Source organism: Stenotrophomonas sp. TWI169 (assembly GCF_039674705.1).
Taxonomy (GTDB): Bacteria; Pseudomonadota; Gammaproteobacteria; order Xanthomonadales; family Xanthomonadaceae; genus Stenotrophomonas; species Stenotrophomonas maltophilia_P.
The window spans coordinates 170,296-227,966 of record NZ_JBDJOB010000005.1; the positions used below are offsets into that span (position 1 = coordinate 170,296).

A 57,671-nucleotide genomic window follows, 5' to 3' on the forward strand; every position below is an offset into this window, starting at 1 on the left:
CGCAGCTGCCGACCTCGTCGCGCAGGTCGTTCCACTCCATGCAGGCGACCTGGCAGGCCTTGCAGCCGATGCACTTGCTCACGTCGATCAGTTTGGCGACCTGCCCGGTGTGGGCGCCGCGCGCCTGCGGCGAGGGCGTGGTGGTGGCCGAGCGGCGGATGATGTCCAGCGATTGCAGTGACATGGCGTGTCTCCTACACCTTCTCGACCTTGACCAGGATGCACTTCGATTCAGGCGTCTGCGAATTGCCGTCACCGATGGCGTTGGTCAGCGTATTGGCGATGTAACCGGGCTTGGCAGCACCCAGGAAGCCCCAGTGGATCGGCACGCCCACCTGGTGCACCGTCCTGCCATCGATCTGCAGTGCCTTGATGCGCTTGGTCACCATCGCTACGGCTTCGATGTGCCCACGCTTGGAGCTGACCCGCACGCGACTGCCGTTGCCGATGCCCAGCTCGTCGGCCAGGGCTGCGCCGATCTCGACGAACTGCTCCGGCTGGATGATGGCGTTGAGCTTGCCGTGCTTGGTCCAGAAGTGGAAATGCTCGGTCAGCCGGTAGGTGGTGGCCACATGCGGGAACTCGTCCGGCGAGCCGATCTGCGCGCGGTCGCTGTCGAACACGCGCGCGGCCGGATTGTTCAGCGTCAGCGCCTGGCCCGGGCTCAGCGGGTTGCTGCGCAACGGCGTGTCGAAGGGCTCGTAGTGTTCCGGGAACGGGCCTTCGGCCATGCCGGCCTTGGCGAAGAAGCGGGCGATGCCCTCGGGGTTCATGATGAACGGGCCCATCCCGCCGGCCGGGTCTTCATCGGCCTTGAAGTCGGGCACGTCGATGTTGCCCCAGTTCCTGCCGTTCCAGGCGAGCAGGGTGCGTCGTGGATCGAACGGCTGCCCGGCGACGTCGCACGAGGCGCGGTTGTACATCACGCGGCGGTTGGCGGGCCACGCCCAGGCCCAGCCCAGCGTGTTGCCGATACCGGTGGGATCGCTGTTGTCGCGCCGTGCCATCATGTTGCCGGTAGGCCCCCACGCACCGATGTAGATCCAGCAGCCGGAAGACGTGCTGCCATCGTCGCGCAGGTCGCCGAACGCGGCCAGCTGTTCGCCGGCCTTGCGCACCAGCCGGGTCGGGTCCTTCGGATCGAACACGTCCACCAGTGCCTTGCCGTTGTACTCCATCGCCAGTTCTTCCGGCGTCGGCAGTTTCGGGTCGGCGTAATTCCAGGCGAGGTCGCGCACCGGCTCCCACCACGCGCCGCCGTCCTTCTCGTACAGCGCCTTGATGCGGTGGAACAGCTCGGACATGATCTCGATGTCGCTGCGCGCTTCGCCCGGTGCGTTGGCGCCCTTCCAGTGCCATTGCAGCCAGCGCGAGGAGTTCACCACCGCGCCGTTCTCCTCGGCGAACGAGGTGGTCGGCAGGCGGAACACTTCGGTCTGGATGGTGCTCGGGTCGACGTCGTTCAGTGCGCCATGGTTCTGCCAGAAGGCGATCGTTTCGGTTTCCAGCGGGTCCATGCTGACCATGAACTTCAGCTTGGAGAACGCGCTGATCAGCTTGCCCTTGTTCGGTGCCGAGGCCAGCGGGTTGAAGCCCTGGCAGATGTAGCCATGGATCCTGCCTTCGTTCATCAGCTCGTAGGCCTGCAGCATGTCGTAGGGCTTGTCGAGCTTGGGCAGGTGATCGAAGCACCAGTTGTTGTCGGCGGTGGCGGCATCGCCCCACCACGACTTCATCAGACTGACATGGAACTTCGGGTAGTTCTGCCAGAACGACATCTGGTTGGCGCGCAGCGGCTTCTGCGTGCGCTTGGCGATGTAGGCGTTGTAGTCCTGCTCGTCCTGCCTGGGCAGTGTCAGGTAGCCCGGCAGCAGGTCGGACATCAGGCCGATGTCGGTCAGGCCCTGGATGTTGGAATGCCCACGCAGGGCGTTCATGCCGCCGCCGGCCACGCCGATGTTGCCCAGCAGCAGCTGCACCATCGTGCCGGCGCGCACGTTCTGCGCACCGACGGAGTGCTGCGTCCAGCCCAGCGCGTACAGGATGGTCATCGCCTTGTCCTTGCCGGCGGTGGACGCGATCATGTCCCAGATCTGGCGGATGCTGTCGGCGGGCGTACCGCAGATGCGTTCGACCATCTCCACGGTATAGCGTGCGTAGTGCTGCTTGAGCAGGTTGTAGACGCAGCGCGGGTCCTTCAGCGTCGGGTCGCTGCGTACGTAACCGTCGTCGCCATACAGGTAGTCCCAGCTGGAGCGGTCGTAGCTGCGCTTCTGCGGGTCATAGCCCGAGTACAGGCCGTCGGTGAAGGCGAATTCGTCCTTCACCAGGAACGACATGTCGGTGTAGTTCAGCACGTACTCGTGCTGGATGCGGTCCTCGGCCAGCAGGTAGTTGATCAGGCCACCCAGGAACACGATGTCGGTGCCGGTGCGGATCGGCGCGTAGACATCGGCCACCGCGGCCGAGCGGTTGAAGCGTGGATCGATGACGATCAGGCGGGCCTTGTTGTGTGCCTTGGCCTCGGTCACCCATTTGAACCCGCACGGGTGTGCCTCGGCGGCATTGCCACCCATGATCAGGATCAGGTCGGCATTCTTGATGTCGACCCAGTGATTCGTCATCGCACCTCGGCCTAGCGTCGGGGCAAGACCTGCCACCGTCGGGCCGTGTCAGACACGTGCCTGGTTGTCGAATGCGAGCATTCCAAGCGAGCGGACGACCTTGTGGGTCAACACCGCGGTTTCATTGCTGGTGGCCGAGGCCGCCAGCATGCCCGTGGTCAGCCAGCGGTTGACCGTCTGCCCCGCCTCGTTCTTCTGCACGAAGTTGGCGTCGCGGTCTTCCTTCATCAGCCGCGCGATGCGGTCCAGAGCGTCGTCCCAGCTCAGGCGCTTCCACTCGTTCGTACCCGGTGCCCGGTATTCCGGGTAGAGCAGGCGCGATTTGCTGTGGATGATGTCGGCCAGGCCGGCGCCCTTCGGGCACAGCGTGCCGCGGTTGACCGGATGGTCCGGGTCGCCCTCGATGTGGAAGATGCTCGGCTCGGCGTTCTTGGCGCCATCGCCGAGGCTGTACATCAGGATCCCGCAGGCCACCGAACAGTACGTACAGGTGTTGCGGGTCTCGGTGGCGCGGGTCAGCTTGTACTGCCGCACCTCCGCGAGCGCGATGCCGGGCGCGAAGCCCATCAGGGCCAGGCTGGAGCCCACCAGGGTTGTCCCGGTGACCTTCAGGAACTGGCGGCGACTCATCGAGGGCATGCCGTTCTCCTTGGATGGCGGGGAGGCGTGCAGGCCTCCGGGCTGTCGGTGGGTACGGCCGTCGAAGGGGAGAACCGCCAGCATGCCGCGAGCGTCTTTCCGGGAACGACCGCAATGCCCCGGTTATAGCACAGCCCCCCGCATGCCCATGTGGCACAAGGCCGGCCGGGTGTGGCCGGGCGCGGGGAGGGGCCGCTCTGGTAAAGTTGCGTGCCCGCACCCCGGGGAGCCGTCTGCCGGGCCTGGTTCCAGGATGTTCCGCGCAGTCCCCGCCGTCCTGGCGCGATCCTCCGCGCCATGTCTGGAACATCGAGGAAAAATTTTGCGAAATCAACCAGTTGGGTTCCGTGCATGAGCGCCCCGTCCACCCCGTCGGCCACCATCGCGCGCGGCACGCTGTACATCGTTGCCGCCCCTTCAGGCGCCGGCAAGAGCAGCATCGTCAACGCGACGCTGGCCCGCGACCCGCAGATTGCCCTGTCGATCTCCTTCACTTCGCGGGCCATGCGACCGGGTGAAGTGAACGGTGAGCACTATCACTTCGTCACCGCAGAGAAGTTCGAGCAGATGATTGCTGCGGGCGACTTCTTCGAGCATGCATGGGTGCACGGAGACTGGAAGGGCACGGCGCGGCAGTCGGTGGAACCGCAGCTGGCGGCCGGCCAGGATGTGCTGCTGGAGATCGACTGGCAGGGCGCGCAGCAGGTCCGGCAGCTGGTACCGGGCACGGTCACCGTGTTCATCCTGCCGCCGTCCAAGCAGGCCCTGCAGGACCGCATGCGCAAGCGTGGGCAGGACAGCGAGGCGGTGATCGCCCAGCGCCTGGGCGCCGCCCGCGACGAGATGCTGCACTTCAACGAGTTCGACTACGTCATCGTCAACGAGGTGTTCGACACCGCCGTGGACGAGCTGTGCGCGATCTTCACCGCCAGCCGCCTGCGCCGCGAGGCCCAGAAGGTCCGCCACGCCGGGCTGATCCAGGCCCTGTTGACCCCTGATCCGGGCGCAACTGACTGATTCCAAAAGAATCGGGTGAGGGTTGGCTTGATTTTGTCCAGCCCCTGCCGGTACACTCCGTCCCCTTTCCCTCATTCGACTGAGCGGCCGACCGGTCGCCGGGAGCCCGTATGGCCCGCATCACCGTAGAAGATTGCCTGGAAGTCGTTAACAACCGTTTCGAGCTGGTCATGATGGCCTCCAAGCGTGCCCGCCAGCTCGCCAATGGCGTGCAGGCCACGCTGGACAACAGCGAGACCGAGGACAAGCCGACCGTGCTGGCGCTGCGCGAGATCGCTGCCCGCAAGATCGACAACGCGCTGATCGACGAAGTCGAGAAGGCCGAGCGTGAGCGCGCCGAGCGCGAAGCGCTGGAGTGGGCCGCCGCGGAAGTGGTCGCCGATGAAGACATGTCCAAGAACGACGATTGATCGCATCGATCAACGTCATCGCTGGACACGCCGAACAGCCCGCCCCGTGCGGGCTGTTTCGCATTCAGGATTTGCCGTAAACGTCGCGCTGGAATAGGCTTCGGGCATGAACCCAGGCCCCACTGCCAAGGTCGCCGCAGCCCCCACTGCCGCCGTACCCGACTACGTCCTCCAGCTTGAACGCGCCGCCCATTACCTGCCGCCGGAGCAGCTGCCGCTGCTGCGCCGTGCCTGGGAAGTCGGGGCCGCTGCGCACGCTGGGCAGACACGCAAGTCGGGCGAGCCCTATATCACCCATCCTGTGGCGGTTGCGCAGGTGCTGGCCGAGCTCGGCCTGGATGTCGAAGCGCTGATCGCCGCGATCCTGCACGACACCATCGAGGACACGCCGCTGACCCGCGAGGCGCTGGCCGCCGAGTTCGGCGAGCCGGTTGCCGAACTCGTCGATGGCGTGACCAAGCTGGACAAGCTGAAGTTCCGGGACCGCCAGGAAGCTGCCGCGGAGAGCTTCCGCAAGATGCTGCTGGCGATGTCGCGCGACCTGCGCGTGATCATGATCAAGCTGGCCGACCGCCTGCACAACATGCGTACGCTGGGCGCCCAGAGCCGCGAAGCGAGGAGCCGCATCGCCCGCGAGACGCTGGAGATCTACGCGCCGATCGCGCAGCGACTGGGCATGAGCCTGGTCAAGAGCGAGCTGCAGAACCTGGGCTTCAAGGCGTTGTATCCGTGGCGCCACGCGATCCTGGAAAAGCACATTCGCAGCCAGCCGGTGGTGCGCCGCGAGGCGATGGCGCAGGTGGAAGTGCAGCTGTCGCAGCGCCTGGCGAAGGAGGGCATCGAACACCGCCTGGTCAGCCGCATCAAGACGCCGTGGAGCATCTACAACAAGATGCGCGACGAGAACAAGAGCTTCGACCAGGTGATGGACGTGTTCGGGTTCCGCCTGGTCGTGCGCAGCGTGCCCACCTGCTATCACGCACTGGGCTCGGTGCATGCCACGTTCAAGCCGCTGGACGGCCGCTTCCGTGACTTCATCGCCATTCCCAAGGCCAACGGCTACCAGTCGCTGCACACCGTGCTCTTCGGACCGTACGGCTCGCCGATCGAGGTGCAGATCCGTACCGAGGAAATGGACCTGATTGCCGAGCGAGGCGTGGCCGCACACTGGACCTACAAGTTCGGTGGCGATTCGCCCAACAGCGCGCAGAGCCGTGCCCACGCGTGGATCGTCGAGTTGATCGATTCGCAGCGCGCGGCCGGCTCCTCGCTGGAATTCCTCGACAACGTGAAGGTCGACCTGTTCCCGGACGAGGTCTACCTGTTCACGCCGAAGGGGAAGATCCTGGCCCTGCCGCGCAATTCCACCGCGCTCGATTTCGCTTACGCCGTGCATACCGATGTCGGCAACATGGCGGTGGCCTCGCGCGTGGACAAGAAGCTGGTGCCGTTGCGCACCAAGCTGGTCTCCGGGCAGTCGGTGGAGATCATCACCGCGCGTTCGGCCACGCCCAAACCACAGTGGCTGGAGTTCGTGGTCACCAGCAAGGCGCGCACCGCGATCCGCCACCAGCTCAAGCAGCTGGAGCACGAGGACGCCGTGCAGCTGGGCCACCGCATGCTTGACCGTGCGCTGGAGGCGATGGATTCCTCGCTGGAGCGGCTGCCGAAGGGGCGCCTGGATGCATTCCTGGCCGAGCACCGTTTCCCGCGTCTGGAGGCCCTGCTGGCCGAAGTCGCGCTCGGCAACTGGATGCCGACCCAGGCCGCGCAGGCGCTGATGGCCTATGCGGAACTGCGTGGCGGCCCGCATTCGCGCCACCACTCGCAGGAGAAGATCCTGATCAATGGCAGCGAGCGCGGCGTGGTCACCTTCGCGGGCTGCTGCCAGCCGATTCCCGGCGACGACATCATGGGCTACCACACCGCCGGCAAGGGCATCGTGGTGCATCGGATGGACTGCCCGAACCTGGCCGAGCTGCGCAAGTCGCCCGAGCGCTGGGTGCTGATCGGCTGGGATACCACCGTTTCCGGTGACTACGACACCTCGCTGGTGGTGGAAGTGGAGAACGGCACCGGCGTGCTGGCCCAACTTGCCGCCGCGATCGCGCAGAGCCAGTCCAACATCGAGCGCGTGGATTATCTGGATCGCGACTTCAACGCTGCCGTGCTGGCGTTCAACATCCAGGTGCGCGACCGCAACCACCTGGCCGAGGTCATGCGGCGCCTGCGCCGCCTGTCGGTCGTGCAGTCGGTGCGCCGCCAGTAAAGCCACGCCATGCGTGGATGGTTCTTGTAGAGCTGAGCCCACGCTCGGCTGCTCTTGCCTGAAGCAGCCGAGCATGGGCTCGGCTCTACGGATGGCGCATCGCAGGCCCGGATTGAAGTAGATCCACGCCATGCGTGGATGATATTCCGTGCACACGATGCGCGAGGTCGGATCACGCCGCCTGTTCGCGCCAATACGCATGCAGCGCCGGGATATCCCCAGCGGTCAGCAACGGCATCGCCGCCTTGATCTGCGCCAGCGGCCACTCCCACCACGCCATTTCCAGCAACCGCGCGATGTCCTCCGCTTCGAACCGGCTGCGCAGCACCTTGGCCGGGTTGCCGCCCACGATGGCGTAGGGCGCCACGTCGCGGGTCACCAGTGCCCGGCTACCGATCACGGCACCATCGCCAATGCGCACTCCCGGCAGGATCATCGCCTCGGCGCCGATCCACACGTCGTTGCCGATCACGGTGTCACCGGCCGGCCTGAAGGCGTCATTGGCCGCGGCAAAGGCCGACTCTTCCTGCATGTAGAAGAACGGAAACGTCGATGCCCAATCGTGCCGGTGGCCCTGGTTGCCAGCCATGATGAAGCTGACGCCGCTTCCTATCGAGCAGAAGCTGCCGATGATCAGCTTGTCCACGTCGTCGCGATCAGGCAGCAGGTAGCGCGCGCAGTCGTCGAAGCCGTGCCCGTGGTAATAGCCGGAGTAGTAGCTGTAGCGGCCGACGAGGATGTTGGGGTTGGTGACCATTTCGGTCAGCAGCTTGCCCTTGAAGGGGGAGTCGAACACGTTTGCCATGGCTTGGTCCCACAGGAATCAGCAGCCAGTCTACGGATGCGCCCGGCCCGGAGACCATGGGTGGATGGTGCACCGGTAGCGCCGGGCCATGCCCGGCGAGCGCGCCACGCAGCATGAACCAAACGTCGCCGGGCATGGCCCGGCGCTACCGGGTTGCTACAATCGCCGCTCTGTTTTCCAAATGCACCGGAGCGACCATGTCCCGCCAGATCATCAACACCGAAAAGGCGCCTGCCGCCATCGGCCCTTACTCGCAGGCCGTGCGCGCCGGCAACACCGTGTACTTCTCCGGCCAGATCCCGCTTGATCCGGCGACCGGCGACATCGTCGGTGCCGGTGATGTCGAAGCCCAGGCCCGCCGCGCGTTCGACAACCTCAAGGCCGTGGCCGAAGCTGCCGGCGGTTCGCTGGACCAGGTCGTGCGCCTTGGCCTGTACCTGACCGACCTGGGCGAGTTCGCCAAGGTCAACGCGGTCATGCAGGACTACTTCCAGGCTCCGTTCCCGGCCCGTTCCACCATCGAAGTCTCCGGCCTGCCGAAGGGCGCCAACTTCGAGGTCGACGCGGTGATGGTCATCGACTGACGCCCCCGTGGCACGCAAGGCGGCGGTCACTCCGGTCCTGTCACCGTCCGGCGAAGCATCCCTGGCGATGCTCGCCGGCGTGGGTCCGGCCGTGGCCGCCAAGCTGCAGGCGCGTGGCCTGGCCACCCTGCAGGATCTCTGGCTTCACCTGCCGCTGCGCTATGAGGACCGGACCCGGCTGACCCGCATCGAAGACCTGCGATCCGGCGTGCCGGCACAGGTGGAAGTGCGCGTCGTCGCGGTCGAGCGCGGCATGCGCTACCGGCCGATGCTGAAGGTGGCGGTCGAGGACGAGGGGCAGGGCACCCTGGTGCTGCGCTTCTTCCATTTCCGCCAGCAGCAGGTCGGCCAGTTCGCGGTCGGCAACCGCCTGCGCTGTTTCGGTACGCCCAAGCCGGGCCACCTTGGCCTGGAAATCGTTCATCCCAGCTACCAGGTGCTGGGGCGCAACGATGATCCTGAACTTGGCGACCGCCTCGATCCGGTGTATCCCACGGTGGAAGGTGTGGGCCCGATGACGATGCGCAGGCTGATCGGCCAGGCGCTGGATCGCCTGCCTGAAGAAGCCGCGCTGGAACTGCTGCCCGTCGGCTGGCTCGATGGCCTCGGCCTGCCGTCGCTGCGCAGTGCGCTGCTGACGGTGCACCGGCCGCCACCGGATGCCGACCTGGCCGCGCTGGCCGCCGGCACCCATCCGGCGCAGCGCCGGCTGGCGATGGAAGAACTGCTGGCGCACCACCTCAGCCTGCGTCGCCAGCGCATCGCGCTGCAGGCGCATCATGCGCCGCCGCTGGCCGGCCCCGGTGCGCTGGCCAAGGCGCTGCTGAAGCAGCTGCCGTTCGCCCTCACCGGCGCGCAGGCGCGCGTATTCAAGCAGATCCGCGAAGACCTCGCGCGACCTCGTCCCATGCTGCGGCTGGTGCAGGGCGACGTGGGTTCCGGCAAGACCGTGGTGGCCGCGCTGGCCGCCATGCTGGCGGTAGAGCAGGGCAAGCAGGTCGCGCTGGCTGCGCCCACCGAACTGCTGGCCGAACAGCATCTCAACAATCTGCGCGGTTGGCTGGAGCCGCTGGGCGTACGTATCGCCTGGCTGGCCGGCAAGGTCACCGGCAAGGCGCGCGCGAAGGTGATGGAACAGGTCGCCAATGGCGAAGCGCAGGTGGTGGTCGGTACCCACGCGCTGATGCAGGAGGCGGTGGTGTTCCAGGACCTCGCCCTGGCCATCGTCGACGAACAGCACCGCTTCGGCGTGCACCAGCGCCTGGCGCTGCGCGACAAGGGCGCCGGTGGCAACAGCGTGCCACACCAGCTGGTGATGACCGCCACACCGATTCCGCGCACGCTGGCGATGTCCGAGTACGCGGACCTGGACGTATCGGCCATCGACGAACTGCCGCCGGGCCGTACGCCGGTGCAGACCGTGGCCCTGAACAACGACCGCCGGCCGGAGCTGATCGAACGTATCGCCCTGGCCTGCGCGGAAGGACGGCAGGTGTACTGGGTGTGCACGCTGATCGAGGAAAGCGAAGAGCTGGATGCCACGCCCGCACAGGCCACCTTCGAATCGCTGCAGGCGCTGCTGCCGGGCGTGCGCGTGGGGCTGGTGCACGGGCGGATGAAGGCCGTCGAGAAACAGGCGACCATGCTCGCGTTCAAGGCCGGTGACATCGACCTGCTGGTGGCGACCACGGTGATCGAAGTGGGTGTGGACGTGCCCAATGCCTCGCTGATGGTGATCGAGAACGCCGAGCGTTTGGGCCTGGCCCAGCTGCACCAGCTGCGCGGTCGCGTCGGCCGCGGTTCGGCGGTGTCGCGCTGCGTGCTGCTGTACCAGGCACCGCTTTCGCAGATGGCGCGTGAGCGTCTGCAGACCATGCGCGAAACCAACGATGGCTTCGTCATCGCCGAGAAGGACCTGGAACTGCGCGGGCCGGGCGAACTGCTTGGCACGCGGCAGACAGGCCTGGCCGGCTTCCGCATCGCCGATCTGGCACGCGACGCCGGCCTGCTGCCCGGCGTGCATGACCTGGCCGAGCGCCTGCTGGCCCAGCAGCCCGCACTGGCCGACCGCGTGGTCAGCCGCTGGATCGGCACGGCCGTGCGCTACGCCTCGGCGTAAGCGGCCTCTGTGCGCTGCGCGCGGGAGTCGAGCATGGCTCGACTCTACAGACAGCCTTCTCGATCATCCCGTGGAGGTGTCGACCAAGGTCGACACCTACCAGAGCAAAATGCCGTTCCGACAGGCCGCGGGAAACTGTCGGACCCACCCCCGCCATCCCCCAGAAAACCAGCTTTTGCCGTTGCTCTGGCGTTTGCCGTTGATTCGGCGGGTGCAGGGCACAGCCCTGCCAGAACCCCCATACTTGCAACGGTCATCATCCCGGTCCACACTTCGTTGCCGATCTGAAGACGGCAACGATGACCCACAAGATCCCCCTGTTGATCGACACCGATCCCGGTGTGGACGACGCCCTGGCCCTGCTGATGGCCTTTGCCGATGAACGGCATGACGTGGTCGCCCTGACCATCGCCGCCGGCAATGTCGGCCTGCAGTACACCGTCCGTAACGCCCTCAAGCTCTGCGACATCGTCGGCCGTCCCGACGTGCCGGTGTTTGCCGGCAGCCCCGATCCGCTGCTGCATCCCTCCGTCGATGCCGCGCATGTGCACGGCCGTGATGGCTACGGCGATGTCGATCTGCCACCGCCGGGTCGACAGGCCGAAGCCGAGCATGCCGCGCTGGCGATCCTGCGCCTGTCGCACAAACATGCCGGCGAACTGATGCTGGTGATGCTCGGCCCGCTGACCAACCTGGCGCTGGCGCTGAAGCTGGACCCGACCCTGCCTCAGCGCATCAAGCGCATCGTGGTGATGGGCGGCGCGGTCACCTGCCACGGCAACATCACGCCGGCGGCGGAGTTCAACATCGCCTTCGATCCGGAAGCGGCGCACGTGGTGTTCACCGCATTCAAGCACCTGCTGGTGTCGGACTGGGAAGCCACCGTCGCCCACGGCCTGCCGCTGCAGCAGGCCGAGACGTGGCTGCAGGCCGATTCGGAGCGCGCCCGCTTCTATGAGCTGATCTCGCGCAAGACCCGTGGCCTGTCCGAAGACAGCAAGGGCGGACGCTGGTACACCGCCGATGCCCTGGCCATGGCCTGGGCGCTGAACCCGGAAGGGCAGCTGCGGGTGGAATCGCGGCCGCTGAACGTGGAACTGAACGGAACGTTCAGTCGCGGCGCGACCCTCGTCGACTGGAACCGCCAGACCGGCCAGCCGGACAACTGCGACCTGCTGATGGCCTACGACCAGGCCCGCTTCGAAAGCCTTGTGCGGCAGGCACTTGGCGCGGACTGAGCGCGGATCCACGCAACCGGTTGCCCCAAGGGGCGGCCGGTGCTTATAATGCCGCTCTTGACCACCAGCCCATTTACGGTGTGAGCCCATGAAGGCCGATATCCATCCGAACTACCGCGACGTCGTCTTCCATGACGTCACCTCCGATTTCAAGATCCTGACCCGCTCCACCATGGCGACGAAGGAAACCATCCAGTGGGAAGACGGCAACGAATACCCGCTGGTCAAGGTTGAAATTTCCTCGGCTTCGCATCCGTTCTACACGGGCAAGCACAAGGTCATCGACACCTCGGGCCGCATCGACAAGTTCCAGAAGCGCTACGCGCGCTGATCTGTCGATCCCGCTCCGAACCGACGGCCGCGCTCTGCGCGGCCGTTTGTTTTTCCCCGGCGCCTGCCCAACAGGCGTTTGGATGGACAGAACACTGCGTTCGCGTGACAACGCTTTTGCCGATCCGGGCCACTCGCTGGCCGGGTTCCGGCCGCCTGCCGTCTACGACTTCCGTCTAGCACCGGGCAAATGCTGCTGTGCGATAATGGCGTGATCCACGACACAGGTCGTGGACGTCATTCACGTGCCTGACCAATGCGCTTGGGCAGGCGCCTTCCCATGAAGGAGCGCACACAGTGTCCGATCTTGATCAGGTCACGCTCAACGCCGGCGACACGTCGGTCGTTCTGCCCGTCATCAAACCCACCCTTGGCAACGACTGCGTCGACATCGCGAAGCTGACCAAGGAAACGGGGTTCTTCACCTACGATTCCGGCTTCACCGCGACGGCCAGCTGCAAGTCCGCCATCACCTACATCGACGGCGACAAGGGCGTGCTGCTGTACCGCGGCTACCCGATCGAACAGCTGTCGGAAAAGTCGAGCTACGTCGAAGTGGCCTACCTGCTGATCAACGGCGAGCGTCCGAGCGCCGAGCAGCTGAAGGCCTTCACCGATGAGCTGGCTGCCGAGGCCAACGTCCCCGATTCGATCAACACCCTGATCGGCAGCTTCGCCAAGGATGCCCATCCGATGGCCATCCTGGCTGCCGCGATCGCGCAGCTGTCGGCCGTCTACCACGACGCGCTGGACCTGTCCGACGCCGAGCAGCGCCGCCAGGCCGCCGTGCGCCTGATCGCCAAGGTGCCGACCCTCTCGGCGCTGATCTACCGTCACGGCAAGGGCCTGCCGGCCAACACGCCGGACACCTCGCTGGATTACGTCAGCCGCTTCCTGAAGCAGACCTTCGAGTCGGCCGACGGCCAGTACGAACTGAATCCGGACGTGGTCAAGGCGCTGGACCTGCTGTTCATCCTGCACGCCGACCACGAGCAGAACGCGTCCACCTCGACGGTGCGCCTGGTCGGCTCGACCGGTGCCAATCCGTATGCGTCGGTTGCCGCAGGCGTCACCGCGCTGTGGGGTCCGGCCCATGGCGGTGCCAACGAAGCCGTGCTGAAGATGCTGGAAGAAATCGGTTCGGCCGACAACGTGGAATCGGCCGTGCTCAAGGCCAAGGACAAGACCTCCGGCTTCCGCCTGATGGGCTTCGGCCACCGCGTCTACAAGAACTTCGATCCGCGCGCCAAGGTCATCGGCGAGATGACCAGCAAGGTGCTCAAGCAGCTGGGCGTGCAGGACCCGCTGCTGGACGTGGCCGTGAAGCTGGAGCAGGCCGCGCTGCAGGACGACTACTTCGTCGCCCGCAAGCTGTACCCGAACGTCGATTTCTACAGCGGCATCATCTACAAGGCGCTGCAGATTCCGACCGAGATGTTCACCGTCATGTTCGCCCTGGGCCGTACCTCCGGCTGGGTGTCGCATTGGCTGGAACAGCAGGTCGATCCGGAAATGAAGATCGGCCGTCCGCGCCAGGTCTACACCGGCAGCGACGTGCGCGACTACCAGGGCTGATCGCCCCGCAACCGCAACGTGGAAGAACGCCCCCGCAAGGGGGCGTTTTTTTTTTGCCCATGCCGTGGTCGTGCCCTGGCCGGAGCAATGCCGAAAGCGTCGCATTCTGCTGGTCACGGCACGCGCGATGCGTGTGTGATGTCGCAGAAGTACGCGTAATCGGCAATCAAGAAACGTTGCATGTACACCGCAGGAGCCGATCAATACCTTGACCGCGCTGCTGGCAGGGCAGGTCCGTGCCGGCAGTGCTTCCATCCAGGAGGCAACCCAATCCATCAGAGAGAGAAACCATGTCGCACATGTTCAAGAAGGCCGCCCTGGCCGTGGCGCTCGCCGGCGCTTCGCTGACCGCGCAGGCCGCCGCGGAAACCAACATCACCGTGTGGGCGAACGTCGATCCGACCCTGTCCCTGCTCAAGGCCGACGGCACCGCGCTGCCGGACGCGGTGCAGCTGGTCTACCGCGCCGGCGGTGCCGGCCTGTCGTCGTGGACCGAAGATGTGCGCATCTTCACCAATGACACCGAGAAGGACGTCAGCGTACGCCTGGCGGCCGACGCCGTGCTGCGTCCCGACCTGGCCGCACCGGGTGCCATCAACGTGCCGCTGACGGTCAGCCTCAACGGCCGCGCCCTGGAGACCACCCCGATCGACTTCGCTGCAGACGACCTGTTCGACAGCGCGATTCCGGGTGCGTCGATCGCCATGCCGCTGCGCGTGCAGCAGACCGTGTCCGGCGAGATCAACTTCGCGGGCCTGTACAGCGGCACCGTTGCGCTGGTCGTGTCGCAGAACACCGCCGCGCCGTAATCCCCACCGCGCCGGCCCGTGCGCGGGCCGGCCGGCCATCGGTTGTCTCCCCATGTTGATACCTGCACCTGCCCACAGCCGGCTGGCGGTCGCGCTCGCCCTGACGTTGGCCATTCCGGCCCTGCCGACTGTCCACGCACGGCCGGTACCGGCCGGTTTCGAAGACCTCGCCAGCGGCCAGACCGAGCGTGTCGAGGTACGCCTGTTCGGGCAGTCGGCCGGCCTGTGGTCCGCCTGGGTCACGCTGGATACGGTGCAGCTGGACCAGCCCGCGCAGGTTCTGGAAGCCCTGGGTCTCAGCGCCGATGCGCGCGACGCGCTGCAGGCGGCACTGGCTGCACCGCTGCCGCGCAACAGTCATCTGGCGTGTCCCTACGGCCAACCGGATCCCGGCTGCGGCTGGATCGACAGTCCGGACGATCCTGCGCAGGTGCACGCCATCTTCGATGAAAGCGATGGCGTATTGATGTTGTTTCCGGCACGCCGGTGGCTGCCACAGCAGAGCGCGGAGCGCTCGCCGTTCCACCAGGTGTCCGAGCAGGCACAGAACGCGCTGCTGCAGCAGCAGACCGTGAATTTCAGTGGGGGGGATGGCTATCAGGCGTTGAGCGTGCAGGGCAGCACGGTGCTTGGCGTGCTGCGCGATGGCCATGTCGCCAGCAGCTGGAACTACAGCCGCCAGGCGCGGCAGGGTTATCGCGCGCATGACCGCTTCCAGCTGGACGATCTCTACTATCGCCACGATCTTGCCCAGCGCCACTACGTGCAGCTGGGCCGCATGGACCGGCGCAATCTGTCCAGCCAGCAGGGCGGCACCTTCGGTTTCGGCATGCTGCCGCTGGATCGCTTCGAAGGGCTGCGCGTGGGTACCACGCAGGCCTACGTCGATACCGACGCGAACGTCACCTCCACCCCGTTGACCGTGCTGCTCGGCCGCGATGCACGCGTGGACGCCTTCGACGGTGATCGCCTGCTGCAGACCTTTTACCTGCAGGCCGGTGTTAACGATCTCGATACGCGCCGGTTTCCGCTCGGCAGCTACACCGTCACCCTGCGCATCTATGAGGATGGCCGCTTCGTGCGCAGCGAGGAGGCGCCCTTCAGCCGGGGCGGCGACTGGTCCGAGCGCAGCCTGCAGTGGTTCGTGCAGGGCGGGCGGCGTCGTGCGCATGCGACACGTGCAAGTGACATCGGCGATGCGTCCGACACGGCGGTACAGGCGGGGTTGCGCATCCCCCTTGCGCGCAACTACGGCATGACAGCGGGTATCGCCCGCGTCGCCGATACCGGTTACGGCGAACTGCGCCTGGAGGGACGCCAGCAGTTCGGGCGGCATGACCTGCAGGCGATGGTCGGTGTGCTGAACGGAGGCGACGGCAGCCACGGCCTGCAGCAGCAGCTGAGCTATCGCCACTACGCCTCCTGGAATGTCTATCGGCAACGCCTGCGCGGTGGCGCCTGCCAGAGCAGCACGCCGGTACTGCATGACCGCTTCGGTTGTGTCGATGCGCTCAGTGCCTCGGTATCGGCGCCCCTGTTCGGCGGCAGCCTGTACCTGGGATACACGCGCCGGCGCAGCTTCACCCCGGAGTGGAGCCTGCCCGGCGAAGACGACGATGCCTGGACAGGCCTGCCGCCGGGCCTGTTGCCGCCGTATGTGCCGGCGCTGCGTCCTGCGCAGACCTCGCGCAGCCTGCAGGCCAGTTACAGCCGTACCCGGCAGTGGCGTGGACTGAGCATCGGCAGCCGGCTGGGGGTGTGGCAGCAGGACACCGACACCGGCAGCGGGCGCGGGCCTGCCCGTGATCGCGGCCTCTACCTGAACATTGCAGTCTCGCGGCTGCAGCGGATCGACGACGGCAGCGTGCAGCAGCGCGTGGCGCTGGACATGCGCCAGCCCCAGCACAGCCGCCCGGATGCCCGCCTGGGCCTGTCGCATTCGCTGCGGCAGGAGCGCGACGGCGACGCGCGCGATCTGGGCGCCGAGCTGAGCGCGTACAACGACGACCGCTACAGCGCGCTGGCCAGCGCCCGTATCGACAACCGCTTCGGGCAGAGCGGTGCATCGGTGTCGTACTACCAGCACCACGGTGGGGGTGAACTGGCCTACAGCGGCAACCACACGTCGGGGCTGTCGCTGTCCGCACGCGGGCTGCACTGGGGCGGCGCCCATGGCGCCGATGCCGGGGTAGTGGTCAGCGTGGACGATGCGCGCGATCTGGAGCTGAGTGGCGCGGCTGCCGACATCCGCGCCGGCAGCAACCGGCGCCGCATCCTCGGCTTCGGCGAGCGCCGGCTGCTGCCGCTGGGCGGCTACCAGCGTCACCGCGTGGACGTGCAGGACGCCAGTGCGCACGACAGCGACGCCGCAGTGCGTGTCGCCCGCCTGGGCGCGGCGCAGCACGCCTTCCTGCTACCGGGAAAGGTGATCGCGCTGCCGGTCACGCTGGACGTGACCTACACCTTCATCGGCAACGCACGCGACATCGCCGGTACCCCGCTGGAAGGCGCCCGCATCCTCAATGCGCCGGTGCCCTCGCTGGGCCGCGACGGCGGCTTCATCGCCGAGTTCCCGCAGCGCGAGCCGGTGCTCTACCTGCTGCGTGCAGGCGACCTGCTGCAGTGCCCGCTCACCGTGCGTGAGCGCCGCAGCGTGGTGCTGCTGGTCGGCCAGGTGCAGTGCGAACCGCTGGCGCTGGAGCAGTTGCCGGCACCGATCCGCCACCAGGCGCGGGTACAGCGGCTGCTCAACGAACTGGCCCCGGTCGCGGGGCGCAACGAACGCAACGTGATGAGTGGAGGTGCGCGATGAGGACCGCATGGAGGCTGCTGCTGGCCGCGGCCTGCCTGCTTGGCAGTGCACAGGCGCTGGCACAGCGCCCACCGGCAACGACGCCGGCCACCGGCGTGATCACCACGGACATCGTCCGCACCTTCGACCGCTCCGCGCCCGAAGCGCTGGAGCTGTGGGCGCCGCGGACGGTGCTCGGGTATGGGGAGGTGGAGCTGGGGTACGGGAAGATCCATCTGACGTGTGATGAAGACCCTGCGTATGGGCGTTGTCCGACGCGTGATACGCAGGAGGGGCCGGCGGGAAGGCGCCAACTGCAGCTAGATTTTCGCGACCATCGAAGTGGACAAGTGATCGGAGTTGCGCTCACTGGCTGGCTTGAACGTGTCGAGTGGGAGCGCTTCTGCTCGATCGATTTTTGGCATCCCGGTGAGTATCCCTTGTGGACCTCGCAGGTCAACGAATGCCTGATTCCACCAGGTGGAACAAGCGCAGCGCTTATCCTTCAGGAAGTTGACATCGCGCAGTTGGTCGCCGGCCGCTGGACTGCAGAACTCCGCCTCAACCTGCGCATCGATCCCGACGGCCCGATCATCGCCACCCATGTGTTCCGGTTCGATCTGACCATCACCGATCGCGACCGCACCATGATCTACCTGCCCGAGTTCGGCATGGCCGAGCCGCTGGTGGGCCTGCAGCTGGACTACCGGCCGATTCCCTCACCCGGCACGATCGGTGGCACCGCCGTGCTGGACATGTGTCTGTACGACGGCATGGGCTCGCAGAGCGAGTATCTGGCCATCACCGCACGTGACATGGGCCCCGCCGCGCCGGGCCGTCCGCCATCGCAGTACTCGGTCTGGCACCGCGACGGTGGGCGCGAGGCGCAGGACCGCCTGGACTACCAGCTCAGCCTGGACCACAGCGGCCAGAAGATCGCCCTGCGCAACAACGAGGAAGTGCTGCTGCGCGGCATCGATACCGCCGAGCTGCGGCTGGTGATGCTGCCCGACATGAACCAGTGGGTGTACTGCGTGCCCACGCCGCTGACCCTGGAAACCCCCCGTGTGCCGGCGTCCGAGAAACGCGAGGGCTACTACGACGGCCGCCTCAAGCTCGAAATGCGCCTGCCGACCGACCGCCTCTGACCTTCCCCTGGAACCCGATCCCATGAGCAAGATTCCCCTGGCCGGCGCGCTGCTGCTGGCCCTTCTGCCAGCGGCACCGGTGCTGGCCAATCTCAACGTCCACCCCATGCGCGTGCACGCCGAAGCCGGCAAGACCACGACCGTGCGCGTGCACTCGCAATCACCGCAGCCGCAGTACGTGCAGGCCACGGTGAAACGCATCCTGCACCCGGCCAGTGACCACGAAGAAGAAGTCGATGAGGCCGTCGGCACCGCAGCGGTCATGGCGGTCACGCCAGGACGCTTCGGTCTGGCAGGAGGCGGCACGCGCCTGATACGGATCATTCCGCTGCAGCCGGTCGAGCAGGAAACCGCGTTCCGCATCTACTTCGAAGGCGTACGCGGTCCTGATGACAGCACGCCGGAGGTGCCGGTGCAGGGCGCCAGCGCCACGCTGGGCGTCAGCCTGGTCTGGGGCGTGCTGGTCAATGTGCTGCCCGCCGAGGGGCGCGTCGAGATGGCCCTGGACGGTGATCGCCTGTTGAACCGCGGCACGCTGCGGCTCGGCGTCAACCAGGTGCAGGACTGCGCCGCAGACGGCCGCTGCACCACGCACGAAATCAAACGCAGCCTTTACCCCGGCGCGGCGATGACGCTGCCGTTCGTGCCCCGCGCTGGCGGGCGTGTGGAGATCGACTACCGGCTCAGCCACGCCGGCTTCCGTGAGCACCGGCAGACGCTGCAGCCCTGACTGCCTGGCCTTGCGCCCCCAGGTTCCCGTTTCCCAACCACCGAGACATCGATGAATCGCATCTACCGTTTGATCTGGAATACCCGCCTGCGCTGCTGGGCCGTGGCCAGCGAGCACACCCGTTCGCGCGGCAAGCCGGCTTCGGCGGCACGCCCGCTTGCCGCCGCCCTGTGCGTGATGCTGGCCGCTCCCGCGTTCGCGACCGAGGTTGCATCGGATCCGTTGATCGTGCCCGACGCCATTGCGGCGGAGGCTGACGCAGCACCGGCAGAGTGGGACGCGTTGATGAGCGCGTTCATCGGCTCGCCTGCCACGTCGCGCAGTGTCGGCACTACCAGCTACCAGAACGTGCTGATCGGTGGAGGTTCCACGGTCAACAGCACCAAGGGCGTGGCCATCGGCGTGGGTTCGGTCACGGCGTTCGACGGCATCGGTATCGGCAACAATGCCCAGGGACTTGCCGGTGGCGTGGCCATCGGCATCAATGCGGGCACGGGAAGCGGCGAAGGGGGCACTGCGATCGGCAAAAGCGCCACGGCGCTGGGAGTCGGGGCCGTCGCGATCGGCCTCAACAGCTACGTTGGCGCGTCCGGTAACAGTGCGGTCGCGGTCGGGCGCAATGCCCGGGCCGAGGGTAGCGATGCCACGGCGATGGGGCCGAGGGCACAGGCGTCGGGATCCAGATCGGTAGCGCTGGGCAACAATGCGCAGGCACAGGCGCAGGGATCCGTCGTCATCGGTGACGGCAGCAGACTTGCCAACGGCAACGCACACCACGCCATCGTGATCGGCAGCGGTGCGCGCTCCGGCGGCTACGATGCGGGCATCGCCATCGGCCAGAACGCCGTGACCGACGGCCACGGCAAGGCCGTGGCGCTGGGTGCCAACGCCAATGCCGGGCAGAGCAATGCAGTGGCCCTGGGCGCCGGCTCGGTCACCAGTGCCAGCAACCAGGTCTCGGTGGGCAATGACACCCTGAAGCGCCGCATCGTCAATGTGGCCGATGGCACCCTGAGCACCACCAGCAGCGAAGCAGTGACCGGCAAGCAGCTGCACGCCACCAACCAGAGCATCGCCAGCGCGACGGGCACGGCGAACGCGGCGAAGACGGCCGCAGACCAGGCTGCGACGAAAGCCGGGCAGGCCTTGGCCAGGCTGGATGGCAGCCGCATCGCGATTGGGACCGGTGCCACTGCAACGGGCACCAACAGCACCGCCATCGGCAATGCCGCCGATGCGTCCGGTGGCTACAGCAACGCCCTGGGTTTCCAGGCGTCCAGCGCCGGCAGCAACGCCGTGGCGATGGGCACCCTGGCATCTGCGGACGGCAGCAGTGCAGTGGCATTGGGTAACCGCGCGCGGACCGAGGGGGGCGACAACGGCGTGGCCATCGGCAATGCGGCATTGGCCTACAACAATGACGGTCTTGCACTGGGCAACAATGCCCGCAGCGGCGTCAATGCGGCCGGTGAGCGCGTTGCCGCGTCCAACGGCGGCGTGGCGCTCGGCACCGGCTCGCGCAGCGGCAATGGCGGCGTGGCATCGGGCCTGCGTGCCTCGGCCACCGGCGATCGTGCCGTGGCCATCGGCAACGACGCCAAGGCCGACGTGATCCATGCCACCGCACTGGGCTATCAGGCGGCGGCCACAGGCAACCAGGCTACGGCGCTGGGCCGCGGCAGTGTGGCCAGCGCCCGCTTCGCTACATCTGTCGGCAATCTGTCCGAAGCGACGGCCGAGAGCAGTGCCGCCCTTGGCGACCGCGCGCTGGCCAACCACACCGGTTCGGTGGCGCTGGGCAGTTCCTCCACCACCTCCGGCAGCAACCAGGTCTCAGTCGGTAATGCCACGCTCAAGCGCCGTATCGTCAATGTGGCCGATGGCACGCTGAGCAGCACCAGCACCGAGGCGGTCACCGGCAAGCAGCTGCATGCGACCAACCAGAATGTCACCGCAGTCAGCCAGGCGGCTACTGCGGCCCAGGCCGATGCCACACGCGCGCTGACGGCCCTGGCCAGCACCACCACCGCCGTCGGCCAGGGGGCGTCGGCGGGTGGCAATGCCGTGGCGGTCGGCCATTCGGCGAAAGCGGAGGGCTCCCACAGCAACGCCTTCGGTTACCAGGCCAGCGCGGCTGGCGCCAACGCGGTGGGCGCGGGCACCCTGGCGGGCGCCGCGGCTGACTCCTCGGTGGCGCTGGGCAATCGTGCCGCCGTGGATGCCACCTCCAGCGGCGCCATCGCACTGGGCACCAACGCCAAGGTCAATGCGCAGGCGGGCAACAGCGTCGCCTTGGGCGCGGGCTCGGTGGCGACCGGCGCCAACCAGGTCTCGGTGGGCAGTGCCACGGTGAAGCGGAACATCGTCAATGTGGCTGACGGAACGCTGAGCACCACCAGCGCCGAGGCGGTGACCGGCAGGCAGCTGCATGCCACCAACCAGAACCTCGCCACGGTGAATGCGCTGGCCAACACCGCACACAGCATCGCCAACGATGCGCAGACCAAGGCCAACGCGCTGGGGGGGCTGCTCAGCCAGAGTGCCGGCAACAGCGACGTCCGCGTCGGTGCCAGCAATACCGGTGGCGCGGTGGACATGCGCAACCAGTCCAGCGCCAACCGTCGCGTCACCGGCGTGGCCGACGCGGCACTCAGCAGCACCAGTGCCGATGCGGTCAGTGGCCGGCAGCTGCATGCCACCAACCAGAACGTCACGCAGGTCACCGCCACCGCCGCCACGCTCAGTGGCCTGGTCGGCCAGGCGGCAGCCGGCGGCGATCTGCGGCTGGGCGCGCAGAACAGTGGCACCGTCCTCGATGTCCGTAACCAGGGCAACGCCAGCCGTCGTATCAGTGGCGTCGCCGATGGTGTGCTGAGTGCAGCCAGTACCGACGCGGTGAGTGGTCGCCAGCTCAACACCACCAACCAGAACGTGACCACGGCCACCACCCTGGCCAATACGGCGCACAGCGTGGCCAACGCCGCCCAGTCCACCGCCAACGATGCACAGGGCAAGGCCAACGTGCTCGGTGGCCTGCTCAGCCAGACCTCGTCCACCGGCGACGTACGACTGGGAGCCGCCAACAGCGGCGGCGTGCTGGATGTGCGCAACCAGGGCAACCAGGCGCGTCGCGTGCACGGCGTTGCCGCCGGTCAACTGTCGGCCACCAGCGACGATGCAGTCAGCGGCCGCCAGCTGTTCGACAGCAACGCGCAGATCGCCCGCAACCGTACGGACATCGACCGCCTGCGCGAGGACTTCGAGGGCTTCGATCCGGACCTGTCCGATGTGGTGCGCTTCGACGCAGGCGGCAATGTCGACCTCGAGGGAGGCCGCCTGCTCGCCGTGGGCGACGGACAACTCAGTGCCGACAGCCGCGAGGCGGTCAATGGCGCGCAGCTGTTCGCCACCAATACGAAGGTGACCGAGCAGGGCGCACAGATCGCATCCGCGCGGGACGACCTGGATGCGTTGCGCGTGGACTTCGACAACTACACGCCTGACCTGGGCAGCGTCGTGCAGTTCGGCGAGGATGGCACGGTGGACCTGAAGGATGCGCGTCTGGTCGCCCTGGCTGAGGGCGAGATCGGTGCAGGCAGCCGCGAGGCGGTCACGGGCGGGCAGCTGTTCGTGACCAATGAGCGGGTGTCGGTGCTGGAGGAGGCGCAGAAGTATGTGGTTGTCGGATATGACGAATGGAGCGGTGCTGCCGAGGTTGGGATTCTTGCAACGGCAATGGGCAGCGACACCAAGGCAATGGGAGAAGGGGCAACTGCGGTTGGCAGCTTCGCACAGGCGTGGGGCAAGAACTCCGTATCGTTGGGGCGCGCAGCCCTTGTCCGTGAAGGTGCGGAGGATGGCTTCGCTTTGGGCGCACGGTCCCAGGTGAATGTTCAGAACGGTATTGCATTGGGCGGTTCCACAAAGGTTCTCGAAGGAGCACGCAATAGCGTCGCTTTGGGTTGGGGATCAGTCGCTACCGACGTCAATGAGGTCTCATTGGGTGGCGGTGGAATTCTGCGTAGAGTCACGAATGCGATGAACGGCATCGCCGGAAATGACCTCGCTAATGTCGACCAGCTCTCCGGCGTGGTGAGCGCTCTCGGCGGCGGCGCGGGCTTTGCCGCGGATGGCAGCGTGATTGCTCCCTCCTATGGTGTGCAGGGCTCCATACACGGCACGGTAGGCGATGCACTGGCCGCGCTGGATGCAGGCGTGGACAGCAATCGCGGCGGATTGGATGCAATGGACGCGCGCCTCAATACGCTGGATCAGGCGCGGGCGATGGCGGATGCCAGTGCCGTGCGCTTCGGCGCCGACCGTTCCGCCGTCGATTTCGGTGGCGCGCGCCTCATCAACGTCGGCGAGGGTGATATCAGCCACGCCGGCAGCCGGGAGGTGGTTACGGGCGGGCAGCTTCATGCCAGCAACCAGCGGATCGCTGGCCTGGAGGAGAAGCACCTGTATGCCATCGTAGGCTATGACGAGCTGAGCAAGCCAGCTCAAGCAGGGCTTCTGGCAACGGCAATGGGAAGTGACACATTGGCTATGGCTGAGGGAGCCACTGCAATCGGCAGTTTTGCTCAAGCTCGGGGCAAAAATTCAGTTTCTCTGGGTCGCGCGGCATTGGTTCATGAGGGTGCGGAGAATGGCTTTGCGCTGGGTGCACGCTCACAAGTGCAAGTGCTCAATGGTGTCGCACTTGGTTCTTCCGCTGTAGTTCACTCTGGCGCCACTCAGAGTGTTGCACTTGGCTCATGGTCTGAAGCGCGAGGAGCCAATGAAGTTTCATTGGGGCATGCGACTCTCAAGCGTCGCGTAACCAACGCTGCCAACGGCCGCGATGCCAGCGACCTCACCACCGTCTCCCAGCTCCGCAGCGCCTTCGCGGCCTTCGGCGGCGACATGCGCATGGATGCCGACGGCAACATCGTCGCGCCGGAGTTCCACGTGCAGGGCCAGCGGCAGGCCACGGTCGGTGATGCGCTGAAGTCGCTCGACGGCGCGGTGGTCGACACGCGCCGGGATCTGGCCAGCATCGATGCGCGCTTCGAACGCCTGTTCGACGATGGCGGCGTCCGCAATGACGGTACCGGCCAGCTGCGGCTGGCCGGGGAACACGGCAGGGTGCTGGGCAACGTGGCCAACGGCATGATCGCGCCGGGCAGCCGCGATGCGGTCAATGGTGGTCAGCTGCACGCCGTGCAGCAGCAGCTCAACGGCCGCATCGACGGACTGCAGTCGCAGATCGACGGGTCGGCGACGGCCAGCCGCCAGGCAGCGGTGGACGACGTCGCTGGCGAGTCGCCGGCGGACAGCCAGACCCCGGCACCGCCGGTCAAGGACGCGCCGTCGGTGGCCTCCACCGACACGCCGAAGCCGAAGCCGGAAGCCGACGATCCGTTGCCGCAGGTGGACTCGCGTGCCGTGGATCAGGCGGTGAACCAGGCGCAGGCCTACACCGACCAGGCGATGGCCAGCGTGGACCGCCGGCTGGACCGGATGGACAAGCGCCTGAACCGGATGGCGGCAATGGGCAGTGCGCAGGCGGCGATGGCGATGAACACCGCCGGCCTGCAGACCTACAACCGCCTCGGCGCGGGTGTGGGCCATGCCGAAGGCGAGTCGGCGCTGGCGGTGGGTTACCAGCGCGTGCTCAACGAGCGCGGCTCGGCCACCTTCAGCCTCAATGGTGCCTTCACCAACAGCGGTGAGCGCACCGTGGGCGTGGGCTTCGGCGTGGGCTGGTAACCGGCAGGGCGACGCGGTCCGGTCGCCCTGATGCATGACGACGCCCCACGCGGTCCGCCGCGTGGGGCGTCTGCGTTGTGGGGCTCAGATGCTGCCGAGATAGCTTTCGATCTGCTCCTGGCTGAGCAGTTCGCGCAGCTGGGCCTGCGAGGCGCGCCGCATCGGCTTCTCGTCGACCGGTGACAGCGGTGCCTGGCGCAGGGCGTCATACGGCAGCACGGCCAGGTCGAACGTCAGTTCCTCCGCACTGAACACCCAGACCGGCACGTCCAGGCTGCGCTCGCGGTCCAGGCGCAGCCGGCGCACGCGCGACTCGGCCGGAATGCCCTGTTCGTCCAGGAAGCGATGCACGGCTTCGGGGTCGTCGCTGTGCAGATGGACCTGCACGGGGCTGTTGGCATCGGCGGTGCCGTCCAGCACCGGGCCGACCAGGCGCGGGGCGAAGGCATGCAGGAATTCCAGTGCGCGCAGCGCAGCTTCGCGACGGCGCTGCAGCTCGTTGCCGTGCTGGGGGCCAGCGAACAGGCGCTGGTACTCGCGCAGCGCATCCTCGATCTCGACATTGCGGGGCAACGAGGCATCGTCATGGATGCCGAGCCGGCTGGCCGCCTTCAGTTTGGCCTGGTGGAAGTCGCGGATGCCGCCTTCGGCCATCAGGCGGGCGGCTTCGTGGGCGAGGCGGTGACGACGCTCACGGGTCTGGGTGGTGGCATGCTGGCGGGCGCGATGCATGCGGGAACTCCTGTTGCGACCTGGCTACAGACTAGCGCAACGGTGTGACATCTGCGTGGGGAATGGAACAGGGATACGGGGCCGGCCCACGCTCGGCTGGCCGGGCCGTCGAGCCGGGCATGCGCCGGCTCGACGGTGACGCCCGCGGCGCGCGTCAGAAGATATCGAACGCAGCCGCGTCGGCTTGCGGGGTATTGAGGTTGAGGTCGTAGTCCGTCAGGCGATCCATGTCCTCCACCTTGACCCATTCGGTCGCGCCGTTGAGCGTGGTCTGCACCATGCCGCTGGGCGGGTCGTTCTGCGCGATCGGCGTGTCCTTCAGCGCGGTGCGCATGTACTCGATCCAGATCGGCAGCGCGGCCTTGCCGCCGTATTCGCGGTAACCCAGCGAACGGAAGTCATCGCGGCCCACCCACACGGTGGTCACGTACGGGCCGCCGAAGCCGGAGAACCAGGCATCGCGGTGGTCGTTGGTGGAGCCGGTCTTGCCGCCCACGTCCTCGCGGCCGAGCACCTTGGCCTGGGTACCGGTACCGCGCTGGACCACATCGCGCATCATCGACACCAGCTGGTAGGCGGTGCGTGCATCGATCGCGCGCGGCGCGGTGCGCGCATCCGGGTTGACCGGTGCGGCAGCGGTTTCGGTGGTGGCCTGCGCCTTGGCGGCGGCCGGGTCCGGCGTGGGGGCCGGGGCACCGAAGTTGAAGCCGTCCACGACCTGACTGACCGGCTGGTCGCTGCTGCCGGTACAGTCGCGGCAGGCCAGTGCCGGGTTCTCCTTGAACACCAGGTTGCCGTCGCGGTCGTTCACCTGGTCGATCAGCCAGGTGTCCACGCGCGAGCCGCCGTTGGCGAACACGGCATAGCCACGGGCCACCGACAGCGGGGTCAGCGAGGCGGTGCCGAGCGACATCGACAGGTTCGGCGGCAGCTCCGATTCGGCGAAGCCGAACTCGCTGATGTACTTGCGGGCGTAGTCCACGCCCATGCCGTCGAGCAGGCGCACCGAGACCAGGTTGCGCGACTGCACCAGGGCTTCGCGCAGGCGCATCGGGCCGCGGAAGCCACCGCCATCGTTCTGCGGTGCCCAGGTCTTGCCGCGGCGGTCGCGGAACACGACCGGGGCATCAAGCACGATCGAAGCCGGGTTGTAACCCTTGTCGAACGCTGCGGCATAGACGAACGGCTTGAAGCTCGAACCGGGCTGGCGACGGGCCTGGGTGGCGCGGTTGAACTTGTTGCCGGAGAAGCTGAAACCGCCGACCAGCGCCTTCAGCGCACCGCTGTGGGCATCCAGCGAGACCAGCGCGGACTGGCCGCGCGGGATCTGGTCCAGCAGCCATTCGCCCTCCTTGTCGCCGGCGCGCACACGCACGATGTCGCCGCGCTGCACCAGCTTGCCGGGGGTCTTGTTGGTCCACCGGGCGGCACCGGCCGGCAGCACGATCTCGCTGCGGTTGGCCAGCACCACCGTGGCGCTGCCATCGGCACCGGCGCTGGCAACGATCGCCGGCAGCAGGCCTGCCTGCGCCGGGATGCCGCGCAGATGTTCGGCCAGGGCTGCGGCATCGTCGCCGGCCCCCAGCTGCACCTGCTTCTCCACGCCGTGCCAGCCGTGGCGGTGGTCATACAGCAGCAGGCCGTCACGCACCGACAGGTTGGCCGCGGTCTGCAGGGTCGAATCGATGGTGGTGGTGACGTGGTAACCCTTGTTGACCACATCGCCGCCGAAGCGCGCGATCATCTCCTGGCGCACCAGTTCGGCCACGTAGGGCGCCTCGACCTGCACCGGCGGCTCATGCGCGGTGGCATGCATCGGCACGGCCTTGGCCGCATCGGCCTCGGCCTGGCTGACGAACTTCAGATCGGCCATGCGCTGCAGCACATAGTTGTCGCGGCGCTGGCGGGCGCGTTCCGGGTTGGAGATCGGGTTGCCGGAGGAGGGGAACTTCGGGATGCCGGCCAGCGAGGCCATCTCATCCAGGTCCAGCTCGGCCAGCTTCTTGCCGTAGTAGAACTCCGCTGCCGCGGCCACACCGTAGGCACGGTTGCCGAAGAAGCTCTTGTTCAGGTACAGCTCGAAGATCTCGTCCTTGCTCAGCTCGGACTCGATCTTGCGGGCCAGCAGGATCTCGGCCAGCTTGCGGGTGTAGCTGTACTCGGAACTGAGGAAGAACTGGCGGGCCACCTGCTGGGTGATGGTGGACCCGCCGGGCACGCGCTTGTCGTTGGTGGTGGCCAGCAGCCACACCGCGCGGGCGATGCCCTTGTAGTCCACGCCGCCATGTTCATAGAAGCGGGCGTCCTCGGTGGCCAGGAAAGCCTGCTTGAGCTTCTCCGGCACCTCCTTCATGGTGACCGGGGTGCGCCGGGTCTCGCCGAACACCGCCATCAGCTTGCCGTCGGCGGCATAGACGTACATCGGCTCCTGCATCTCCACGTCGCGCAGGGTCTGCACGTCGGGGAGCTTGGAGGACACAGCGTAGTAGAGACCGCCCACAGCGGCCGCACCGATCAGCGCCAGGACCAGGACAATCAGGAAGATCCAGCGCAGCCAGCGGCGGAGTCGAGTCATCGGGTTCAGATTCCGATTGCGAATTTCGTGGTCGCAGAGTATAGATTACGCAAGGTGGCGGCTGGGGTCGGCACCGGGGAGCGCAAGGGGAAACGCCAGGGGCTGCATCGTGAACCTGTGAGGGAATTCACAGCAGGGCGGTTGCCATTTGCTAAGAATACGTTATTAATGCGCGGTCGCAGTTCTTGCGTCCAAGTGCCCGTCGGCAGGGGAGAAACCGTGGGGCTCATCCCAAAAAGTCAGTCGCCGCTTATTGGCGTCGACATCAGTTCGACTGCGGTAAAGCTGTTGCAGCTTTCCCGCAGTGGCAATCGTTTCCGTGTGGAACATTACGCCGTGGAACCACTGCCGCCGAATGCGGTCGTGGAGAAGAACATCGTCGAGGTGGAGGCCGTGGGTGAGGCCATCCGCCGGGCGTTGAACCGTTCCGGCAGCAAGGCGAAGCAGGCCGCCGCCGCCGTGGCCGGCTCGGCCGTGATCACCAAGGTGATCCCGATGCCGGCCGAGCTCGACGAGAACGACATGGAAGCGCAGATCGAGCTGGAAGCGGTCAACTACATTCCCTATCCGATCGAGGAAGTGAACCTGGACTTCGAGGTGATCGGGGTGATCCCGAACAACCCGGAGATGGTCCAGGTGCTGCTGGCCGCGTCGCGGTCCGAGAATGTGGAACTGCGCCAGTCGGCGCTGGAACTCGGCGGCCTCCAGGCCAAGGTGATGGACGTGGAGGCCTTCGCGGTCGAGAACGCCTTCGCCCTGGTTGCCAGTGAGCTGCCGGTGTCCACCGACGGCGTGGTCGCGCTGGTCGACATCGGCGCCACGATGACCACCCTGAACGTCCTGCGCGGCGGGCGCAGCCTGTACAGCCGCGAACAGGTGTTCGGCGGCAAGCAGCTGACCGACGAGATCATGCGCCGCTACGGCCTGAGCTACGAGGAAGCCGGCCTGGCCAAGCGCCAGGGCGGGCTGCCGGAAAGCTACGAGATGGAAGTGCTGGAGCCGTTCAAGGAAGCCACGGTCCAGCAGATCAGCCGCCTGTTGCAGTTCTTCTACGCCGGCAGCGAATTCAATCGTGTCGATCATATCGTGCTGGCCGGAGGCTGCGCGGTTCTTGGGGGCCTGCCGGAAATGGTCGAGGAGCAGCTGGGTGTGCCGACCGTGGTCGCCAATCCGCTGGCGCAGATGACGCTGGGACCGAAGGTGAACGCGCATGCGCTGGCCCAGGATGCTCCCGCGCTGATGATCGCGACCGGTCTGGCGCTGAGGAGCTTCGACTGATGGCACGCATCAACCTGTTGCCCTGGCGCGCCGAACGGCGCAAGCAACGCCAGCGCGAGTTCTACGCAATGCTGGGCATGGCCGCCGTGGGTGGCCTGCTGCTGTCGCTGATGATCTGGTTCTACTACGACCGCCAGGTCAGCGGCCAGATGGACCGCAATGCCTACCTGCAGGCCGAGATCGACAAGGTCAAGGAGCAGAACAAGGAGATCGACCGCCTCGACGCGCAGAAGGAGCGGCTGCTGGCGCGCAAGAAGGTGATCGAGGAACTGCAGGCCAAGCGCTCGCAGATGGTCCACCTGTTCGACGCGCTGGTGCGCACCATTCCCGATGGCGTCGTGCTGACCGCCCTGAAGCAGGAAGGGGACACCCTTACCCTGGAAGGCCGTACCCAGTCCAACGCCCGCGTTTCGGCGTACATGCGCAACCTGGAGACGTCCGGCTGGATGGCCAGCCCGGAGCTGTCGATCATCGAGGCGCGTGAGCCGGACAAGGACAAGGACGGTCGCCCGGGCCCGGTATCGGACATCAAGGCGCTGCCGTATGTGTTCGTGGTCAAGGTGAAGCTGCCGGCGCAGAGCGAGGAGGCCACCGCGCCGCCGGGCCTGAATGCCGATGGCACCGTGGCACCGGCCGCAGCCGCCGAACCGGTCGCACCGCTGTCGGCCGCGCCCGAAGCCGCCGCGCCCGCCGCACCGGCCACCGCACCCGCCACCACGCCGCCCCCGGCAACGGCCCCGCCGGCCGCTGCGCCGGCCAAGCCGGAGGGCAGCCGCCTGGCACAGCCGCCGCAGGCCTTCCACGCCCCGTTGCAGGGGGATCGCGCATGAGCCAGAAGATCGATCTCAAGAACCTGGATTTCAACGACATCGGCAACTGGCCGCAGAAGGCCAAGATCGTCTTCTGCGCGCTGCTGGCGCTGGTCATCATGTTCGTGGCGTGGATGCTGCTGATCAGTGGCAAGCGCGAGGAACTGGAGGGCCTGGAGCGGCAGGAGACCGAGCTGCGCACCGAGTTCACCAAGCAGCAGGAACGTGCGGTGAACCTGGCGCCGCTGAAGCAGCAGCTGGCACAGATGGAGCAGGTGCTGCAGCAGATGCTGCGGCAGCTGCCGAGCAAGACCGAAATGCCGGACCTGATCATCGACATCTCGCAGACCGCGTTGTCCAGCGGCCTGTCCAACGAGCTGTTCGAACCCGAGTCCGAGCAGATCAAGGAGTTCTACGCCGAGAAGCCGATCAAGCTGCGGATGGTGGGCAGCTACCACCAGTTCGGTGCGTTCGTCAGCGGCGTGGCTTCGTTGCCGCGGGTGGTCATCCTGACCATGCACGACATCAACCTCAAGCCCAAGGACAAGACCAGCGGCAACGTCCGCGCAGGTGCGCTGGAGCTGTCCGGCACGGTCAAGACCTACCGGTATCTGGACGAAGCCGAAGTGCAGGCGCAGCAGAGTGCTGACGCCGGCAAGGAGGGCGGGAAGTGATGCGCGCACAGATCGTACGCGGGTCGATGGTGCTGGCGGTCCTGCTGCTGGCCGGCTGTGGCCGCGGCGTGACCAGCACGCCGGGCGATGCGCCGAACCTGGAGAAGTGGGTGGAGGGCGAGCGTGCGCGACCGGCGCAGCCGCTGGAGCCGCTGCCGGTGATGCAGCAGTTCGAGACCTTCGAATACTCCGCGCAGGGCATGCGCGATCCGTTCACCGATGCCTGGACCAATCCGCAGCAGGGGAACGGCGGATTGCGACCGGACCCGAACCGGCGCAAGGAGCCCCTGGAGGGCTTCCCGCTGGACGCACTGGACATGGTCGGCACCATCGGCACCGGCGGCAGCACCGTCGCGCTGGTGATGGGGCCGGACAAGGTCACCTACCGGGTCCGCCCGGGCGGCTACCTGGGGCAGAGCGACGGGCGGGTCACCGCGGTCTTCGAGGACCGCGTTGAACTGATCGAACTGGTGCCGGATGGCGCGGGTGGTTGGCTGGAACGGCCAGCGACGCTCGCGCTGGAAGATCAATGATCGTTTACTGGGGATAGCACGATGACCTTTCACCAAGCCAAGGGGCTGCGTCCCATCCGGCGCTCTACCTTGAACCGTGTCAGCGCGCTGGGAGTCGCGCTGATGCTGGCCTGCGCTCCGGCGCTGGCCGCCGCACCGGCGGAGAAACCGGCCAGCACCGCGGTGGCCCCTTCGGCCCCGGCGACAACTGGCCTGTCGGTGTCCAAGATCGATTTCAAGCGCGGCGATGACGGCGTCGGCCGCCTGATCCTGCAGTTCGACGGCCAGGGCGCGATTCCCGACCTGCGCACGCAGGGCAGCAACGTCGTGGTCGACGTGGGCAACGCGCGCCTGCCGGCCAACCTGCAGAAGCCGATGAACGTGGTCGACTTTGCCACGCCCGTGCAGCGCATCGATGCCAAGCCATCGGGCGCCGGGACCCAGCTGGTGCTGAGCACGGCGGGTACGGTGGAGTCGCTGGCCTACCAGAGCGGCAACGAATACGTGGTCGAGATCAGTCCGCGACAGGCGCCCGCCGCCGTCGGTGCGGTCAACGCCGGTACGGTCACCCAGGCGGCGAAGGCCGTCGGCCAGCGTGGCTACTCGGGCAAGCCGGTCACCTTCAACTTCCAGGACGTGCCGGTGCGCACGGTGCTGCAGTTGATCGCCGAAGAATCCAACCTCAATGTCGTGGCGTCCGATTCGGTACAGGGCAACGTGACCCTGCGCCTGGTCAACGTTCCGTGGGACCAGGCGCTGGACATCGTGCTGCGCGCGAAGGGCCTGGACAAGCGTCGCGATGGCAGCGTGATCTGGGTCGCGCCGCAGGCCGAGCTGGCCAAGTTCGAGCAGGAGAAGGAAGACGCCCGCATCGCCATCGAGAACCGCGAAGACCTGGTGACCGATTACGTGCAGATCAACTACCACAGCGCCACGCAGATCTTCAAAGCGCTGACCGAGGCCAAGGGCATCGGCGGCGGTGGCGGTGGTGGAAGTGGCGGTTCCTCGTCGCAGGAGGAAAGCGGGTTCCTGTCCACGCGCGGCCGCATCGTTGCCGACGAGCGCACCAACACGCTGATGATCAGCGACATCCCCAAGAAGATCGCACGCATGCGCGAACTGATCGGGGTGATCGATCGTCCAGTGGACCAGGTGCTGATCGAAAGCCGCATCGTGATCGCCACCGACACCTTCGCCCGCGAACTGGGTGCGAAGTTCGGCATCAGCGGCAGCCGCGACAATGTCTACTTCAGCGGCAGCCTCGACGCCAACGCCAAGACCCGCAAATCGCAGGTCGATACCGCGCTGGAAAATGCCAAGGCCGTGCGTGAGTGGCAGGCCGGTGGCAGTGTCGGTCCGGCACCGGTGCCGACCGGCTCGACCATCGAGCGTGGCCTGAACTGGAACCTGCCGGTGGCCCTGGCCAACAACCCGGGTTCGCTGGCGCTGTCGATCCTCAACGCGGGCTACCTGCTGGATGTCGAGTTGTCGGCCATGCAGGAGGAATCGCGTGGCGAAGTGATCTCCAATCCGCGCGTGGTCACCACCAACCAGCGCGAGGCGATGATCAAGCAGGGCAAGGAGATCGGTTACGTCACCATCAGCGGTACCGGTGCCGCCGGGGGCGCGGGTTCGACGCCGAACGTGCAGTTCAAGGAAGTCGTGCTGGAGCTGCGGGTGACCCCGACGATCACCAATGACAACCGCGTGTTCCTGAACATGCAGGTCAAGAAGGATGAAGTCGATCGCCTGATCGAACTGCAGGGCTACGGTACGGTGCCGTCGATCAACCGCCGCGAAGTCAATACCGCGGTGCTGGTCGAGGACGGCCAGACCGTAGTGATCGGCGGTGTGTACGAGTTCACCGATCGCAACAGCATCAGCAAGGTGCCGTTCCTGGGCGATGTGCCGTTCCTGGGCAATCTGTTCAAGAAGCGCGGTCGCAACAAGGACAAGGCCGAGCTGCTGGTGTTCGTGACGCCGAAGGTGCTGCGCGTAGCCAAGCAGAACTGAGCCACCGCCTGCAGCAGGTGCGAAACGGGGCCGCCATGTGCGGCCCCGTCTGCGTTGCGGCCATGCATCCACGCAGGGCGTGGACGCTGTTCAGCGTCTCTTGATGCCATCGCCGGGGCACCCTGCGATGATGTCGGGAACCCGTGCCGTCCTGTGCCGGTCAAAGGCCCTCATGAACCTGCCCCCGCCGATGCCCGAATCTGCAATGCCGGCTGCCACGCCGGCCACGTCCCGCCTGCACGCGGCGTTCAACACGTTGCGCGAAGCGCTGTCGGCCGAGATCGTCGGCCAGGCCGCCCTGGTCGAGCGCCTGCTGATCGCGCTGCTGGCCGATGGCCATCTGCTCGTGGAGGGCGCGCCCGGGTTGGCCAAGACCACCGCCATCCGCGCCCTGGCAGCGCGCCTGGAGGCCGATTTCGCGCGCGTGCAGTTCACCCCGGACCTGTTGCCTGCCGATCTGACCGGTACCGAGATCTGGCGCCCGCAGGAAGGCCGTTTCGAATTCGTGCCGGGCCCGATCTTCCATCCGATCCTGCTGGCCGATGAAATCAATCGTGCACCGGCCAAGGTGCAGTCGGCGCTGCTGGAAGCGATGGGCGAGCGCCAGGTCACCGTGGGTCGCCACACCTATGCGTTGCCCTCGTTGTTCCTGGTGATGGCCACGCAGAACCCGATCGAGCAGGAGGGCACGTTCCCGTTGCCCGAAGCGCAGCTGGACCGCTTCCTGATGCATGTGCGCATCGGTTATCCGGACCAGACGGCCGAGGCGGAAATCCTGCGGCTGGCGCGCGAACGTGCGCGCGGCGCGCTGGGTGAAGCCCCGGCGGCCCCGGAGAAAATGCCGATGCAGGATGTCTTCCAGGCGCGTCGCCAGGTACTGGACCTGCACATGGCACCGGCCCTGGAACGCTACCTGGTGGAGCTGGTGCTGGCCTCCCGCGATCCGGCCCGCTACGACCCCGCGCTGGGCCGTCGCATCGCGTGGGGCGCCAGCCCGCGCGGTTCGATCGCGCTGGAGCGTTGCGCGCGTGCGCGCGCATGGTTGGCCGGCCGTGACTTCGTCACCCCTGATGACGTGCGTGCGGTGGCTGCGGACGTGCTGCGCCACCGCGTGCTGCCGAGCTACGAGGCGACCGCCGAAGGCTGGGATGGCGAACGGCTGGTGCAGGAACTGCTGGCCCGGGTGCCGGCACCCTGAGCCTGCGCATGACCGATACATCCCAGGAGCATGGAGTGTCCGCCAGCGAAGGCGATGGACTGCGCCCGCAGCTGGCCGAGCTGGTGGCGCTGCGCCGTCTGGCCCAGCGTCCGCCGCCGCCCCGTCGCGGCCGCGCCGGCAATGCGGGGCAGGCACCGTCGCCGCTGCGCGGGCGCGGCATGGAGTACGCGGAATCGCGCGAGTACGTCGCCGGTGACGATGCCCGTCATATCGACTGGCGCGTGACCGCGCGCACCGGTCGTGCCCATACCAAGCTGTTCCAGGCCGAACGCGAACGGGTCAGTCTGATCGTGGCCGATACCTCACCCGCGCTGTACTTCGGCACCCGCGTGCGTTTCAAGTCGGTGCAGGCTGCGCGTGCCGGTGCAGTCGCCGCCTGGTCGGCGCAGCGCCGCGGCGACCGCATCGGTGCGCTGCGCGGCAGTGACCGCGAAGCGCCGGTAGCGCCAGCCGGCGGACCACGTGGCGTGCTGCGCGTGCTCGACGCGCTGACGCGCTGGTATGCGCAACCTCCGGCCGATGATCTGGGTCTGGAGCGCGCGCTGGACCACGCGGCGCGCGTTCTGCGTCCGGGTGCACGGCTGCTGGTGCTGGCCGACCCGCAGCAGGCCATCCGCATTGCGCCGGCGCGATGGGGAGCGCTGGCCCAGCATCACGACCTCAGCCTGGTGCTGCTGGTCGATCCGCTGGAGCTGCAGCCACCGTCGGCGCCCCTGCAGTTCCTTGCCGCCCAGCAGCGCATCGTACTGGACCTGCGCCGCGGCGACGTGCAGGCGCAGTGGCATGCGCATTTCGTTGAACCGCTGCAGGAACTGCAGCGCCAGCTGGGGGCACGCCGCATCGATGTGCAGGTACTGAGCAGTGATGCGGCCAGCGATGCCTGGCTGGCGCCGGCGCCTACCGAGGTACCCGCATGAGCGCAGCGCTGCCCCTGCGCGATGTGCAGCTGCCACCGGCACCGTCGTGGTGGCCACCGGCCCCCGGCTATCTGATGATCGGGGCGGTTCTGCTGCTGGCGCTGCTGATCCTCGCCCTGCTGTGGTGGCGTCGCCGTCGGCGTCAGCAGCGCTGGTTGCAGGCGTTTGATCGCGAGCTGGCGGGCGCGACCGATGCCGCCGCTGAGGTGGCGGCCATTGCGGGCCTGCTGCGCCGTGCCGCGCGTCAGGCACGGCCGGGCAGCGAAGCGTTGCATGACCACGCCTGGTGGCAGCGGGTGGATCCGCAGGCGACGTTGCCGGCGGCGCAGCGCGATCTGCTTGCCGAGGGCGCGTACCGGCCGCAGGTGGATGCGGCCGATGTCGCAGTGCTGCGCCGCTGGGCACGCGGACGTTACCTGGCGATGCTGCAGGAGCGGCGCCGATGAGTGCGCTGGCGAGTTACTGGCCCTGGCCGGACCTGCAGCTGGCCTGGCCATTGGCGCTGTTGGCGGTGCCGTTGCCGTTGCTGATGCTGGCCTGGAAGCGCCGTGCCGCCCCCGGCGCTGCGCTGCGCGTGCCCTATGCCGCGACCGAACTGGAGGCCCTGGCCGGAGCAGGCCGTATCGATGCGCACAGGTGGCGTGCGCTGCTGCTGTGGCTGGGCTGGATCGCGCTGTGCGTGGCGCTGGCGCGGCCGCAGCAGTTGGGCGAGGCGATCACACCGCCGCTGCAGGGGCGCCAGATGATGCTGGCGATGGACGTGTCCGGCAGCATGGGCGAGGCCGACATGGTGCTCGGCGGTCAGGCCGTCGATCGGCTGACCGCCGCCAAGGCCGTGCTGGCCGACTTTCTTGACCGTCGTGCAGGCGATCGCATCGGCCTGCTGATCTTTGGTGATCGGGCCTATACGCTGACCCCGCTCACTGCCGACCTGGCCAGCGTCCGCGACCAGCTGCGCGACAGCGTGGTCGGCCTGGCCGGGCGCGAGACCGCCATCGGCGATGCCATCGGCCTTGCAGTCAAGCGCCTGCGCGGCCAGCCCGAGGGCCAGCGTGTGCTGATCCTGCTCACCGATGGCGTCAGCAATGCAGGCGTGCTGGAACCGCTGCGTGCGGCGGAGGTAGCGCGTGCCGAGGGTGTGCGCATCCACACCGTCGCCTTTGGCGGCGATGGCAGCATGCGCTTTCTCGGCATTCCGATTTCCGCCGACCAGGACCCGGTGGACGAGGCGACGCTCAGGCAGATCGCCCGGATGACCGGCGGCCAGTTCTTCCGCGCCCGCGACACGGCCGAGCTTGCAGGCATCTATGCCGAGCTGGACCGGCTGGAGCCCATCGCGGAGAAGGGGCCGGTCCTGCGCCCGCGCGATGAGCGTTATCCCTGGCCGCTGGGCGTGGCGCTGCTGCTCGGTGCGCTTGCGTGGGCATGGCCGGAGCGTCGTCGATGATCGCCCTGGCATCCCATCTGCCGGACTGGAACGCGCTGCATTTCCTGCGGCCTGACTGGCTGTGGGCGTTGGCCGCGCTGCCGTTGATCGTGGCCGTAGCGGTGTATCGACAGCGCCGCAGCGATGCATGGCGGCAGGCGGTCGATGCCCATCTGCTGCCCCATCTGCTGGCGTCGGGGCCGCGCCGTCGCATGCGCCTGCCGTGGGCGCAGCTGCTGGGCTGGACGCTGGCGTGCCTGGCCCTGGCCGGGCCCAGCTGGCGACAGCAGGCGCAGCCGATGTTCCAGGCCAGCGCACCGTTGCTGGTGGTGCTGGACCTGTCCAGCCGGATCACCGCCACCGACCTGCCGCCGTCGCGCCTGCTGCAGGCGCGGGCCAAGATCGGCACGTTGCTGCGCGCCCGCGAGGGTGGCCAGGTTGGGCTGATCGTCTATGCGGACGATGCCTATACCGTCGCTCCGTTGACCGAGGATGCCAGCAATGTCGCGCTCTATCTGGACGCGCTGTCGCCGGATGTCATGCCGCGCGATGGCCAGCGTGCCGATCGTGGCATCGATTGGGCGACACGGCTGATGCGGCAGACCGGCACGCCCCAGGGGCAGATCCTGGTGGTCACCGACCAGGCTGACGATGAGGCCGAACTCGCTGCTTCGCAGGCCCGCAGCCTGGGGCTGCAGGTGTCGGTGCTGGGTCTGGGAACTCCGGGCGGTGCCGCGTACCGCGACAGCAGCGGCCAGATCCGCCAGGCCGCGCTGGACGAAGGCCGCCTGCGCGCCGTGGCGACGGCCGGCGGCGGCCGCTATGTGCGGATCGCCGCCGATGACCGCGACCTGCGCGCGCTGGGTGTGCTCGATGCCCGTGAGGGCACAGCGCTGCAGCGGCCGGGTACCGGTCACCAATGGCGCGACGAAGGCTTCTGGTTGCTGCCGCCGTTGATGCTGCTTGCGCTGCTGGCGTTCCGACGGCGTGCGCTGCTGGCTGCCGTGCTGGCGGTCGGCCTGTTGCCGTGGACGGACGGCGCGCAGGCGCAGGCGCAGGCACAGACGCGGCCGGTGCAGGGCACGCTGTGGAAGCGGGCGGACCAGGTGCAGCATCAGCGTCTGGCCGAAGGCGTACAGGCCTACCGCCAGGGTGACTTCGCACGTGCCCGGCAGCAGTTCGAAGGGCTCGACACCGCGGCCGGCTGGTACAACCTCGGCAATGTGCTGGCCCGCCAGGGCCAGTACGACGATGCCATAGCCGCCTACGATCGCGCACTGGCCCTGCAGCCGGGGATGGCCGACGCGGTGGCCAACCGTGCGGTTGTCGATGCTGCACGCAAGCGCAAGCCGCCGGGTGGCCAGCGGCAGAACCCGGGACAGCAGAATCCGCCCCGGAAGCCGTCCTCGACGCCGCAGGATCAGCAGGGCCAGCCACAGCAGGGCCAGCCGTCGGGGCAGGGACAGCCGCAGGCGCCCTCGCAGCGCCCCCCGCCCTCAGACGCCGGCGCCCAGCCGCAACCGCGGCCCGGTGAGCGTGGTGATCAGGGACCGCCGTCACCGCCCCAGGCCGGGGACGCCCATGCGCAGGCCGAGGCCGACGCGCAGCAGCGACAGCGCATGCAGCAGGCCATCGAACAGGGGCGCGAGGGCCGGGAAAAGAATGATCCGACCGTGGCGGGCGATGACAGCCGCACGCCGCGCCAGCGTGAGGAACAACAGGCGGTGGACGCCTGGATGCGGCGCGTACCGGATGATCCGGGCGCGTTGCTGCGTGCCAAGTTCCAGCTGGAAAACGAACGCAGGAAGAGGGAAGGGCGATGAACATGCACGGCCTACGCCGGTGTGCGGCAATGCTGCTGCTGTGGCTGCCATTGATGGCCTGGGCAGAGCCGCGGGCATGGCTGGACCGCGATCGCATCGCGATGGGGGATACGGTCACCCTCAACGTGCAGAGTGATGCCGGTGCGCCGGACTTCACGCCGCTGCGCGGTGACTTCGATCTCAGTGGGCAGACCAGCAGCCGCCAGGTGGAGTGGAGCAACGGCAGCATGCAGCAACGCAGTCTGTATGGCGTGGCGCTGACACCGCGACGCAGTGGCGCGCTGACGATCCCGGCCCTGCAGGTGGGTGCTGCGCAGACCGCACCGCTGACGTTGCAGGTGGACGCCGCCGCCCCGGTCACCGCTGCCAACGGTGCGGCCATGGCGTTCATTCAGACCGATGTCGACGATGACACGCCCTACGTGCAGCAGAGCGTTGGCGTGGTCGTGCGCCTGTTCTTCGCCTCGCAGCTGGCCTCCGGCGAGCTCATCGTGGATACGCCCGCCGGTGCCTCGCTGCAGCGGGTGGGCGACGACCGCACCGACGTGAGGCAGGTCAACGGACGCCGCTACAACGTGGTCGAGCGCCGCTTCCTGCTGATTCCCGAGCGCAGCGGGACACTGCGCCTGGCCGGCGCGCGCTTCAACGGCCGCAGCGCAGGCGGCTTCTTCGATGACTTTTTCGGAGGGGGCGATGGCCGCATGAACGCCACCGGCGCCGACCGCACGCTGCAGGTGCAGGCACAGCCGGTGCAGGCGCCGCAGCCGTGGCTGCCGTTGCAGGGCCTGCAGTTGCGCTATACCAGCGCGCCGAGTACTGCACGTACCGGCGAGGCGGCCACCATCGTGGTCGAAGCGATCGCCGAAGGTGCCACCCGTGCCCAGTTCACCGACCTTCCGGTTCCGGACCTCGGCACGGCGGCGCAGGTGTTCGCCGAACCGGCGCAGTACGAAGAGACCTTCACTGGCAGCACCCCGCGGTTGAAGATCACCCGTCGTTACTCCGTCGTGCCCCGCCAGCCGGGTCCGCTGCAGGTGCCGGGGCCGAGGGTGTCATGGTGGAACGTGCGCGACGGCAGCGCGCAGCAGGCACGACTGCCGGACCTGGCGCTGACAGTCAGCGCCGGTACGGGCACTGCCGCGCCCGCCGCGCCGCCGCCGATCGACACCGATGCAGCGCTGCCCGACGACGACACGCGCATCGCGGCCACCGATCCGATCACCTCGGGGACACCGAGCCAGCCCTGGCCCTGGATTGCCGCGGTGATCGGCCTGGCGCTGCTGTGGCTGCTGACCCTGCTGTGGGGCTGGCAGCGCGGACGCGGTGGGCCGTCCATGCGCGGTGCCACTCGCCCGCCGGGGCCGCCGTCCGGGCCGGAAGCCAGCGAAGGACGCGGCAGCGTCGCCGAACTGCGCCGGGTGCTGGACGGCGAGGGCTTCGACCAGGTCGAAGCGCAGCTGTGCGCGATGGCAGCTGTACCGCGGTTGGAGCAGGTCATCGCCAGGCTGGGTGATCCGAACCAGCGCCAGGTGCTGCAGGAGCTCCAGCAGGTGCGATGGGGCGGGCAGGGAGAGCCGGCACCACTGCGTGTGCGGTTGCGCGAGGCCTTCCGTGACGGACCACACTGGTCGGGGACCGCCCGCGGCACCGACACTGGGCTGGCGCCGCTGTATCCGCAGCGCCGAACCTGAACCGGCGCCGCTTGCGCGCTTTGTTAGAGTGCATTCATTTTTCGAGGAAACCTGCGTATGACAGCAGCTGCCGCCGGCAAGAAGACGTTGCCCCTGCACTGGAAGATGGGCATCGGCTTCGCGATCGGCCTGATCCTGGGACTGACCGTGCACGCCCTGGGTGGCAGCGTCGATGGTCTGCAGACCGGTGCCAAGTGGGTCATGGACTACATCACCACGCCTGCATCGGGGCTGTTCCTCAATCTGATCTTCATGCTGATCGTGCCGTTGATCTTCTCGGCGCTGATCATGGGCGTGTCGGAGATGGGTGACATCCGCGCCCTCGGCCGCATCGGCTGGAAGACGCTGGCCTATACCGTGCTGCTGTCCGGCATCGCCGTGGCCATCGGCCTGGTGCTGGTCAACCTGCTCAAGCCCGGCGTCGGCGTCGATCCGCAGACCGCCGCGCTGATGCTCTCGGAGAACGCCGAGCGCAGCAAGGAGATCGTCGCCGGCATCCACGGCACGCCGAAGGGCATGGACATGCTGCTGTCGATCGTGCCGAGCAACGTGCTGCAGGCGGCCTCCGACAACGGCGCGATCCTCTCGCTGATGTTCTTCGCGCTGATGTTCGGCATCGGCATGGTGCTGACCGATGACGAGAAGGTCGCCCCGCTGCGCCGCGCCATCGAAGGCGTGTTCGAAATCTCGATGACCCTGATCAACCTGGTCATCCGCCTGGCACCGTATGCGGTGGCCTGCTTCATGTTCAACCTGGCCGCGCTGTTCGGTTTCGAGCTGATCATCCGCCTGGGCGCCTACGTGGGCGTGGTGGTGCTGGCACTGGGCCTGCACATGGTGGTGACCTACGGCGCCGCCGTGTGGCTGTCGGGCCGTTCGCCGCTGTCGTTCTTCCGCGATACCCAGGAAGCGACGGTGATGGCCTTCTCCACCGCCTCCAGCAACGCCACCCTGCCGACCGCGCTGCGCGTGGCCGACCAGATGGGCCTGCCGCAGCGCGTGTCCCGCTTCGTGCTGACCGTGGGCGCCACCGCCAACCAGAACGGCACGGCGCTGTTCGAGGGCGTGACGGTGATCTTCCTGGCCCAGTTCTTCGGCGTGGACCTGAGCATCGGCCAGCAGATCATGGTGATGGCGGTGTGCATCCTGGGGGGCATCGGTACCGCGGGCGTGCCGTCGGGTTCGCTGCCGGTGGTGGCGATGATCTGCGCCATGGTGGGGGTCAACCCGCTGGGGATCGGCCTGATCCTGGGCGTGAACCATTTCCTGGACATGTGCCGCACGGCGCTGAACGTGACCGGCGATCTGGCGCTGACCACCCTGGTGGCCAAGGGCGAGGGCCACGACGGCCCGGCGCTGGTTCCCGACCGCGACTGAGTCCTGGCGACCTGATCGGGGTCGGATTCCTTTCCGCACGGAAAGGGCTCCGACCCCTTTTCACATGCGGAATCCGGCGGAGATCACGACGTTGCCGGCCAGCGCCCGCACGACCTGGCAAGTGGAACTGACCCCCACCCGGTGACTATGGGACAATAGGCCGCCCGCACGTCCGCGGCCGCCTCCCGATTCCGACAGAACCATGACGCAGCCTACCCGTCGCCAGTTGGCCAACGCCATCCGCTTCCTTGCCGCCGATGCGGTTGAAACCGCAAAATCCGGCCACCCCGGCATGCCCATGGGCATGGCCGACATCGCCGAAGTGCTCTGGAACGACTACCTTCGCCACAACCCGAGCAATCCGCACTGGTTCAACCGCGACCGTTTCGTGCTGTCCAACGGCCACGGCTCGATGCTGCAGTACGCGCTGCTGCACCTGAGCGGTTACGACCTGCCGATCGAGCAGCTCAAGCTGTTCCGCCAGCTTGGCAGCCACACCGCCGGTCACCCGGAGCGCCATGAAACCCCCGGCGTGGAAACCACCACCGGCCCGCTGGGCCAGGGTTTCGCCAATGCCGTGGGCTTCGCCCTGGCCGAGAAGCTGCTGGCGCAGCGCTTCAACCGTCCGGAACTGGAGGTCGTCGACCATCGCACCTGGGTGTTCATGGGCGATGGCTGCCTGATGGAAGGCGTCTCGCATGAAGCCGCTTCGCTGGCCGGCACCTGGGGCCTGCACAAGCTGGTCTGCTTCTGGGACAACAACCACATCTCCATCGATGGCAACGTCGAAGGCTGGTTCACCGACAACACGCCGGAGCGTTTCGAGGCCTATGGCTGGAACGTGGTCCGCGATGTCGATGGTCACGACCCGGAGAGCATCAAGGCCGGCATCGAGGCCGCGCTGTCGCAGAGCGACAAGCCGACCCTGATCTGCTGCCGCACCACGATCGGCTTTGGTTCGCCGAACAAGGCCGGCAAGGAATCCAGCCACGGTGCCCCGCTGGGCAAGGACGAGCTGGAAGCCACCCGCAAGCAGCTGGGCTGGGAGTACGGCCCGTTTGAAATCCCGCAGGCCATCTACGATGGCTGGCGCGCCAACGGTGCCGGCACCCTGCGCCAGGCCGAATGGGAACAGCTGTTCGACAAGTATGCGGCCCAGTATCCGGCCGAAGCCGCTGAACTGACCCGTCGTTCGCACGGCGAACTGCCGGCCGACTTCGTTGCCCAGGCCGACGCGTACATCGCCAAGGTCGCGGCTGAAGGCCCGACGATCGCCTCGCGCAAGGCCTCGCAGCTGGCCATCGAGGCCTTCGCGCCGCTGCTGCCGGAAATCGTCGGCGGCTCGGCCGACCTGGCGCACTCCAACCTGACTCTGTGGAAGGGCAGCACCTCGGTTGCCAGCGACGACGCCAACGCCAACTACGTGTACTACGGCGTGCGCGAGTTCGGCATGACCGCGATCGCCAACGGCCTGGCGCTGCATGGCGGCTTCATTCCGTTCGATGCCACCTTCCTGGTGTTCAGCGATTACGCCCGCAACGGCGTTCGCATGAGCGCGCTGATCCCGGCCCATGCCATCCACGTCTACACCCACGATTCGATCGGCCTGGGCGAAGACGGTCCGACCCACCAGCCGGTGGAGCATCTGGCCTCGCTGCGCTACATCCCGAACAACGACGTGTGGCGCCCGTGCGATGCCGTCGAGTCGGCGGTGAGCTGGAAGGCGGCGATCACCCGCCAGGACGGCCCGAGCTGCCTGGTGTTCAGCCGTCAGAACCTGCCACACCAGCCACGGAGCGCCGAGCAGATCGCGCAGATCGAGCGTGGCGGCTACGTGCTGGCCGACGCCGCCGGTACCCCGGACGTGATCCTGATCGCCACCGGTTCGGAAGTCTCGCTGGCCACGGAAGCGAAAGCCCAGCTGGACGCGGCCGGCCTCAAGACCCGCGTGGTCTCGATGCCGTCCACCGATGTGTTCCTGCGCCAGGATGCGGCATATCGTGAATCGGTGCTGCCGAACGCCGTGCGCAAGCGCGTGGCGGTGGAAGCCGGCGTCACTGGTTTCTGGCGCCAGTTCGTCGGCCTGGACGGTGCGGTGATCGGTATCGACACCTTCGGTGCCTCGGCCCCGGCCGACCAGCTGTACAAGCACTTCGGCATCACCGCCGCGCACGTGGTGGACGCCGCCAAGGCGCTGTAAGCAGCATCGCGATGTGATGCAGGGAAGGCCGGCGCAAGCCGGCCTTTCCTTTTGGGCTGGCGCCGGGCCATGCCCGGCGGATCGGCTGCTCGCCGGGCATGGCCCGGCGCTACCGGCTTCAGGCCGTGCGTGCCAGCGCCAGCCGCAGCAGGCGCGCGTCCAGCCGCTCGTGGAAGTCCTTCGGTGACTGCAGGCCCATGCGCTGCAGGTACACCGCATCGCCATCGCCGGCCGGTTGCCGCAGCGCTGCCCAGACGGTACGCAGCTTGTCGCCGCGGGTCTGCGTGTTGGCCTTCAACCAGCCCAGCGCCTTCACCAGCACCTGCTCGATCTCATTGAAGTCGCTGCCCAGCGGGTAGTCGGGCAGAGTGCCGTCGGAGCGGAAGGGGGCCAGCGCTGCGGCCAGGGCCTGCGGTGTATTGCGCTGCAGCCGCTGCGGATCGGGCTGCGGTGCGGCCAGCAGCTTGCGTGCGGCCTGTGCCTGCTGCAGCAGGCCCTGCTGGAACGGCGCCTCGGTGATCGCCACCATCGCCTGCACGCAGTCCTCGTCGGTCAACCCGCGCAGGTCGGCGATGCCGTACTCGTCCAGGTAGATATCACGCAGATGGCGGGGAATGGTGGTGTGGCCATAGTTCCAGCGCACGTTCGATTCGCGCTGGCCCTTGTCATCGCGCGCGGCGCGGAACATCAGCACGCTGCGTGCTTCCGGCAGGGCATGGGCCATCGCCACGAAGTTGTACTGGCCGCCGACGCCGGACACCACGCGGCCATCGTCCAGGGCATCGGAGACCGCCGCACCCAGCGCAGTGGCCATCATGCAGGAATTGAAGAAGCGTGCATGGCGGCGCTGCAGGCGCTCCAGCGTCTCGTTGCCGCCGTAAAGCTGGTTGATCTCACTGATGCGGCGCATGCCGATGGCGCGACGTTCATCCGCCGGCAGCTCGCGCAGCCACTGGTAGAACTCCGGCGAGCCCAGGTAGAACGCGCCATGCAGGTATTCGCCTTCGGCGGCCAGCGTGGCATGGTCGATGGACAGCGTGCTGCCGTTCTCGATGCGCTGCATCAGCGCGAGGTCGTCATGCACCTTGCGCTTGATCACGCCGGTCTGAACCAGCCGCCGGAAGCCCTCGTTGAGCATCTCGCTGCAGCCGTACAGGCCGATCTCGAACGGCTCCAGGCCGCCGATTTCCTGTACCAGCGGATGCCGCGCAAGCTGCGGATCCAGCGCGTGCAGCACGCGCCGGTAGCGCGCGTTGTCGGTATGCCGCAGCACCAGTGCATGGCTGAGTGCATCGGCCAGCGTGCCGATGCCGATCTGCAGCGTGCCGCCATCGCGCACCAGGGTGCTGGCATACAGGCCGATCGCATAGTCGGCGTCGGCGACCGGCTGCCGCGGCAGGCCGAACAGCGCCGGATACGGCGGCGGCGGGGTGATGACCAGATCGAAGAAGGACACATCGACCGTGGCGGTGCCGCCCAGATAAGGCAGCTGCGGATCGATCTCGGCCACCATCAGCGGACGCGACAGGCCGCGTGCGGCGATTGCATCGAGTGTGTCCTGGGTGATGTCGTTGTTGCAGGACAACGAGAGGCGGCGATCGTCCGGGCGCATCGCCACCTTCTGCACGATCACCTGCGGCGCGCGCTGGGCCACCGCATCTGCGGCATGGGTGTAGTTGAGGCTGGTGTAGCTGGACTGCGCCTGCCGGGAACCGAGCAGGGCGCCGGACTGCATGTAGAACTCCTCCACCTGCACATGGGCGGGCAGTGCGTCACGGGCGATCGCGTCGGCGTAGGCCAGGCGGGGGAAATCCTCGCCGAAATGGCGCTGCGCGAAGGGGCCCAGGAAGCGGGCCTCCAAGCCGCTGCCCCGCACCTTCGGCGGATTCAACGACAGCGCAGTGTAGAGCTGGAGGGGGTGCGAGGGATCGTTCTCGACCCGTGCATACAGTGCATTGAGCAACCGGTGTGGCTTGCCCAGCGCCAGCGGTGCTCCGATCCGCAGCGGCCCTTCCACGCGCGCGAACAGCCAATCGACGGCGGCGTCCAGGTCGGTGAGGTGTTCGGTCATCCGGGGCAGTCCTGCGTAAGGGGGTTCCGGCATTACAGCATGTCGGGCTTGAACCGCCGTCGACGCGAGACTTCCGCACCGGCCACCATGAAGCGGCCGTCGCCGCGGTAGTGCACGGTGCGCGGTAGTTTCGGCCGTTGCGCGACGTGGGCACGCACGATCTCCCAGATGAAAAGGTTGCTGGTCTCGACCTGGCTGTCGTCGTACAGGCGGCACTCGAAGCACGAATGGCACTGGCCGACCAACGGCGCGCCGACCTCGCGGGCGGGCAGGGCATCCAGGCCGAAGTGCGCGAACTTGTCGACCTCCCGCCCGCTGCAGTTGCCGATGTCCACTACGGTATCGAGCAGCTCCACGCCCGGCACATTGATCACGCATTCGCCGCTGCCCCGCGCCAGCGCGAAGCTGTGGTTCTCGTTCCACAGATAGGTCGCCACCAGTGATGGCGAGAAGCCCATCACCATGTGCCAGCCCATCGTCATCAGGTTGCGCTGGCCACGCCACGCGGTGCTGACCAGCACGATCGGGCCGGGTTCGAGGAAGCGGCGGGCCTGTTCGACGGGGAAATCCTTCTTGGGCAGCGGTTTCATGCGCACTCCGGGGCCGGGACGGCCGATGCTGGGCCAGGGCGCATGAAGTGCAGGTCGATGGAAGGCTTGACAGCGGCTTTGATTACGTGCGTAATCGAATTGTCGATTACGGGCGTAAACAATGAATCCGATCAGTGAAGCCGAGGCGGTCGTGATGGAAGTGCTGTGGCAGCATGCGCCCCGCGGTGCCGATGAGGTGGTTGCCGCACTGGCCCACCGGGACTGGGCCGAACCGACCATCAAGACGCTGCTCAACCGCCTGCTGACCAAGGGCGCGATCGCTGCCGAACGCGAAGGCCGCCGCTATCTGTATCGGCCACTGCTGCAGCGCGAGGCTTGGGTCGCGGCGCAGAGCCAGGACTTTCTGGGCAGGGTGTTCGAAGGACGGGTGGCGCCATTGGTTGCCCATTTCAGTGAGCGCGGCCAGCTCAGCGCGCAGGACATCGCCGAACTGAAAAAGCTGATCCAGGAGCTGGACCATGAGTGAGGTGCTCGACAGCGTGTGGCGGGCCAGCGTGTGGCTGGCGCTGGCGGTGATCCTGCTGGCGGCGATGCGGCCGCTGCTGCTGCGGCTGGGAGGGCCCTCGCTGGCCTATCGCAGCTGGTGGTTGTTGCCCCTGCTGCTGGCAGGCCTGTTGCTGCCGTTGCCTGCGCTGCCCCTGCTGCAGCATGTGCCGACCCTGCCCCTGAACGTGATGCCTGTCGCGCCGGAGGGCGAGCCCACCCAGGTCATGCGCTGGCCGAAATGGTTGCTGCTGGCCTGGATGCTTGGCGTGGCGATCAGTCTGCTGCGCAGCCTGCGTGCGCAGCAGCGCTTCGAACGTATCCTGGGCCGTCTGCAGGCGCGTGCCGACGGCAGCTGGCAGGCCAGTGCCGATCCGGGTCTGCCGGCCCTGGTCGGCCTGTGGCGGCCGCGCATCGTGGTCGGCCCCGATTTCGACCAGCAGTTCGATGCACGCGAGCAGGGGTTGATCCTGGCACATGAACGCAGCCATCGCCGCAATGGCGATCACTGGGCGAACGGCGCGTTGCTGCTGGCACGCGCGGCGTTCTGGTTCCATCCGCTGATGCCGTGGGCAACACGCAGGTTCCTGCGCGACCAGGAACTGGCCTGCGATGCCCGCACCATTGCCACGCAGCCTGCGCTGCGCGGACTTTACGCCAGCACGCTGCTGAAGGCGCAGCTGGTTCACCCGGTTGCGCCGGCAGTGTGTCACTGGCGCAGCCAACCCGTGTTGAAGGAGCGAATCGCCATGTTGAAGCAGTCCAAGCGGAAGGCATTGCCGTGGGTGTCCGGGCAGGTGCTGGTGGTCGGGGTGTGCGCGGGCCTGGCCACGGTGGCGTGGGCAAGCCAGCTCGGGATGGCCGGCGTGTCGTCGATCGGCGTCGAGCCCGCCGAGTACGCGCAGGCCGATGCCGCTGCGGCCGGCCTGCAGCGTTCTGCGCAGGTCGAGAGGATGGCACCGCCGAAGTATCCGGAGTCTGCGTTCCAGCAGGGCCTGACCGGCGTCGTCACCTTGAAGGTCGAGATCGACGCAGAGGGCAGGCCGACCGACGTACAGGTGCTCAGTGCCACCAATCCCGGTGTGTTCGATGCGGTGTCGATCACGGCCGCCAAGGGCTGGACCTTCCGGCCGGCCCTGAAGGATGGGCGTCCGGTGGCTTCCGCCGTGCGGATTCCACTGACGTTCTCCATGAGTGAGGACGAGAGGGAAGCGGAGCGCGCGCGGTGAGGCAGGCCGCGCTGCTGTTGGCCACGCTGCTGGCCGGCTGTGCCACCCAGGAGCGACTGGGCACGGTTGACACCCGCAGCGAGAGTGTCGGCCATCAGCGGTTGCAGCCCACAGCGGCGGGCGGCAGCGGTCAGGTGCAGGCCTATGCGCTGGCAGCGGGCGAAGGCTATCGGATGCCGCAGCTGTATGCGGCGCCTGATCCGAAGGTGGGCGACCGCGATCCGCGTACCGAACTGGCGCCCACCACCATCTGCCTGCAGGTGGTGGTCGATGCGGAAGGCATGGTCGAGCGCAGCCTGCCGCTGACCGACCGCCCCGAGTGCGCCGCCGGCGCTGCAGCGGAGAACGCGCCGCTGCTGCAGGCGGCGCAGGAGGCGGTGGCGATGTGGAAGTACAGCGCTGCCGCGGTCTGCCACTACCCGGTCGGCAAGGTCCCAGCCGACCGCGGCGACTGCGGGAGCGCCGAGCGCATCGAGCCGGTGCCGGTCAGCCTGCTGTACGCCTTCACCTTCGAGATCGTGAAGGGCCGGCAGACCGTCCGCACGCAGGGAAAATGATCACGCGTGATGCCGGGTAGCGCCGGGCCATGCCCGGCCAGCACGGCGGCGTCGATCAGGCGCCGCCCTGGATGTTGGCCTTCACCGCCGGTTGCATCAGCGCCGGCTCGGCCAGCGTGGCGTCGCGGGCCTGGCGCACGCTGACGAAGTCGGCTTCGGCCACGCCGTCATGCACGTGGATGTTGCGCGCGCGCTGCTCGCCGATGGTGGTCTCGTTGGCGATGTCGCGGCCGCCCGGGCCATAGTCGTGGCAGACGAACACGCGGGTGGACTCGGGCAGCGCCAGCAGGCGCTGGATCGAGCGGTACAGCTGCGCCGCATCGCCGCCGGGGAAATCGCAGCGGGCGGTACCGCCGTCGGGCATGAACAGCGAATCGCCCGTAAACAGTGCGTCGCCGATCAGGTAGGCGATGCTGTCGCTGGTGTGGCCGGGCACGGCGATGACCTGGCCGCGCACTTCGCCCAGCGTGAAGGTCTCGCCGTCGGCGAACAGGTGGTCGAAGATGTCGTCCGCGGCAGGAAGCTGCAGGCCGAACCGCGGCGCAAAGGTCGCCTGCACGGCGCGGATGCCTTCACCGATGGCCAGCGTGGCGTGAGGGAAACGCTGCTTGAGCCGCCGCCCGGCCGACACATGGTCGGCGTGGGCGTGGGTCTCCAGCAGCCACCTCAGCCGCAGCCCCTGCTGCTCGATCGCGTGCAGTGCCGGCTGGACCGGCGACTCGCTGCTGGCATCGGTGTCCGGGTCGTAGTCCAGGACCGGATCGATCAGCGCAGCCTCGCCGCTGGCCGGGTCGCTGACCAGGTAGCTGAAGGTATTGCTGTCACGATGGAAGAACGACTGGACCTGGACCGGCATCGGCAACCTCCTCAGCGTGCGGCGAGCACGCGGTTCAGCAGCTGCGCCAGATTCTCGCCGGCCAGCCGCAGCTGCGCTTCCGCCACCGGGCGGTAGCGCGCGGTGTATTCATCGCCGATCTTACGCGAGGCTGGATAAACGCCGGCTTGCATCGAAATGCGGCAGCTGGCTTCAGCCCACGCCTGCGGATCGCGCTGCGGATTGGACTGGCGCGCCAGTTTCGGCGCCGGCAGCGACCGCAGCACCGGCAGATAGCCGTTGTCGTCCAGCTTGCGGGTGTTGAGCATGCCGCTGTCCCACAGCGAATGGAGGTTGGTGCCGCGGTTGCCGTACTGCAGCTGGAAGTCGTTGCCGCCCTTGTCGTGACCGTAGCCGGCATGCATTGGCTGGTGGATGTCGCCGACCAGATGCACCACGAACTTCAGGGCCTGCAGCCGCTCGCCGTCGGTCAGGCTGCGATCGCCGAGGATCGCGCTCTGCGCCTTCAGCGCTTCGACGATGCAGTTGCCGTTGGTGCAGTGCCTGGGCGCTTCGTAGTGGCAGCCGTCTTCGGCGATGTTGACGTAATGCCAGCCGGCGGAACGGCGGCCGAGGCCCGGGTCCTTGGCACGCAGCTGGTCGGCCCAGGGCGCCACGCTGGCGAGGGTGGCACCGGGTTCGGTGGCCAGCAGGCGGTCGACTTCGGCGCGTGCAGCGGGCGAGAGGCGGGAATCCGCTACCTCAGCGACAAGGCGATGACCTTGCGCGCCCCAGGCATGGGCAGGGGCGGAGGCGGACAGCAGAGCCGGCGCGATCGCGGCGGCGAGGAACAGGGAATGCAGGGCTTTCATGCCGGCATTCTAGCGGGGCGGCGGCCGGACGCGTTTGATCCAGCATGGCCGCTCGCCACGCCCCCTTGATGCGCGGACCGTTACGGTGGCGCGGCCACGGGCGGGGACATCGCGATGAGCATCACGGACCGGCGCATCACGGCAATACATGCGGACGACGGCTTTGCCCGCGCGTTCGATGAACAGGTGGTCTGGCGGATGCGCTGGGCCTGTGCCGTTGCCGGCATCTTTTCAATCGGCTTTGCCGTGCTGGACCATTTCTGGCTTCCGCCGGATGTGCATGCACAGGTGCTGCGCTGGCGGCTCGGGCTGCTGCTGCCGGTACTGCTGGTGGCGGTAGCACTCACCTTCGTCCCAGCGTTCCGCCGCCATCTGCAATGGCTGGGGGGCGGTGCTGTGCTGATCAGCGGGCTGGCGCTGGTGACGATGATCTGGACGGCGCATCGCGCCGGCGTGGATTATCCCTATGAAGGCGTCAGCCTGTTCCTGCTGCTGAACTACTTCCTGTGTGGCCTGCGCTTCGGCGTCGCCACGCTGACCGGAACCCTGATCGCATCGGCGTTCGTGCTGGCGGAGCTGCAGGTCGGCCGGCACTGGGCGCAGATGCTGCAGAGCGTGACGTTCGTGCTGGCCAGCAACCTGGCTGGCATCTTCGGTAGTTACATCCTGGAAAGGCAGGCGCGTGCAACCTGGCGCGCCGAGCAGCGGCTGGATGCACTGGCCAACCACGACGGATTGACCGGATTGCTCAACCGGCGCGCATTCGATCGTCGTGCCAACCAGATCTTCCAGCGTTATCTCCGCCGGCCGCACGCGCGTGGCGCCTTGCGCATCGCGATGATCGACATCGACTACTTCAAGCGCTACAACGACCATCATGGTCACCCGGCGGGCGATGCGGTCCTGCATGCGGTGGCGGTGACGCTGGCCGCGCAGCTTCGCGGCGCTGACTCGGTGGTGGCGCGGTACGGCGGTGAGGAGTTCGTGGCGCTGGGGCAGTGGTCGCCAGGCGAGCCGGAAACCGCGCCGTTCGAGCGGATGCGTCAGCAGGTCCAGGCGCTGGCGATCGCCCATGCCGATTCGGACGCCGCGCCGGTGGTGAGCGTCAGTATTGGTGTGGCGCGGTGGCATGACGATGGCGCCGATTCGCTGGAGCAGGCACTGGCGCGTGCGGATGCCGCGCTGTATCGGGCCAAGGCGTCCGGGCGCAACCGGGTGGAGGTGGCCACGGATGGGTAAGCCGAAAAAAGCCCCGGCGATCACCGGGGCAACATGCTGCGGAGGGTTCAGCGGTTGGCCGGAGGGCGGGGCAGGCCCGCCACGCCGGAGGCCGCGCTCAGAACTTGAAGACGTAGGAGGCGCCGTAGACCAGCGGATCGATGTTGACCGTACCGATCTTCTGGCCGTCCAGCTTCACCTTGCTGTCGATGTCGATCCAGCGCATGTCCACGCGCAGCGCGCCCCTCTCGCCGATCGCGAAGTCCACGCCGGCGTGCGCGGCCAGACCCCAGGAGTCCTGCAGCTTCAGTCGGCTGTCCTTGAGCGCGCCCGTGGTGTCTTCGCTGAAGAAGGTCGTGTAGTTCACGCCCGCACCGATGAACGGCGACACCTTGCCCTTGCTGTTGAAGTGGTACTGCACGGTCACCACCGGCGGCAGCTGCTTGGTGCTGCCGACACGGCCGAGGCCGTTGATGTTGATGTCGTGCTTGAACGGCAGTGCCGCCAGCACTTCGATGCCCAGGTTGTCAGCGATGAAGTACTCACCGGTGATGGTCGGCTTGACGTCGTTGTCGACGTCGACCTTCAGCGTGCCACCGGCCAGCCAGCCGTTGTTCGACTTCGGTGCCACCTGGTGCACGCCGGCCGAAAGCGTCCAGTCGCCCTTGGACTGGGCCATCGCCGGGGCGGCGGCCAGGGACAGGGCGGCGGCCAGGCTGGCCACGATCAGGGGAGAGATCTTGCGCATGGGGGTGTTCTCGTTGCGGGGTGGATGGGGCCAGTCTCGGCCTCACGCCGCGCTAACGCTTTGATCCGGATCAAATCCGGCCAGCCCGCCCGCCACCGGCCCGGTCTGGCCGGCGGTGGCCAGGCCGGGCCTGCTAGACTTGTGGGCCCTATCCACCCCGCCGCACCCGTCGCGGCTGCAGGAGCTTGAGAAATGGCAATCAAGGTTGGTATCAACGGTTTCGGTCGCATCGGGCGTAACGTCCTGCGCTCGGCGGTGCTGAACTTCGGCGACGACATCGAAATCGTGGCCATCAACGATCTGCTGGAGCCGGATTACCTGGCCTACATGCTCAAGTACGACTCCGTGCACGGTCGCTTCAAGGCTGACGTGTCGGTGCAGGGCAACGACCTGCTGGTCAACGGCAAGAAGATCCGCCTGACCCAGGAACGCGATCCGGCCAACCTGAAGTGGGACGAAGTGGGCGTGGACGTGGTCATCGAGTCCACCGGTCTGTTCCTGACCAAGGAAACCGCGCAGAAGCACATCGATGCCGGCGCCAAGAAGGTCATCCTGTCCGCCCCGTCCAAGGACGATACGCCGATGTTCGTGTTCGGCGTGAACGACAAGACCTACGCCGGCCAGGCGATCATCTCCAACGCCTCGTGCACCACCAACTGCCTGGCCCCGCTGGCCAAGGTCATCAACGACAAGTGGGGCATCAAGCGTGGCCTGATGACCACCGTGCACGCCGCCACGGCTACCCAGAAGACCGTTGACGGCCCGTCCAACAAGGACTGGCGCGGCGGCCGCGGCATCCTGGAGAACATCATTCCGTCCTCCACCGGTGCGGCCAAGGCGGTCGGCGTGGTCATTCCGGAACTGAACAAGAAGCTCACCGGCATGAGCTTCCGCGTGCCGACCTCGGACGTGTCGGTGGTCGACCTGACCGTCGAGCTGGAAAAGGAAGCCACCTACGCCGAGATCTGCGCCGAAGTGAAGGCACAGAGCGAAGGCGCGCTGAAGGGCATCCTCGGCTACACCGAAGACAAGGTCGTGGCTACCGACTTCCGCGGTGAGACCCACACGTCGGTGTTCGATGCCGAAGCCGGCATTGCCCTGGACGGTACCTTCGTCAAGCTCGTGTCGTGGTACGACAACGAGTGGGGCTACTCCAACAAGTGCCTGGAAATGGCCAGGGTCGTCGCCGCCAAGTAAGGCCGGCGAAGATCGCGCACGAACCCCGGCCTGGCCGGGGTTCGTCGTTTGAGGGACCGGCCCTGTCGTAGCATGGGGCGGTCCGACCGCCGCCGCAGGGGCGCGGGATCGCATGGGAAGGCACGCAATGGAAGCACTGATAGCCCTGGTCGTATTGATACTGCTGGCGATTCCGCTGCTGCTGGTGGTCGCGCTGGTGATGATCGCCGGCCTGCGGCGCCGGGTCGCTGCGCTTGAGAGCGCACTGGCCGATGTGTCGCAATCGCCGCGCGCTGCCGCGCCACCGCCCGGGCCCGCCCCCGTTCCGGCAACGGGTGCGCCCGCCATGGAGCGACCGCGGGCTGCGGCAGCACCTTCTCCCGTGGCGGCCCATGCGCCGGAATCCTTCGTGCCGGCGCCGCCGCGGCAGGCAGCGCCGCCACCACCACCGCTGCCGGCCACGCCGCCCCCGCCTGCGCCGCCGGTCGAGCCGGCCGGGCCGGGCTTCTTCGAGCGTGGCATCGGCGCCGTCAAACGCTGGTTCACCGAGGGCAACGTGCCGGTCAAGATCGGCATGCTGGTGCTGCTGGCCGGTGTTGCCGCGCTGCTGAAGTACGTCAGTGACCAGGGCTGGCTGGTGCTCCCGGTCGAACTCCGGCTGGCGGCCGTCACCGCTGGTGCGCTGGGCCTGCTGGCCTTCGGCTGGCATCAGCGCGAACGCCGGCGCCTGTTCGCGCTGGCCCTGCAGGGCGGCGCCATCGGTGTGCTGCTGCTGACCATCTTCGCGGCATTCAAGCGTTTTGAACTGCTTGCGCCGGGATTTGCGTTCGCCAGTTCGATCGCGCTGGTCGCCGGCCTGTGCGTGCTGGCAGTGCTGCAGAACTCGCGCACCCTGGCGGTACTGGGCATCCTGGCGGGCTTCATGGCCCCGCTGTGGCTGTCGACCGGCAGTGGCAACCATGTCGGCCTCTTCAGCTACTACGCAGTGCTCAACGCCGGCATCTTCGCCATCGCCTGGTTCCGTCCGTGGCGCGCGCTGAACCTGCTGGGCTTCGCGTTCACCTTCGGTATCGGCACGTTCTGGGGCGTGCTTCAGTACAGGGCCGAGAAGTTCTCCAGCACCGAACCGTTCCTGCTGCTGTTCTTCGCCTTCTATCTGCTGATTCCCCTGCTGTACGCGCGCAGGCAGCCTGCCGGTCGCCGCGATCTGGTCGATGGCAGCCTGGTGTTCGGCACGCCGTTGATCGCATTCTCGCTGCAAGCGGCGATGCTGCACGAACAGCCGATGACACTGGCGCTGTGCGCGCTGGGCCTGGGGGCGATCTACGCGGTGCTGGCGCGTGCCTTGATCGCCCGGGCCTCGTATACGGTGCTGGCGCAGTCGCACGCAGTGCTGGCGGTGGGTTTCGCCACGCTGGCCGTGCCGCTGGCCTTGTCCGCCCGTGCCACCGGTGCGGTGTTCGCGCTGGAAGGTGCCGGGCTGGCCTGGCTCGGTCTGCGCCAGAGGCGCTGGCTGCCACAGGTGTCCGCTGCGCTGCTGCAGATGGCGGCGGCATTCGCCTTCGTGGCAGGTGGCAACCACTGGCACGAGGACGCGCGCCTGCTGCTCAATCCCACCGCAATCGGTGCGCTGCTGCTGGCCGTGGCGGGGTTGGCGTCGGCGTGGAGCTACCAGCGCCGGGCGCGTCATGAGATCGCCCTGGTCTACTACCTGTGGGGCCTGCTGTGGTGGCTCGGCGGCTGGGTGCACGAGATCGGTCGTTTTCTCGCGCATGCTTCGCAGGCCGATGCACTGCTGGTGCTGGTGGCGGCGACCGCCTGGCTGGCAGCCGAGGTGCAGCGCCGGCAACCGGCACGTGCGCTGGGGATGACCGCACTGGCGATGCTGGCGATGGCGTTCCCATTGGCATTGGCGCAAAGCCATGCACACCAGCAACCGTTCGCGGGCCACGGCGCCCTGGCATGGGCGCTGTTCGCCGTGCTGGGGGTGCGCACGTTGCTGTGCCTGCGCCAGGGCGGCGACACGGTGGCGCGCATCGCCCAGTTCCTGTGGTGGCTGCTGTGGCCATCGCTGCTTTCGCTGCTGGCCCTGTGGGGAGGCGGCGAGGCTGGCCTGGCACAGGGCTGGACGTTGTTGCTGGTGACGCTGCCCTGGTTGCTGCTGGCCGCCCTGTCACTGTGGCGCTGGGGTTGGCTGCGCTGGCCGCTGGGCCCGGCATTCGATGCCGCACGCGTGCCGCTGCAGTGCGTGCTGTTTGCGCTGCTGGCGACCGGATGGCTGCTGGGCCAGCTGCTGCCGGGCAGTCCGGCACCGCTGCCGTGGCTGCCGGTGCTGAACCCGGCCGAGATGGGGCAGTGGCTGAGCCTGTTGCTGCTGGCGCGCTGGCTGTACAGCGATGTGGCACCGCCCGCGCTGCGCAGGCTGCGCCTGCCGGTGCTGGCACTGGCGGGCTTCATCGCCCTGACCAGCCTGGTCCTGCATGGCGTGCACCACTGGGGGGGACTGGCCTGGAGTACGTCGATGGCGCGCTACAGCTTGGCCCAGACCAGCCTGACCGTGCTGTGGAGCGTGCTCGGCGTGATCGCCTGGGTATGGGGCTCGCGTCGTGGCCAGCGTGTGTTGTGGATGGTCGGTGCGGTGCTGATGGGCGTGGTCCTGGCCAAACTGGTCCTCATCGACCGCCAGCACCTGGGCAACCTGCTCGGGATCGCATCGTTCATCGCCTATGGCCTGCTGTGTACGGTCGTCGGCTATCTGGCACCGGCGCCACCGGGCGCGGTGCCATCCGTGGAGGAAAACCAATGAGAATGTGGAGCAGGATGGTGGTGCCGGCGATGCTGGGCCTGTTCGCCACCATGGCCGTACACGCGTCCGACTACCGCACGCAGTACGCCGAGCAGTGGCCGCTGACGCTGTCCAGTGCGCAGTCCGGCGCCTATCGGGTGGTGCTGGAACCGGCGATCTACCGCCGTGCAGGCGCAGCAGACCTGGGTGACCTGCAGGTGTTCAACGCGGCCGGACAGGCCCTGCCGTCGGCATTGCTGGCACCGGACGCGCCGCTGGCACAGCCGCCGGTGCAGCGCGAGCTGCCCTGGTTCGCACTGCCGCCGCTGGCCGATGCGCAACGCAACGACCTGCAGTTGCTGACCGAGCGCGATACCGACGGCCGTGTGCGCCGGGTCGAAGCGCGTGTCGGTGCTGGCACGGTGAACGGGCAGGGCGGCTGGCTGATCGATGCCAGCGTGCTCGGCCAGCAACCGCTGGCGGCGCTGGTGCTGGATTGGGCCGACAGTGGCCAGCCGCTGCAGGCGCAGGTGCAGCTTGATGCCAGCGATGACCTGCAGCATTGGCGCTCCATCGGTCGGGACATTCCGCTGGTGGACCTGCAGCGCGCCGGCAAACGGTTGCTGCAGCGACGCCTGCAGGTTGACGGCAATGCGCGCTATCTGCGCGTGCTGCCGCAGGGCGACGCGCGACTGCCTGCCCTGCATGGCGTGCTCGCCGAGCTTCCGCCGGCACCGGCGACGTTGCCTTGGGAATGGCTGTCACTGACGCCGATAGCGCAGGGCAAGGGCGAATACACATTCGAACTGGACGGCCGTTTCCCGATCGCGCGCGCCGATGTCGCCAGTACCGACAACAGCCTGGTGCAGTGGACGCTGTTCAGCCGCGACGATGAAGGCGCGGAGTGGCAACGACGCAGTGCACCGTGGATCGCCTATCAGCTGCAGCAGGGAACGCAGGGCCCGCGTCAGCAGTCGGCGGCGCAGGTGCTGGGCGATGTGCACCGCGACCGCTACTGGAAG

Annotated in this window: 43 protein-coding genes (2 of these 43 only partly in view); 33 read left to right on the forward strand and 10 right to left on the reverse strand. The window is 67.6% G+C overall.

Annotated elements, in window-relative coordinates:
* Both fdxH and fdnG read right to left on the reverse strand, forming a co-directional pair.
* Positions 1 to 184: the beginning of a formate dehydrogenase subunit beta gene (gene fdxH, locus ABE543_RS06005; RefSeq protein WP_065181684.1), read on the reverse strand. The gene continues 734 nt to the left of window position 1, outside the view; the window shows 184 of its 918 coding nt (coding positions 1-184); the start codon lies at positions 182 to 184; its stop codon lies off the left edge, out of view.
* 10 nt (positions 185 to 194) lie between these two features.
* Entirely contained in the window at positions 195 to 3,263 is a 3,069-nt protein-coding gene (gene fdnG / locus ABE543_RS06010) for a formate dehydrogenase-N subunit alpha (RefSeq protein WP_146256248.1), read from the reverse strand.
* Positions 3,264 to 3,614: 351 nt separating this feature from the next.
* On the opposite strand from fdnG, the gene gmk reads away from it, so the two are divergent.
* From gmk to ABE543_RS06025, 3 genes are all read left to right on the forward strand, one after another.
* Positions 3,615 to 4,280, forward strand: coding sequence for a guanylate kinase (gmk, locus tag ABE543_RS06015; RefSeq protein WP_053519456.1), 666 nt, complete (start codon positions 3,615 to 3,617; stop codon positions 4,278 to 4,280).
* A gap of 110 nt (positions 4,281 to 4,390) precedes the next feature.
* Positions 4,391 to 4,690, forward strand: a complete 300-nt coding sequence (gene rpoZ / locus ABE543_RS06020; RefSeq protein ID WP_005410877.1) for a DNA-directed RNA polymerase subunit omega — start codon at positions 4,391 to 4,393, stop codon at positions 4,688 to 4,690.
* 106 nt (positions 4,691 to 4,796) lie between these two features.
* Positions 4,797 to 6,959 carry a bifunctional (p)ppGpp synthetase/guanosine-3',5'-bis(diphosphate) 3'-pyrophosphohydrolase gene (locus tag ABE543_RS06025; protein WP_053519455.1) on the forward strand — a complete coding sequence of 721 codons (2,163 nt, stop codon included), beginning with the start codon at positions 4,797 to 4,799 and terminating at the stop codon, positions 6,957 to 6,959.
* Positions 6,960 to 7,131: 172 nt separating this feature from the next.
* On the opposite strand, the gene catB is transcribed toward ABE543_RS06025, so the two are convergent.
* The gene (gene catB / locus ABE543_RS06030) at positions 7,132 to 7,764 is read right to left on the reverse strand and encodes a type B chloramphenicol O-acetyltransferase (RefSeq protein ID WP_111186780.1); all 633 of its coding nucleotides are present in this window, start codon (positions 7,762 to 7,764) and stop codon (positions 7,132 to 7,134) included.
* 197 nt (positions 7,765 to 7,961) lie between these two features.
* On the opposite strand from catB, the gene ABE543_RS06035 reads away from it, so the two are divergent.
* From ABE543_RS06035 to ABE543_RS06080, 10 genes are all read left to right on the forward strand, one after another.
* The gene (locus tag ABE543_RS06035) at positions 7,962 to 8,348 is read left to right on the forward strand and encodes a RidA family protein (RefSeq protein WP_053519454.1); all 387 of its coding nucleotides are present in this window, start codon (positions 7,962 to 7,964) and stop codon (positions 8,346 to 8,348) included.
* A gap of 7 nt (positions 8,349 to 8,355) precedes the next feature.
* Positions 8,356 to 10,467: an ATP-dependent DNA helicase RecG gene (recG, locus tag ABE543_RS06040; RefSeq protein ID WP_346475429.1), complete on the forward strand. Its 2,112-nt coding sequence runs from the start codon at positions 8,356 to 8,358 to the stop codon at positions 10,465 to 10,467.
* 299 nt (positions 10,468 to 10,766) lie between these two features.
* The gene (locus ABE543_RS06045; protein WP_065175735.1) at positions 10,767 to 11,705 is read left to right on the forward strand and encodes a nucleoside hydrolase; all 939 of its coding nucleotides are present in this window, start codon (positions 10,767 to 10,769) and stop codon (positions 11,703 to 11,705) included.
* An 88-nt stretch (positions 11,706 to 11,793) separates the two neighbouring features.
* Positions 11,794 to 12,036: a type B 50S ribosomal protein L31 gene (locus ABE543_RS06050; RefSeq protein WP_005410871.1), complete on the forward strand. Its 243-nt coding sequence runs from the start codon at positions 11,794 to 11,796 to the stop codon at positions 12,034 to 12,036.
* Positions 12,037 to 12,332: 296 nt separating this feature from the next.
* Positions 12,333 to 13,610: a citrate synthase gene (locus ABE543_RS06055; RefSeq protein ID WP_164150898.1), complete on the forward strand. Its 1,278-nt coding sequence runs from the start codon at positions 12,333 to 12,335 to the stop codon at positions 13,608 to 13,610.
* 290 nt (positions 13,611 to 13,900) lie between these two features.
* Positions 13,901 to 14,419: a CS1 type fimbrial major subunit gene (locus ABE543_RS06060; RefSeq protein WP_346475430.1), complete on the forward strand. Its 519-nt coding sequence runs from the start codon at positions 13,901 to 13,903 to the stop codon at positions 14,417 to 14,419.
* 52 nt (positions 14,420 to 14,471) lie between these two features.
* The gene (locus ABE543_RS06065; RefSeq protein WP_346475431.1) at positions 14,472 to 17,231 is read left to right on the forward strand and encodes a TcfC E-set like domain-containing protein; all 2,760 of its coding nucleotides are present in this window, start codon (positions 14,472 to 14,474) and stop codon (positions 17,229 to 17,231) included.
* Positions 17,228 to 18,358 (forward strand): CfaE/CblD family pilus tip adhesin, encoded by a 1,131-nt coding sequence (locus ABE543_RS06070; RefSeq protein ID WP_346475432.1) that lies wholly within the window; start codon positions 17,228 to 17,230, stop codon positions 18,356 to 18,358. The genes ABE543_RS06065 and ABE543_RS06070 overlap by 4 nt, the downstream gene beginning before the upstream one ends.
* A gap of 22 nt (positions 18,359 to 18,380) precedes the next feature.
* Complete coding sequence (locus ABE543_RS06075) at positions 18,381 to 19,088, forward strand: pilus assembly protein (protein WP_197600564.1); 708 nt, start codon at positions 18,381 to 18,383, stop codon at positions 19,086 to 19,088.
* Between the two features lie 51 nt (positions 19,089 to 19,139).
* Positions 19,140 to 24,839, forward strand: a complete 5,700-nt coding sequence (locus ABE543_RS06080) for an ESPR-type extended signal peptide-containing protein (protein ID WP_346475433.1) — start codon at positions 19,140 to 19,142, stop codon at positions 24,837 to 24,839.
* An 84-nt stretch (positions 24,840 to 24,923) separates the two neighbouring features.
* Here the strand turns inward: ABE543_RS06080 and ABE543_RS06085 are convergent, their stop codons facing one another.
* Together ABE543_RS06085 and ABE543_RS06090 are read right to left on the reverse strand one after the other, a co-directional pair.
* Positions 24,924 to 25,571 carry a hypothetical protein gene (locus tag ABE543_RS06085; protein ID WP_065175739.1) on the reverse strand — a complete coding sequence of 216 codons (648 nt, stop codon included), beginning with the start codon at positions 25,569 to 25,571 and terminating at the stop codon, positions 24,924 to 24,926.
* Between the two features lie 154 nt (positions 25,572 to 25,725).
* Positions 25,726 to 28,146: a penicillin-binding protein 1A gene (locus ABE543_RS06090; RefSeq protein WP_346475434.1), complete on the reverse strand. Its 2,421-nt coding sequence runs from the start codon at positions 28,144 to 28,146 to the stop codon at positions 25,726 to 25,728.
* A gap of 219 nt (positions 28,147 to 28,365) precedes the next feature.
* Between ABE543_RS06090 and ABE543_RS06095 the strand changes: the two genes are divergently transcribed.
* From ABE543_RS06095 to tkt, 13 genes are all read left to right on the forward strand, one after another.
* Complete coding sequence (locus ABE543_RS06095; protein ID WP_053518451.1) at positions 28,366 to 29,424, forward strand: pilus assembly protein PilM; 1,059 nt, start codon at positions 28,366 to 28,368, stop codon at positions 29,422 to 29,424.
* Positions 29,424 to 30,254 carry a PilN domain-containing protein gene (locus tag ABE543_RS06100; RefSeq protein ID WP_253118325.1) on the forward strand — a complete coding sequence of 277 codons (831 nt, stop codon included), beginning with the start codon at positions 29,424 to 29,426 and terminating at the stop codon, positions 30,252 to 30,254. The genes ABE543_RS06095 and ABE543_RS06100 overlap by 1 nt, the downstream gene beginning before the upstream one ends.
* A complete protein-coding gene (gene pilO, locus ABE543_RS06105; RefSeq protein WP_053518455.1) occupies positions 30,251 to 30,907 on the forward strand; it encodes a type 4a pilus biogenesis protein PilO in 657 nt (218 codons plus the stop codon). Before ABE543_RS06100 ends, pilO begins: the two co-directional genes overlap by 4 nt.
* Entirely contained in the window at positions 30,907 to 31,440 is a 534-nt protein-coding gene (locus ABE543_RS06110; protein ID WP_053518457.1) for a pilus assembly protein PilP, read from the forward strand. The genes pilO and ABE543_RS06110 overlap by 1 nt, the downstream gene beginning before the upstream one ends.
* 21 nt (positions 31,441 to 31,461) lie before the next feature.
* Positions 31,462 to 33,432, forward strand: a complete 1,971-nt coding sequence (locus ABE543_RS06115) for a type IV pilus secretin PilQ family protein (protein WP_053518459.1) — start codon at positions 31,462 to 31,464, stop codon at positions 33,430 to 33,432.
* A 172-nt stretch (positions 33,433 to 33,604) separates the two neighbouring features.
* Complete coding sequence (locus ABE543_RS06120; RefSeq protein ID WP_180875905.1) at positions 33,605 to 34,630, forward strand: MoxR family ATPase; 1,026 nt, start codon at positions 33,605 to 33,607, stop codon at positions 34,628 to 34,630.
* 8 nt (positions 34,631 to 34,638) lie between these two features.
* Positions 34,639 to 35,568, forward strand: a complete 930-nt coding sequence (locus tag ABE543_RS06125; protein ID WP_346475435.1) for a DUF58 domain-containing protein — start codon at positions 34,639 to 34,641, stop codon at positions 35,566 to 35,568.
* Entirely contained in the window at positions 35,565 to 36,014 is a 450-nt protein-coding gene (locus ABE543_RS06130) for a DUF4381 family protein (RefSeq protein WP_053518464.1), read from the forward strand. Before ABE543_RS06125 ends, ABE543_RS06130 begins: the two co-directional genes overlap by 4 nt.
* Positions 36,011 to 37,015: a VWA domain-containing protein gene (locus ABE543_RS06135; RefSeq protein WP_346475436.1), complete on the forward strand. Its 1,005-nt coding sequence runs from the start codon at positions 36,011 to 36,013 to the stop codon at positions 37,013 to 37,015. The genes ABE543_RS06130 and ABE543_RS06135 overlap by 4 nt, the downstream gene beginning before the upstream one ends.
* Positions 37,012 to 38,817, forward strand: a complete 1,806-nt coding sequence (locus ABE543_RS06140) for a VWA domain-containing protein (protein WP_346475437.1) — start codon at positions 37,012 to 37,014, stop codon at positions 38,815 to 38,817. The genes ABE543_RS06135 and ABE543_RS06140 overlap by 4 nt, the downstream gene beginning before the upstream one ends.
* Positions 38,814 to 40,508 carry a BatD family protein gene (locus tag ABE543_RS06145; protein WP_346475438.1) on the forward strand — a complete coding sequence of 565 codons (1,695 nt, stop codon included), beginning with the start codon at positions 38,814 to 38,816 and terminating at the stop codon, positions 40,506 to 40,508. The genes ABE543_RS06140 and ABE543_RS06145 overlap by 4 nt, the downstream gene beginning before the upstream one ends.
* 57 nt (positions 40,509 to 40,565) lie before the next feature.
* Complete coding sequence (locus ABE543_RS06150) at positions 40,566 to 41,885, forward strand: dicarboxylate/amino acid:cation symporter (RefSeq protein WP_053518469.1); 1,320 nt, start codon at positions 40,566 to 40,568, stop codon at positions 41,883 to 41,885.
* 202 nt (positions 41,886 to 42,087) lie between these two features.
* Positions 42,088 to 44,085 (forward strand): transketolase, encoded by a 1,998-nt coding sequence (gene tkt / locus ABE543_RS06155; RefSeq protein WP_053518470.1) that lies wholly within the window; start codon positions 42,088 to 42,090, stop codon positions 44,083 to 44,085.
* Positions 44,086 to 44,203: 118 nt separating this feature from the next.
* Here the strand turns inward: tkt and ABE543_RS06160 are convergent, their stop codons facing one another.
* On the reverse strand, positions 44,204 to 46,156 hold the full coding sequence (locus tag ABE543_RS06160; protein WP_346475439.1) for an acetyl-CoA hydrolase/transferase C-terminal domain-containing protein: 1,953 nt from the start codon (positions 46,154 to 46,156) through the stop codon (positions 44,204 to 44,206).
* A gap of 32 nt (positions 46,157 to 46,188) precedes the next feature.
* Entirely contained in the window at positions 46,189 to 46,746 is a 558-nt protein-coding gene (locus ABE543_RS06165; protein ID WP_164150916.1) for a flavin reductase family protein, read from the reverse strand.
* 121 nt (positions 46,747 to 46,867) lie between these two features.
* Here ABE543_RS06165 and ABE543_RS06170 point away from each other — a divergent pair, with 121 nt between their 5' ends.
* The 3 genes from ABE543_RS06170 to ABE543_RS06180 are packed head-to-tail and all read left to right on the forward strand — an operon-like array spanning position 46,868 to position 49,036.
* Entirely contained in the window at positions 46,868 to 47,233 is a 366-nt protein-coding gene (locus ABE543_RS06170) for a BlaI/MecI/CopY family transcriptional regulator (protein WP_346475440.1), read from the forward strand.
* On the forward strand, positions 47,226 to 48,479 hold the full coding sequence (locus ABE543_RS06175) for a TonB family protein (RefSeq protein WP_065181667.1): 1,254 nt from the start codon (positions 47,226 to 47,228) through the stop codon (positions 48,477 to 48,479). Before ABE543_RS06170 ends, ABE543_RS06175 begins: the two co-directional genes overlap by 8 nt.
* Entirely contained in the window at positions 48,476 to 49,036 is a 561-nt protein-coding gene (locus ABE543_RS06180) for a hypothetical protein (RefSeq protein ID WP_065175751.1), read from the forward strand. The genes ABE543_RS06175 and ABE543_RS06180 overlap by 4 nt, the downstream gene beginning before the upstream one ends.
* 55 nt (positions 49,037 to 49,091) lie before the next feature.
* Here ABE543_RS06180 and ABE543_RS06185 read toward each other — a convergent pair whose 3' ends face one another.
* Both ABE543_RS06185 and ABE543_RS06190 read right to left on the reverse strand, forming a co-directional pair.
* Positions 49,092 to 49,892: an MBL fold metallo-hydrolase gene (locus tag ABE543_RS06185; RefSeq protein WP_053518482.1), complete on the reverse strand. Its 801-nt coding sequence runs from the start codon at positions 49,890 to 49,892 to the stop codon at positions 49,092 to 49,094.
* An 11-nt stretch (positions 49,893 to 49,903) separates the two neighbouring features.
* Positions 49,904 to 50,722 carry a S1/P1 nuclease gene (locus ABE543_RS06190; RefSeq protein ID WP_065175752.1) on the reverse strand — a complete coding sequence of 273 codons (819 nt, stop codon included), beginning with the start codon at positions 50,720 to 50,722 and terminating at the stop codon, positions 49,904 to 49,906.
* A gap of 114 nt (positions 50,723 to 50,836) precedes the next feature.
* Between ABE543_RS06190 and ABE543_RS06195 the strand changes: the two genes are divergently transcribed.
* Positions 50,837 to 51,961, forward strand: coding sequence for a GGDEF domain-containing protein (locus tag ABE543_RS06195; protein ID WP_053518485.1), 1,125 nt, complete (start codon positions 50,837 to 50,839; stop codon positions 51,959 to 51,961).
* Positions 51,962 to 52,058: 97 nt separating this feature from the next.
* Here the strand turns inward: ABE543_RS06195 and ABE543_RS06200 are convergent, their stop codons facing one another.
* On the reverse strand, positions 52,059 to 52,688 hold the full coding sequence (locus ABE543_RS06200) for an OmpW family outer membrane protein (protein ID WP_346475441.1): 630 nt from the start codon (positions 52,686 to 52,688) through the stop codon (positions 52,059 to 52,061).
* Between the two features lie 192 nt (positions 52,689 to 52,880).
* Here ABE543_RS06200 and gap point away from each other — a divergent pair, with 192 nt between their 5' ends.
* From gap to ABE543_RS06215, 3 genes are all read left to right on the forward strand, one after another.
* A complete protein-coding gene (gene gap / locus ABE543_RS06205; RefSeq protein WP_053518489.1) occupies positions 52,881 to 53,885 on the forward strand; it encodes a type I glyceraldehyde-3-phosphate dehydrogenase in 1,005 nt (334 codons plus the stop codon).
* Between the two features lie 127 nt (positions 53,886 to 54,012).
* Positions 54,013 to 56,670 carry a DUF2339 domain-containing protein gene (locus tag ABE543_RS06210; RefSeq protein ID WP_346475442.1) on the forward strand — a complete coding sequence of 886 codons (2,658 nt, stop codon included), beginning with the start codon at positions 54,013 to 54,015 and terminating at the stop codon, positions 56,668 to 56,670.
* Positions 56,667 to 57,671, forward strand: partial view of a DUF3999 domain-containing protein gene (locus ABE543_RS06215; protein ID WP_164150927.1) — the 5' portion only. The gene runs 369 nt beyond the window's last position; 1,005 of the gene's 1,374 nt are visible here — the first part of the coding sequence; its start codon is at positions 56,667 to 56,669; its stop codon lies off the right edge, out of view. The genes ABE543_RS06210 and ABE543_RS06215 overlap by 4 nt, the downstream gene beginning before the upstream one ends.

Bases quoted from the DNA above. Each gene is read 5' to 3' on its own strand.
- gmk (WP_053519456.1), top strand. From the start codon at position 3,615: ATGAGCGCCCCGTCCACCCCGTCGGCCACCATCGCGCGCGGCACGCTG.
- rpoZ (WP_005410877.1), top strand. From the start codon at position 4,391: ATGGCCCGCATCACCGTAGAAGATTGCCTGGAAGTCGTTAACAACCGT.
- ABE543_RS06025 (WP_053519455.1), top strand. From the start codon at position 4,797: ATGAACCCAGGCCCCACTGCCAAGGTCGCCGCAGCCCCCACTGCCGCC.
- catB (WP_111186780.1), bottom strand. From the start codon at position 7,764: ATGGCAAACGTGTTCGACTCCCCCTTCAAGGGCAAGCTGCTGACCGAA.
- ABE543_RS06035 (WP_053519454.1), top strand. From the start codon at position 7,962: ATGTCCCGCCAGATCATCAACACCGAAAAGGCGCCTGCCGCCATCGGC.
- ABE543_RS06045 (WP_065175735.1), top strand. From the start codon at position 10,767: ATGACCCACAAGATCCCCCTGTTGATCGACACCGATCCCGGTGTGGAC.
- ABE543_RS06050 (WP_005410871.1), top strand. From the start codon at position 11,794: ATGAAGGCCGATATCCATCCGAACTACCGCGACGTCGTCTTCCATGAC.
- ABE543_RS06060 (WP_346475430.1), top strand. From the start codon at position 13,901: ATGTCGCACATGTTCAAGAAGGCCGCCCTGGCCGTGGCGCTCGCCGGC.
- ABE543_RS06065 (WP_346475431.1), top strand. From the start codon at position 14,472: ATGTTGATACCTGCACCTGCCCACAGCCGGCTGGCGGTCGCGCTCGCC.
- ABE543_RS06070 (WP_346475432.1), top strand. From the start codon at position 17,228: ATGAGGACCGCATGGAGGCTGCTGCTGGCCGCGGCCTGCCTGCTTGGC.
- ABE543_RS06075 (WP_197600564.1), top strand. From the start codon at position 18,381: ATGAGCAAGATTCCCCTGGCCGGCGCGCTGCTGCTGGCCCTTCTGCCA.
- ABE543_RS06080 (WP_346475433.1), top strand. From the start codon at position 19,140: ATGAATCGCATCTACCGTTTGATCTGGAATACCCGCCTGCGCTGCTGG.
- ABE543_RS06085 (WP_065175739.1), bottom strand. From the start codon at position 25,571: ATGCATCGCGCCCGCCAGCATGCCACCACCCAGACCCGTGAGCGTCGT.
- ABE543_RS06090 (WP_346475434.1), bottom strand. From the start codon at position 28,146: ATGACTCGACTCCGCCGCTGGCTGCGCTGGATCTTCCTGATTGTCCTG.
- ABE543_RS06100 (WP_253118325.1), top strand. From the start codon at position 29,424: ATGGCACGCATCAACCTGTTGCCCTGGCGCGCCGAACGGCGCAAGCAA.
- pilO (WP_053518455.1), top strand. From the start codon at position 30,251: ATGAGCCAGAAGATCGATCTCAAGAACCTGGATTTCAACGACATCGGC.
- ABE543_RS06110 (WP_053518457.1), top strand. From the start codon at position 30,907: ATGCGCGCACAGATCGTACGCGGGTCGATGGTGCTGGCGGTCCTGCTG.
- ABE543_RS06115 (WP_053518459.1), top strand. From the start codon at position 31,462: ATGACCTTTCACCAAGCCAAGGGGCTGCGTCCCATCCGGCGCTCTACC.
- ABE543_RS06120 (WP_180875905.1), top strand. From the start codon at position 33,605: ATGAACCTGCCCCCGCCGATGCCCGAATCTGCAATGCCGGCTGCCACG.
- ABE543_RS06125 (WP_346475435.1), top strand. From the start codon at position 34,639: ATGACCGATACATCCCAGGAGCATGGAGTGTCCGCCAGCGAAGGCGAT.
- ABE543_RS06130 (WP_053518464.1), top strand. From the start codon at position 35,565: ATGAGCGCAGCGCTGCCCCTGCGCGATGTGCAGCTGCCACCGGCACCG.
- ABE543_RS06135 (WP_346475436.1), top strand. From the start codon at position 36,011: ATGAGTGCGCTGGCGAGTTACTGGCCCTGGCCGGACCTGCAGCTGGCC.
- ABE543_RS06140 (WP_346475437.1), top strand. From the start codon at position 37,012: ATGATCGCCCTGGCATCCCATCTGCCGGACTGGAACGCGCTGCATTTC.
- ABE543_RS06145 (WP_346475438.1), top strand. From the start codon at position 38,814: ATGAACATGCACGGCCTACGCCGGTGTGCGGCAATGCTGCTGCTGTGG.
- ABE543_RS06150 (WP_053518469.1), top strand. From the start codon at position 40,566: ATGACAGCAGCTGCCGCCGGCAAGAAGACGTTGCCCCTGCACTGGAAG.
- tkt (WP_053518470.1), top strand. From the start codon at position 42,088: ATGACGCAGCCTACCCGTCGCCAGTTGGCCAACGCCATCCGCTTCCTT.
- ABE543_RS06160 (WP_346475439.1), bottom strand. From the start codon at position 46,156: ATGACCGAACACCTCACCGACCTGGACGCCGCCGTCGATTGGCTGTTC.
- ABE543_RS06165 (WP_164150916.1), bottom strand. From the start codon at position 46,746: ATGAAACCGCTGCCCAAGAAGGATTTCCCCGTCGAACAGGCCCGCCGC.
- ABE543_RS06170 (WP_346475440.1), top strand. From the start codon at position 46,868: ATGAATCCGATCAGTGAAGCCGAGGCGGTCGTGATGGAAGTGCTGTGG.
- ABE543_RS06175 (WP_065181667.1), top strand. From the start codon at position 47,226: ATGAGTGAGGTGCTCGACAGCGTGTGGCGGGCCAGCGTGTGGCTGGCG.
- ABE543_RS06185 (WP_053518482.1), bottom strand. From the start codon at position 49,892: ATGCCGGTCCAGGTCCAGTCGTTCTTCCATCGTGACAGCAATACCTTC.
- ABE543_RS06190 (WP_065175752.1), bottom strand. From the start codon at position 50,722: ATGAAAGCCCTGCATTCCCTGTTCCTCGCCGCCGCGATCGCGCCGGCT.
- ABE543_RS06195 (WP_053518485.1), top strand. From the start codon at position 50,837: ATGAGCATCACGGACCGGCGCATCACGGCAATACATGCGGACGACGGC.
- ABE543_RS06200 (WP_346475441.1), bottom strand. From the start codon at position 52,688: ATGCGCAAGATCTCTCCCCTGATCGTGGCCAGCCTGGCCGCCGCCCTG.
- gap (WP_053518489.1), top strand. From the start codon at position 52,881: ATGGCAATCAAGGTTGGTATCAACGGTTTCGGTCGCATCGGGCGTAAC.
- ABE543_RS06210 (WP_346475442.1), top strand. From the start codon at position 54,013: ATGGAAGCACTGATAGCCCTGGTCGTATTGATACTGCTGGCGATTCCG.